We start from the raw sequence: 56,509 nt of genomic DNA on the forward strand, positions 1-56,509 counted from the left end.
CTTCACCGCTAGAAACGGATCCAAACCACGAGGTTTTTGGCATTTGACATTGTGCACGCTGTTGAGTTCTCAAGGATCGGACGCACCCGGCTTCAGGCCCTTGCAGGCTGTCGCTCCGAGGCAATTCCTTATTCTTCTTTCGTGTCGTTTCGCTCGGTCCCCCGCTAAGGGAATCTGGTGAAACGCCATCAATCTCGATCAGCGAATTTACGCGTTGATCGGGATTGGAAGTGGTCCCGCTTGAGGCCGGTAAGCGCTTCGGCTTTCCGAACCTGTGGGGTGACTTAGATGACTTTACGGTGAACCGTGGGGGGCCGCAACTCCCGGTCACATCCCGGGCGTGTCGGACAGATTGCACCTCTGTTTCGGGAAGGTTTCGCGCCCCTGAAGGCCTCCCGAAACCCTGCGGCTGCCTACCGTCGCACCGAGACCGTGACCGTGAACTTGGCGTTCCGGCCGACCTGATGCGTCGGCCCGACCAGGCGGGTGAGCGCCGGCCGGTAGCCGAGGTGTGTGTTCCACACCGTCCAGAGCTCACCGCCGGGCCGGAGCACCCGCGCGGCGTCAGCGAAGAGCTTGAGCGCGATGCCGGCATGCACGGAGGATCCGATGTGGAACGGCGGATTCAACAGGATCAACTCACTGGAAGCATCCGCCTGGGATCCGAGCGCATCGTCACGCACGACCGTGACCCGATCGGCGACCCCGTTGGCGATCATGGTGGCCCCGGCGGATGCGACGGCGGCGGCCGACTGGTCGCTCGCGATCATCGTGAGTCCGGTTCGGCGTAGCGCGAGCGCGGCCGCGAGCACGCCCGTGCCACAGCCGAGGTCGATCGCGCGGACGGCATCCGGTTTCATACGGTCAAGGAACTCGAGCAGGTACCGGGTTCCGATGTCGATCGTGGTGCCGGCGAACGCGGCGCCGTGCGCGCACACGGTCAGACCCAGGTCGTCATGCCTGCTGACGTGCGGCCAGGCCTGGCTCGCCTGTTCCGTCGCCCGGAGGGGACCGGAGGCACGCAAGACCCGGGACTTCTGCCGGGCCGGGGAGACGTGGAGCCGCTCGAAGTGCCGTGCGAGGACCTCGTTCATGGCCGGGGTCATGTGCTTGAGCCGCCCGCCGGCGACAACGACGACCGCGGGATCGGCGTACCGGGCGATCGCCTCGACGATCTCGTCGAGGGCAGCGAGGCTGCGGGGCAGCTGGAGGAGGACAAGGATTGCGCCGGACAGGAGCTCGTGGCCCAGTGGGAACGAGCGGTAGCGGTCGGTGAGGCCGAACTCGTCGGCATTCCGGGCCAGGGCCGCCTCGCCCGAGAGCGCGTCCTGGTGCACGCGGATTCCGGTGGCCCCGAAGAGCGCAGCCGCGCCGAGGGTGAGGGCGCCATACCGGTCCTCGACGACAACGAGCCGTTCGGCGGGAAGGCTCTCTGCCGCCTCGTCGAGGATCAGACGGTCGCTCGCGTCGACGGCAAAAAGGTTGGAGGCCTCGACGTCGGGGAAACGCCGGAGCGCGGCGAAGTCGAACGCAGTGGGGTCGAACGCAGTGGGGTCGAACGCAGTGGGGTCGGGCGCCACGGGATCAGCGGCCGTCAAGCGGGCGCCAGATGACCACCTGGTTCGCGCGGCGGGTTCTGGTGCCCGCGCGCATCGAGATGACCTCACCGGCCGAGCCGGCCGCGAAGACGCGGCGACCCGACCGGTTCAGCAGTTCATCGGCGAGGGCCGCTTCGAGTTCGCGCAAACGCGATTCGAGGCGGCGCACGTGGTCCTCGAGCGCGATGATCCTCCGGATGCCCTCGAGGCTCACGCCTTCGGCACCCAGCTCCGCGATTTCGCGCAGTTTCACCACATCACGCATCGAATACCGGCGAGACCGGCCCGGGGTGCGGTCCGGACTCACCAGTCCCAGGCGATCGTACTGTCGCAGCGTCTGCGGGTGCATGCCCGCAAGCTCTGCGGCCGTCGAAATGACGAACACCCGGGAGTTCTCGTCCACCGTCAGTCTCTCGCTCTCGCCAGCAGTTCGTCGCGCGGGTTCTCGTCGGGAAGGGCCGCCGCGAAAGCAGCGAGCTTCTCCTCGGCGTCCTTCGACAGGTGCGACGGCACCGCGACCTGGACCTCGGCGAGCAAGTCGCCGGTGCCCTTCGGAGTCACAACGCCGCGTCCCTTGACCCGCAGGACCCGCCCGCTCGGTGTGCCGGGGGCGATGCGCAGTTTGACCGGCGCTCCACCCAGGGTCGGCACTTCGATCGTCGCGCCGAGAGCTGCCTCGACGAACGTCACGGGCACGTGCAGCCTCAGGTTCAGGCCGTCACGCTCGAAGACGGGGTGCTTGCGCACCGTCACGGTGAGGACGATGTCACCGGCCTCGCCGCCGTCCGGGCTGTGCTGGCCCTGGCCGCGGAGCTTGATCTTCTGCCCGTCGGCGACGCCGGCGGGAATCCTGACCTTGATGGCCCGGCCATCCTGCGTCTGCAGGGTGATCTGGTCGCCGTGGGTCGCGGTGATGAAGTCGACGGTCGTGGATGCGATCACGTCCCGCCCGCGGGTCGGTCCGCCGTAACCGCGGAAACCTCCCGTGGACGTTCCGAAACCGCCGCCGCCGGCGCCGCCCCGGCCGAACATGCCGCCGAGCAGGTCGTCAAACCCGCCCTGCTGCTGGTAGGAGTAGCCCTGTTGCCGGGCACCCCCACCGAACATGCCGCCGAAGACGTCGTCGAAGCCGCCACCCTGCTGGGCGCCTCCGCCACCGGGGGCGGTGAAGCGTGCTCCACCGCCCATGGCCCGCACAGCGTCGTATTCCTTCCGCTGTGCGGGGTCGCCGATCACCGAGTGCGCCTCGCTGATTTCCTTGAACTTCGCTTCGGCCGCAGGATTGCCCGGATTGGAGTCCGGGTGATACTTGCGGGCGAGCTTGCGATAGGCCTTCTTGAGGTCGGCCGGCGTCACGTCTTTCGAGACGCCGAGGACCTTGTAAAAGTCTTTGTCGAACCAGTCCTGGCTAGCCATCGCTCGGTACCTGGACTACGACCTTGGCAACACGCAGCAGCGTCGAGCCCAGGAAATAGCCGGTCTCGACCACCTCGCCGACCGTGTCGACCGTCACATCGGGCGTAGGCATCTGGAAGATGGCCTCATGCACGGTGGGGTCGAACGGTTCGCCGACCGTGCCGAACGGCTTCACGCCGAGGCGCTCCACGCTCGTGCGCAGTTTGGCTGCGATGGTGCTGAATGCGGTGTCTGCGACGAGGTCGCCGTGCTTCTCGGCACGGTCCAGGTCGTCGAGCACCGGGATCAGGCCCTTGACGACGTCCACGGTCACGCGCTCACGCTCGATCTCGCGGTTCGCCTCGGTGCGCTTGCGATAGTTCGCGTACTCGGCGGTGACCCGCTTGAGGTCGGCGAGATGTTCACTCGTCGGCTCTGCGACCTCGCGCGTGGCGGCGTCCAGGATGTCCTGGACCGTCAGCTCGTCTTCCTCGATGCCCTCAGCGGATGCAGCGGCCTCGGATTCGGCGGACGCCTCGGCTGCCGCAGATTCCTCCGCGGCGACCGGCTCCACCTCTTCGTCGGACGGCCCGTTGACCGGACCCTTGTCCTTGGCCATTACTTCTTGGTTTCTTCCTCGTCGTCGACAACCTCGGCGTCAACCACGTCTTCGTCGGACTTGCCCGCGTCAGCGGTCGGTTCGCCGGATTCGGTGGGGGGCGTCGCGGCATCCGCCTGGCTCGACTTGTAGATGGCCTCGCCGATCTTGCCCTGGCTCTCGTTGAGCTTGTCGAACGCGGTCTTGACCGCGGCCTCGTCGTCTCCGGCGAGCGCAGACTTGAGCGCGTCGACGTCGGCCTGGACCTCGGTCTTGACCTCGGCCGGGAGCTTCTCGTCGTTTTCCTTGAGGAGCTTCTCGATCGAGTACGCGAGCTGCTCGGCGGTGTTGCGGGTCTCGGCGGTTTCGCGACGACGCTTGTCTTCTGCGGCGTGCTCTTCGCCCTCGCGCACCATGCGCTCGATGTCTTCCTTCGCGAGCGAGGAACCGCCCGTGATGGTCATGGACTGCTCCTTGCCGGTGCCCTTGTCCTTGGCGGACACGTGCACGATGCCGTTGGCGTCGAGGTCGAAGGTGACCTCGACCTGCGGGATGCCGCGCGGGGCCGGTGCGATACCGGTCAGCTCGAAGGTGCCGAGGTTCTTGTTGTCGCGGGTGAACTCGCGCTCGCCCTGGAAGACCTGGATCGCGACGGACGGCTGGTTGTCGTCTGCCGTGGTGAAGGTCTCGCTGCGCTTGGTCGGGATGGCCGTGTTGCGCTCGATGAGGCGCGTCATGATGCCGCCCTTGGTCTCGATGCCGAGGCTCAGCGGGGTGACGTCGATCAGGAGGACGTCCTTGCGCTCGCCCTTCAGCACACCGGCCTGGAGTGCGGCGCCGACGGCGACGACCTCGTCCGGGTTGACGCCCTTGTTCGGGTCCTTGCCGCCGGTCTCGCTCTTGACGAGCTCGTAGACGGCGGGCATACGCGTCGAACCACCGACGAGCACGACGTGGGCGATGTCGCCCACCTTGACGCCGGCTTCACGGATGACGTCCTGGAACGGCTTCTTGGTGCGGTCGAGGAGGTCTTCGGTCATCTTCTCGAACTGGGCGCGGGTCAGCGTCTCGTCGAGGTTGGCCGGGCCGTTCTCGGTCAGGGAGAGGTACGGCAGCTGGATGCTCGTGGACATGCTGCTGGAGAGTTCCTTCTTGGCCTGCTCCGCGGCTTCCTTGAGGCGCTGCTTGGCGATCTTGTCCTTGGAGACGTCGACGCCGGTGGTTTCCTTGAACTTCTTGATCAGGTAGTCGACGATGCGCTGGTCCCAGTCGTCGCCGCCGAGGCGGTTGTCACCGGCGGTCGAACGCACCTGGATGGTCGAGAAGTCGTCGTCCTTGCCCACCTCGAGGAGCGAGACGTCGAAGGTTCCGCCGCCGAGGTCGAAGACCAGGATGAGCTCGTCTTCCTTGCCCTTGTCCAGGCCGTAAGCGAGTGCTGCTGCGGTCGGCTCGTTGATGATGCGGAGCACGTTGAGGCCCGAGATCTCTCCGGCCTCCTTCGTGGCCTGGCGCTCGGCGTCGTTGAAGTACGCGGGGACGGTGATGACGGCATCCGTCACCTTGTCGCCGAGGTACTGCTCGGCGTCGCGCTTCAGCTTGGCGAGGATGCGGGCGGAGATCTCCTGCGGGGTGTACTTCTTGTCGTCGATGCCGACGGTCCAGTCGGTGCCCATGTGGCGCTTGACGGAAGAAATGGTGCGGTCGACGTTGGTGACAGCCTGGCGCTTGGCGGTCTCACCGACGAGAACCTCGCCGTCCTTGGTGAATGCGACGACGGACGGGGTGGTGCGGAAGCCTTCGGCGTTCGCGATGACGGTGGGTTCTCCACCCTCGAGGACGGCCACCACCGAGTTGGTGGTTCCGAGGTCGATGCCTACTGCACGGGCCATGTGTGCGTTCTCCTTCAAAGTGTGAGCTCAACGGGACAATCGGTATGATCGACCAGAGTTGAGCGGTATTGACTCAAGTGTGGCACCGCCCGAAATCGGAGTCAAGCCAGCCAGCTGAAAGTTGAGTGTGAGTGACTCAACTTTGGATTCCCGATCAATTTCCCCACTGTTCCCCGGCGACCACTACTCTGAGCGCATGACTGGGACAGCGGAACAGCGCGGCACGGCAGATCACCCCACCCCGGCCGGGCGCGGCGTGATCGCCTGGAGCCTCTGGGACGGCGGTTCGGCCGCATTCAACGCCGTCGTCACGACCTTCGTCTTCACGGTGTACCTCACCGGGTCGTCGTTCGGCGACAAGGATGTCATCTCGGCCCAGCTCGGCTGGGCGCTCGCGATCGCAGGCCTGCTCGTGGCCCTGCTCGCGCCGATCACGGGGCAGCGCTCCGATGCCTCCGGTCGCCGGAAACTCTGGCTCGGCGTGAACACCTTCATCGTCGTCGGCCTCACCGCCGCGATGTTCTTCGTGCAGGCCTCGCCCGACTTCCTGCTGCTCGGACTGATCCTCCTCGCCGCCGGGACCGTGTTCTACGAATTCGCGACCGTCAACTACAACTCGATGCTCGGCCAGGTCTCCACGCCGAAGACGATCGGCAGGGTCAGCGGATTCGGCTGGTCGATGGGCTACTTCGGCGGCATCGTGCTGCTGCTCATCCTTTACTTCGGCTTCATCCACCCCGACGTCGGTCTTTTCGGCGTCACCGACGCAAACGGGCTGTCGGTGCGGGTGTCAATGCTCATCGCGGCAGCCTGGTTCGGCCTGTTCGCCCTGCCGCTGCTCTTCCGGGTGCCCGAGTACGCGGCTCCCACCGCCGCCCGGCGCGAGCGGGTCGGCTTCTTCCGCTCCTATGTACTGCTCGGGCGCGACGTGGCCGCACTCTGGCGCGGCGACCGCCAGCTGGCGCTCTTCCTGATCGCGAGCGCGGTCTTCCGCGACGGCCTCACCGGGGTGTTCCAGTTCGGCGGCATCCTCGCGGCCGGCACCTTCGGTTTCTCGAGCGGCGACGTGATCATCTTCGCGATCGTCGCCAACGTCATCGCCGGCATCTCCACCGTGCTCGTCGGCCGCCTCGACGACCGCCTCGGGGCCAAGAACGTGATGGTGGTCGCCCTGTCCGGTACCATCGTCGCCGGCCTCGCCGTCTTCTTCTTCGCCACCGGCGGCGCGACCATGTTCTGGATCTTCGGCCTGCTGATGTGCGTGTTCGTCGGCCCGGCCCAGTCCGCGAGCCGCAGCTTCCTCGCCCGTGGCATCCCGGCCGGGCGCGAGGGCGAGATCTTCGGCCTCTACGCGACGACCGGCAAGGCGGCGACCTTCCTCGCACCAACGCTCTTCGCCCTGTTCGTCAGCGTCTCGGGCAGCCAGGTCTGGGGCATCCTCGGCATCGCGCTCGTGCTCCTGGTCGGGCTGCTGATGCTGATCCCGGTGAAGGCGAAGCAGCACCCGCTCGGGTAGCTGGGCGATCTCTGTTCATCGACTGGACATCCGCTGTGATCTCGCCCACGGGCGGCATCTTTGTCAGGCTGGAGAGATGACAACTCAGCAGATCCAGAAGGCCGAACTTCTCAACGCGCTCCATGTCCCGGGCACACCGCTCATCGTGACGAACGTCTGGGACGCCATCACCGCGAAGATCGTGTCGGAGGCGCCCGGCGTGCGGGCCCTGGCAACGGCCTCGCACTCCGTGTCCAATGTGCGTGGCCTCGAAGACGGCGGCGGGCTCACGGTCGACGAGGCGATCGCGGCGGCACGCATCATCATCGGCGCGGTCGACCTGCCGGTGTCGGTCGACTTCGAGAAGGGGTACGCAGCGGATGCCGCCGGCGTCGCCCGCAACGTCCGTCGCCTCGTCGAGGAGGCCGGCGCCTCGGGCATCAACCTCGAGGACTCGATCGGCGCCGCGAAGGCACCGCAGTACGACATCGCGACCGCGGCAGCCCGGGTGGCCGCCGCGCGCACCGGGGCCGACGCCGCGGGCGTGCCGCTCGTGATCAACGCCCGGGTGGACACCCTGGCCGGCGGCGGCGAATGGGACGAGGCCGTGGCCCGCGCCAACGCGTATCTCGACGCGGGCGCCGACGTGATCTTCTTCCTCGGCCTCGGGGACGAGGACAAGGTCAAGCGGGCCCTCGACGAGGTCAACGGCCGCATCTCCGTGATCGGGCACCCGGGCGCCGTTCCCCTGGCCCGTCTGGCCGAGCTCGGCGTCTCCCGGGTGAGCTTCGGACCGGGCACGCTCGGCCTCACCCTCGCCGCGCTGCAGCGCTCGGCGACCCAGCTCACCTCTCTCGGAGAATATCCTGCAGATCTGGGCTTTCCCTTCTCGCTCTAGCGGAATGCCGTGGCCGGCGGCGCGGTGAGTTCGGGAATATGCTCGGGAGAAAGTGAGAGGTTCCCGACATGAAACTCAGCGTCTCCGCCGCGCTGGTCCGCGGCATCCTGATCGGTCTGCTCCTGTTCGGAGCGGTATCGGCCTTCGCAGGGATGGTTCTCTGCTCCGGGTTCAACGGCGGCGGATTGCCGCTGGCCTACCTCGACGGCACACCGTTCACGTCCTACTTCGTTCCGGGGCTCGTGCTCGGCGTTGTCGCAGGCGGTACCCAGCTCCTGGCGGCGATCGGCCTGCTGCGCCGCAAGGACTGGGCACTGATCGCGACCGTCGTCGCGGGTTTCGGCATGATGATCTGGATCTTCGTGGAGATCGCCCTGATCAGGCAGTACGCTGACCTGCAGACGATCTACTTCAGCCTCGGCGCACTCGAACTGATCGCCGTCTACGCCCTGCTGGGCCTCGCACCCGGCGTGGTGCGGGATCTGGAGCCGATCCGGGAGCGAGTGGCCCGGTAGCTGCCGGTCAGCGGATGCGGGTGGCCTCGTTGTGCTCGACGAGCTCCCAGGTCGCGCCCTCGTCGTTGGAGACCCAGCCCTCCCAGGAGTAGGCGTCCGCGGTGATGGACACGAAGTTCCAGCGGATCGGCCGGCCGTCGGTGCCGGTACCGTCCTGGCGCAGCCCGTTGCGGTGCGGGGTTGCCACGAGGTGGCAGTACTCGCCGATGGCGGGGGCGAAATAGCTGACCCGCCAGGCGCCCGCGTGCGGGTCGTAGACGCGCACGGCCATGGCCACGGTTTCCCGTCCGTCGGGATGCGTGTCGCTCACGGGGACATCGACGATCTCGACGTCCTGCACCGCACGCCCGTCGAGCACGAACTCGACGATCCAGGTGAACTGACGCTCGTGCCAGTCGCCGGTCGCTTCATCGAGGCGTGAGCCCTTCGCGGCCCAGCTGCCGACGAGCTGGCCGAAGCGACGCATCCGGCCCGGGTATTCGGGCGTCGGGCCGGGCGCGATGAGCGCCTCGGCAAAACCGGGTACGGATGTCGTCGTCATGCTCCCGATTTTACCGGCAGCATGTTGCGCCCGTGTGAACCCGTCCTCTCGCTCTGGATCAGGACTTTTCCGGCGGGGGCGGAACGGGGGTTGCGGCTACTGCACGTCCGTCGTCGGGGCGATCGAGACATCCGTGCGGTGGAAGTTCTGGAAGGAGCGCGACGCCGTCGGCCCGCGCTGGCCCTGGTAGCGCGAGCTGTACTGGCTCGAGCCGTACGGGCGTTCGGCGGCCGAGCTCAGCTGGAAGAAGCAGAGCTGGCCGATCTTCATGCCGGGCCAGAGCTTGATCGGCAGGGTGGCCACGTTGCTGAGCTCGAGGGTCACGTGGCCGGTGAAGCCCGGGTCGATGAATCCGGCCGTCGAGTGGGTGAGGAGGCCGAGGCGGCCGAGCGAGCTCTTGCCCTCGAGGCGGGCCGCGATCGTGTCGGCGAGGCTGACCTTTTCATAGGTGGAGCCGAGCACGAATTCACCGGGGTGCAGGATGAACGGTTCGTCGTGGGGGATCTCGATCAGCCGGGTGAGTTCGGGCTGGTCCTCGGCCGGATCGATATAGGGGTACTTGTGGTTGTCGAACAACCGGAAGTACCGGTCGATGCGCACGTCGACGCTCGACGGCTGGATCATCTCCGGAGCGTAGGGCTCGAGCCCGATACGTCCCGCGTCGATTTCGGCCTTGATATCACGATCGGAGAGCAGCACGGGTCCAGCCTAACGGCGAGGACTTGATATGCTGGCACGGTTCCGGTGCAGGCACTGCCCGCGGCCGGACGCGCGGATGTAGTTCAATGGTAGAACTTCAGCTTCCCAAGCTGATAGCGCGGGTTCGATTCCCGTCATCCGCTCCGTGTCAGTTCCCAAGCAAAATGAGACTTTTCCCAGGCAAGGTGAGACTCGGAGGTGGCGAACCTGAAAGATTCGTTCACACCACGGTTGGCTGCGGTCACCGAACGTGGCTAGGTCAATTCGAGCCAGGCCCTACGAGCTCACTGAATCATGGCCAAACTCACCGTCATTGAGCCCGACCGGCGAAGTGGCCAGGCAGTTCGCCCTGAATCTAAGGACGGCCATCGGCAGCCGGAGCATTCGCACGGCCGCCAAAGATTGTGGGCTCGTGCACGCGACAGTCACGTCCATCCTCGACGGTCGAAACTGGCCTGATCTCGAAACAATTGCGAAGCTCGAGGCTGGTCTCGGCATCCCCCTCTGGCCAAGGTGAGGGAGCTTTCCGTCCTTCGGTTCAACGCGGAACTCGACTGGATGAAAGCTCGTGCCTAATCTGAAGACCGCGTTGAAGTCCCAGCCTAGGACAATGCATTCTCACCGCGAGAAAGAGCCGTCGAAACACCCATTCCATTGTGAGAGATCCCACGCTATTCGGGATTCGTCCCACCTAATCCGGGACTTACGAACACTCCATGGTGTTGTAGCAAGCCTTAACGGCAGGAACTTCCGCGGATCACGCCGGAGCCCGATGGGTGCTCGTCACGTTCCCAAGGCGAATTCGTGAGTTGCAGTCCGAGTGAACACCATCCGCCTGGCCGTTCGCATGAGCGTTGTTGTGACTTCGGTCACAGTTCAAACTTGAGGGCGACCTCGGGGTCGACCTATGGCCGGGTCGTAACCCCTCGTCTCCCGCCGTGCGTCGTTCCATGCAAGGCAACAAGTCACGCGTCACTACGCCCGAACTCGCAGTCCGCCGACTCGTGCACGCCCGCGGGCTGAGGTACCGTGTCCGCATTCGCCCCGTCCCAACGCTCCGGCGAACCGCGGACCTCATCTTCACCCGTGCGCGGGTCGCTGTGTTCGTTGACGGATGCTTCTGGCACGGATGTGCGGAGCACTTCGTGAGCCCGAAATTGAACGCTCGCTACTGGGGCCCGAAGATTCAGGCGAACATTACCCGCGATACCGAGACCACGTTCTTGTTGGAGAAGGTCGGTTGGACGGTGCTTCGGTTCTGGGCCCACTCAAGCGCGGCGGAGGTGGCGGACCGGATTGAAGTCGTGGTCCTCGAAGCTCGGCGGTGATTCAAGATGCATTGATGCGAAGGAAGCCGACGCGTAAAGCACACCTCGGCAGGTTCGCAGGCCATGTCCACGAAACAGGAGTCGCCACACCGGGGTCAAGGCATTTAAGCACCCATGCGGCCGAGCTTGACGGTGAGGTGTTCGAGGCGGCGGCGCCGGATTCATTTCCAAGGCCTGCAGCGGATGGTCCCTGCGGGTGCCACCGAATCGCTCAAACTAATAGAAATATGAGATCAATAAATAGTATAATAGATGATATATTTAGGTATGCCTAACGCGTCTGGCCTCCATGGGCCGAGGACTCTGACCCGGTCCCGGCAAGTCTGCATTCCCGTTACTCTGTTGAGGCAACTCGGACTGGGAGAGGGCGACGACGTGTACTTCGAGCTGTCGCCCGACGGCAAGGCCATCCTCATCCGCGCGGCCGCAGACGTGTTCGGTCCTTCGGGTGCCCGGCGATGACCGCCCGCACAGACCCGCGTGGCACCCTCCCGCACGCCTGCTCTCACCACAACCCGCGCCACGGCGCATTTGAATGTCGTAGGGACATGACAATATGAGCCACGTGAAGAATGATAACCAACTGAGTGTGCTCGAGATCTGCGCCGGTGCGGGAGGGCAGTCCGTTGGCTTGGAGATGGCCGGATTCGGCCACTCCCTCGCTGTCGAGATCGACCACGACGCCACCGACACCCTGCGCATGAATCGGCCCGAGTGGGTCGTGCACGAAGGTGACGTCCGCGAAGTCGACGGCCGTCTGTACAAGGGCGTCGATCTCGTCGCCGGAGGCGTGCCATGCCCCCCGTTCAGTATTGCCGGCAAGCAGCTCGGCGCCGACGACGAGCGCGATCTGTTCCCTGAGGCACTCCGCTTGGTACGGGAAGCACGCCCGGCCGCGGTAATGCTCGAGAACGTGAAGGGGCTGGCATCGGCCCGGTTCGCCCCCTACCGCCAGTCGATCTTGGACGCGCTCGACGGGCTCGGCTACGACGCCGACTGGCAATTGTTCAACTCCAGCCAGTTCGGTGTCTCCCAGCTGCGCCCTCGGTTCATCCTCGTCGCGATGCGCCGCCACCACTTCAAAAAGTTCGAGTGGCCCCGCACCCAGGGAACACCTCCGACTATCGGGCAGATTCTTTACGAGCCAATGGCCCGGGACGGCTGGGCCGGGGCTGCGGCGTGGGCGAGGGCCGCGAACAACATCGCCCCTACCGTGGTCGGCGGTTCGAAGAAGCACGGTGGCGCCGACCTCGGCCCCACTCGCGCGAAAACGGCGTGGCTGCAGTTGGGCGTTGACGGCAAGGGCATCGCCAACGAAGCACCCAATGCCGACACCCCTCTCGGCCACATTCCGCGCCTTACCAACGAGATGGCGGCTTTGGTGCAGGGCTTCCCGCCGAACTGGAAGTTCTCCGGCAAGAAGACGTCTGTGTACCGCCAGATTGGCAACGCGTTCCCGCCGCCGGTAGCCATGGCCATCGGCGAGTCCATCGCCACCGCGCTCGGCGTGACTAGTCGGGGTAAGGCGGAACAGGATGCAGTTCTGCGAGCCGTAGGTTAAGACTTTGAGACATTCTCCCGGTGCTTGATCTCGGCCGCGATGCTGCCTTCTTGCCACGCTTCCAAATGTGTGAGGCGGCGCTCGTAGACAAACCGATAGATCTCGGAGACGCCCGCGCTGAATCCCAGCGCTCGGAACTCCTCGGAGTCGGGACGGGGTGGCGGGAGTAGATCAACCATTGCCGTGGGCCAATCTCGGCGCCGGCCCGGAGATCCGTTCGCCTGCCGCTGCAACCCTCCAGAGGCCACCGTCCATTTCAACCGAGCCAGGCCCCGGGATATCGGCGGGGACGACTTGCAGGCTGACGAATTCTCCCGGTTCTGGGACCGCGACCGCGAGGGCCCCGGCGAGATCCCGTTGGGCGCTGTAGTCTCCGCCGAGAATCAAGTACCCCTCCGGCCGGAGAGCGCTTCGGGAACCGCCGTTGTATCGGACCCGTTTCATGTAGTCGTCCTGTTGCGCGACTGTCGCCACGATGTTTCTCGACAGCCTGCAGTTGGTGGCGACACGGAAGAGTTCATTGAGCCTAGCTTGGCCGCTGCGCTGCGCGAATATCCGCTCAACCGACGCCGTGGGAAGTTGCAGGAGGGCATTGGGCTGCATTGGGGCAAGGTGGTGCAGCCAGCGAACCTGCTGGCGACCGTAGGAGTTGAGCCCCGTCTTCTTGTCGCGGTTTTCGCTGGTGCGGCGATTCGCCTCAGTCACGCGGACGATTCCGGCGCTCCACTCGGAACGGCGGTCGTCGGCGGAGAGGCCGAGGATCAGCTGGTCGAAGCTTTCCAAGGGGAGCATCCAAGCTCCGCTGTGGGAGTACTTGCAGTCCACCTCATGCCCGGCGATATTGAAGTCGAGGACGTCGCCGTCGTCGAAGCGGAACTCGCGCTGCAGGTTAATCTCGATGAGAGTGCCGAAATGGGTTTTCTCCGTCTTGAATAGCTGGTCGAGCCGGTAGCGCCCGGTGTGCTGCCCGTCGTACAGCTGGTCGAACGTCGAGCGGAACACCTTCGCCATTCTCGCGCCGTCGGGGTCGAGGCGGCGCAGTGCACCGGCTACTTCGGAGAGTGCGGAGTCGGGCGGACCGTCGGAAGGCAACTCAAACAGGGACACGCCGCTACTCTATGCGCACGGAAACATACCCCTGTGCGTTCCGGTGGTGCACGGTCCCGGCGTCTTGTCACGAATCAGTGACCTTCCCGCAGTGGGACGGCTGTCCACCGCACGTGCGGGGCACGCCACTTTGCACCGAGTCAGCGGCGCGGCATCCGAAAGCGAGCCTCGACCGCTCAGTTGCCCGAGCGGACTAATCCGCCTCGTTAGCGCGCCGCTCGTAGTGCTCGACGTGGTCGACGAGTAGCTGCTCGACGGACTTGCCCAACATGGCGAGGGTTGAGACGTTGACGTTGAGGACGCTCGCAGCTTTCGTGAAAGGGGAGTTGATAGTGAATTCAACTATTTGCATCTGGGACGAGTCAGGAACGTCCGCTGTGTACGTGAAGAGGACTCCGGTTGTCGTTAGGAGGTCGAACATGGCCAGCTCCTCTTCCGCACGAGCGTCTGCCAGCGTGCTCAATCAACCTACATTGGTTCGCCGACATCAAACGCTGAACGGAAGTCCTGGCACCCAGGCGTTCTGCTCCAAGCTCACTCGCCTGGCCGCACTACCTCGTCACAGGCCTCGCAATACCAGGCACCCACAACCGCCTCCATTGACAACAGACAGGACGGGCAGTTTGGAGCGGCAAGAAAGTTGAATCCATCCTCCATTCTGTGACCCTATCGGGGCGGAACTTGGCATGCAACGCTTTGGACGCCTCGTCGCTCTCATCCGTGAGACTGCACCGACATCGGCCTCGGGCAGGCCCAGGACCTTCACGGCTGCGTCAGGCGTCAGCAGCCCCGGTCGCCGCAATATCGCGCCAGAGCGTATCAATCGTCACGCCCGCACCCGAGTGCTCGACGCGTACAATCCGGCGGATCCGGCTGGTTGCGTGCCAATTGAACTCCGTCATCTCGTCGTCGAGAGCATCGCCCATTGCCCGGATTCCCCGACACCGCACGCCTCACCCAAAGTGCGGCCCCGAAATTGCGAGCACAGCGCCGCACGGCACACAGCGCCGGCTCTCTGTTGAAGCTAGAGAACTGCACGCCCCAACACCGATTAGCAGGGCGACTCGACGGCGCCAGGAACCAAGTACTTTCACACGGATCTCGCGCTTCTGAACACCTCTATCCCCGCCAAATGCTGGCCCTGTCAATCGGGGTGTCAAGCGTCGGGGATGTCTGAACAGGCGGCCCGCTCCGGCAATGTCAGTGGGCCCCCGTAGCGTGAGTGTGACAGGCCATTCGTCCTGCAAAATCAAGGAGTCATAGTGAAGGTAAGCCCGTACTATTCTTCAAATCCATCCGACCCCGATGTCTATCACGACCACACTGACTGCCCGACCGGCAAGCAGATCCCGGCCAGCAACAAGCGGTCGGGCACGAATGGCTATCGGCACTGCAAGCAGTGCGCTGACAAGGCCTAGGTAGTTCAAACGGGGTGGATGCGTCGCAGCATCTACCCCGTTTTCGCGTCTTGACAACAACGCACTTAGCCTGGCTCACGCCTGTCGGGTCAAGAATGACCTGCCAGGGTCAAATGGTTCACGCGACGAAATTCCGGATTTGCTCAACTTGCTCGACAGTTAGACCCCGTTCAGGTCGCGTACCGATTAGGAGCGGATCTTCATCTCCAAAGGCGATATGCATACTGCGGCGCTGGGCTGTCCAAGGCCTGACCCCTGGGTCCCCAAGCAGATCATCTACCATGACGAATCGGCTCTCCTCGGTGAATCTGTGGACAGCTTCCGTCTTGATCCAGATGCCTTGCCACGTCAGGTCGCCTTGACGTGTTCCGACCTTGGCTATCGGCCACGGTCCGCCGTGCAATCCCAAGGCGGGCATCAGAAAGTTCGCAGCGTCGTCCCACGTGGTGCACCACACCGGCCGCACCAATCCCTCGTCGATCAGCTCGTTCAACGCCGTTACGACCGCGGGGCTTACCCATGCGTGCGATGGATATGGCCGAGGGGTCTTGAGTTCAACTCTTAATAGTCCCGGCCACACAGCCCCGAGATACAAAGGTGAGGCGCAAAGTCCGCCATCGACATCCATGAACAAGGGCACGGGCGGCCGATCCGGTCCGGTACCCATCGCGTCTTCCAATCCCTCGAACCTCACCATTCGACGCCAGCTCGTTTCGTGCTTCGAACCGCTAGTCTCGCATCAGCACCTGTTCTATGGGGGATCTGAACTATGCGCCTGACAATGTATCTACTTCGAGACGGCTCGACCGGTGACAGCTCCGTGCTTCGGGAGACGACGTCATACGGGCAACTGGCACTAAGACCGGAATTCGAGTCCATAGCGGCCGCGTTTTTCATTAGCGGCGAGGCCAAGGGGCCAAGCTGGCTGACAGATCTCAAACTCGTAGCTGACATCTCTGCAGACGAAGAGAATCTCCTGACCCGGAGCCTCGGCGCCGTGATTCTCGTGTCAGTGCGCGAGCGAGTCGTGGCGGTTACATTCGGCACGGGCTTCCATGCCATCCGGCCGGCCTTCATCGAAAGAGGCTTTGGCCTGCGGGTTACGGCCAACCTAATATCCATGAACAAGATTCGGGGATCACAGACCCGCGGAGTCGCGGGCAACTCCCGTGATCAAAAGACCTTGCTTCCCGTGGACGGTCAGTTCGGAGACCTAAACGTGGAGGTTGATGAGGATTGGCTCCGACAGCTCTCCGGAAAGTCTTCTGACCTCACAGTCGCGAGTTCGCTGTCCGGATCCGACTCTCTGCGAATCACCGTTCCCAATTTTTCTCTCCGTAACTTGGCGGAAAAACTGGACCAGGTTGTTGCGGTCTACGGCCAACAGGAATATCGGGCGAGGTTTCCGTTCCTGGACCAAATCACGCCCATTGACAAGAGCGATCCGCTCATCGTAGATCTCGACGCACTTGTTGACCAGCAGCTACGGGCACACGATCATTCGGTGGCCTTTGCAGCGCCCGATCCCTTCGATCAAGGAGACGTCGACCACTACGAGCTAACCGCGCAATATGGGAGGTATGTCCTTCAGGATCTGGACAACGCCGGAGTGTTCAGCGTGGTGGAGAATTTGGATCCTGACAGAAGCCCTATCGAGGATGTCCGTGTCTTTGCCCTCGACGCTGACGATAATCTCGCCGACCGGGCCCAGTCACTGAAGGCATACGTCCAAACCGAGGTGGCCCTCGAGGGACGTGACTACCTGCTGTCGGCGGGTCTCTGGTTCGCTATCCAAGATGACTTCGTCGAGCAGATAAACAGGCAAATCGCGGCAATCCCCGACATCACGGACGAGCTCAACCTTCCCAGGTGGAATGCCCAAGAGCTCAAGGATGATCCCTCGGACACGAGCGCGGAGGGCTCATACAACATCCAGACTTCCACACAGCGAGGATATGCACTCCTTGACAAGAAGTTAGTCATCTTTGGGCGCAACGAACGACTCGAGATGTGCGACCTCCTCACCGAGAACGCTGAGTTTCTTTGCGTGAAGACGGCGTCAAGCTCGCCCACGCTGTCCCATCTGGTTGCGCAGGCAGTCGACAGCGCGGCAGCTTGGGGAGCTCCCGAATACCAACGGAAACTCGCTGGCGTTTGGGGGGAGTTGAAGGGTGCCGACGCAGTCTTGCCGAGCAGGGCCGAGGCGACTTTTGTACTGGCAATCGCAACTCCCAAGAATGTTCCTCTGAGTGAGAGTCTCTTCTTCTTCACGAAGGTACAGATCGCAAACTGTTACCGACTCATCACGCGCCAGCAGTTCAAGTTTGCGCTCGCCCGAATCGACCTGGATCCAGCCCCCATAGAGAAGAAGGCAAGAAAGAGAAAGGTCTCATTCGAGCCATCGCCTGAAGAATGAGTCTTGCGCGAATGCAAAGATGGTCATTAGTATGGCCGCACGGGAACTGATTCCAATACGTGCCCGTGAACGGGATCCGAAGCCGCGGGATCCACATCTCAAATTCCTTCTAGCGCTCGAACAAAGTACATATAGGGCCGCCCGCGACTGCAACGGCGCCGTAAAGGATACCGGCAAGCCCTATTGCGGCCCCAATCACTGAAACCGGCAGCCCGATAATTATCGCAGCGCTTCCTGCCCACCCATAGAGGAGCAAGAGGAGGCGTGTGCCAACGCGTTCCGCACATTTGGATGCCGCGTGCGCCGACCTCGCGGAGGGCCTTCTCGGCCCACATCAGGTTGCCGTGCCAGTCGCCGGCGAGCACCACGAGGGTGTCACCTTGGTCGAGGGTTGGGGGTGTCAGCGTCATGATTTTCCTATGCGCGGTCTGGGGTGAGGGTGTGCCGGCAGGCGACTCGCCACGGCTTTGCTTAGTGCTCTTTGGGTCGGCTGATTTCATGGTCTGCGGTGAGCCTGGCCGCGTTCCACGCCAGCCGTTCGACGACTCCGGGGTTCACGCCAGTCGGCGCTGGGATGGCTGCCTGTGCAGCGATGAACTCATGGATCGTGGCCTGAATGGTGGCCTCGATTCTGTCCGGCCGGAGCACTGACCAGGAGGCGGCCTCGGCCACCAGCCGTTTGATGCTGACCTTGCGGTGGTCGAACACCCCGTCCACGGCCATCGCCATGTCCCAGCTCATACGGCCAGGCTGGAAGAAGTTCGGCACCGCGTCGTAGAGCTCGGAGACACTAGTCCCGTTCGCGTCATGGATGAGTCCGACGTTTTTCGCGTGAGCGTCGTTGTCGCCGACGAGGACGTGGAAGACCAGCTGCCGAAGCCACTCCGTGGTGGCACCATCGGAGTCTGGGAACGTTCCAGTCAGCTCGGCGACCCGGAGGGCGCTGGGCCGTGCCGGGTTGGCGAGGAAGGCAGGGTCCTGGAACTTCGCGTCGGAGTCCCGCCAGTCCAGGCCGAGGGCCTGGGCGACGTCCTCCTGGTGAATGAGGCTGACCGTGTTCCCGGTGACGCTGCGGTCGAACCGTTCGATGGCGAGGAAGGTCGTCTGGCCGAAGGTGATGATCTCGCTGGCGAAACGGGAGAGCTTCATGTGCCGGGCGAGTTCATGGCTGTAGAACTCGTTGTGGATGTTGCCAGGGCGGGAGGTCAGCTCCGGTTTGAGGATGTGCGTCGAATGGGCTCGGCCGTGCGGCTGGTACCAGCCGGATCCGAACCGGGCGAGGAGAAGCTTGGGCTGGTAGCCGGGAAGCATGGACCTGCTGTCGTCCTGGGTTCCGAGGTCGTGTTGCTTGACGGCCTGCCGCAGCCGTTGGGCGACAGCCCCTTCGTCCAACTGCTCGTAACGCGGAGTGTATTTCGGCGGCTCGTCAGGGTCGCGGAAGGTCAGCGCACCGCCGATGGAACCGCCGAATTCCCGGAGGAGGCCGAACAGGTCGCCAGGGTCGATGCCTCGACGCTTGGCCATCGCGGCGCGGTGGTTGCCGTCCGGTGCGTAGCCGCCGAAGAAGTTGGAGACCAGAGTGGCGTCTGGCTGGACACCCGGCAGGGAAGCGAATGATTCCGTCAGTGTGATGTTGCCGGGCTGGTAGCCGCTGTCCCAGGTGAAGTTGACACGGCTCTTGTCGTGCTGGCGGCCGCGCCGGTAGGTCACGACTTCGCCGATGTAGTCGTCGTGGAGGAACACGGCTAGGGCCTCAGACATTGTCGTGCTTGCCGAGCGTGTAGGTGACGCTGAGGGTGATGCCTAGTTTGTTCAAGGCTCGGAACAGCCGAGTGATATAGAGGGTGGGTTTCCCGTTCTCCAGCTCCTGGAGATAGTTCCGGGAGATAGCTAAGTCACCGGCCAGGTCCTCTTGGCGGATGCCGCGGGACTCGCGAACTGCTTTGATAACGGCGCCGAGGTCACGGAATCTCCGAATGGTTGCCGTGCTCATGGTGGTCTCCGTTCTAAGGCGGCGGCACTTCCGCCGGATGCCAGTATATCCGTGCATGCCGGTATGCAAGCATATCCTGGCATAAAGCGATGGGAGGATATTCGTGCATTCATCTCATGGCGTCAGGTTTCGACGCCAAATCCGTGTCTGCCAGACGTTGACTCGAATACAACGAGTACCGCTGGACCCTCTTGGACACCGGGGAGCCCCGTATGCCTCGCTTCGGGACGTATAGGCCCAACCGGGGGTCTTGCGTGACAGCATAGATGGTCATTAGTATGTCCGCAACGAGAACTGATGGAAACTCAAATACGCCAACCGGCAGTTGGCCTACGGCCTTTAGCCTGACCGTCTTCCTTCGTGTGAGCACCCCAGCGCGCGCGACAGAGTCCGGGTCAGCGCGCAGACCGTGGATGAAGCGGATGGAGATGTATATGGCTAAGCAGCTGAGCACAAGCAAATTGAGTGGCCGCCACGCACGGGCTCGGCCCACTACCCCAGCGGGAACCTTTCACCCCTCGGATCCTGGGGTCGGCACATCATCTAGCATCTCGGGGCATGCTCGATCCGCGCGCCTAAAGGACAGAGCAAGCCCCGTGGAAGGCCTGTATCGCCGGCAATGGTGGCGTTGGGACCAGCAGTCCGGCGATATTGTGAACGACTGTGATGACACGCCATGAGTCGAATCCGGCGTCTTAGACGAGTTCCGGAGGTCCCCGAAAAGCGATCAACTAGCGAAGGAGCGACTGATGAAACTTGAGACCTTCTGGCTCGAACTTGATGCGACTTGGGGGCTACTCTCCACCGACGAGGTTCTGAAGATTCTTGGATTGCCGGTGGATGAACCTCAGCTGCTGCTCGATCTTCGAAGACGCGGACAACTACTCGCCGTTGAACGCGGACTGGATTACTTGTACCCTGGCTTCCAGTTCACAGGAGAGCGCGTGGTTGAACCCGTCGTCCCCGACCTCATCGAACTCGCACGCGAGGTTGGTTGGAGCCAGATCGACCTCATTGTCTGGCTCTGCTCGCCTTCCGGCTATTTCGGCGGTGACCGACCAGTCGAGCACCTGCACGAGACCGAGCGACTACTCAAGAACGCTCGAAATGAAGCGACCGTCGAGTGGTGACAGCCCACTCACGAGCCGAAAACGGGCACCTGCGTCTTCTCAAGACTTGGCTGCGGCATTTTGTTTGCGGGAGGCCTCTGCCCTCGCGTAGTCGCTGATTTCGTCGAGGATGATGTCGGCATTGGCGATGTCCTCTAGTCGCATGATGATTTCTCCTCGAAGCATCTTGGCGATGCGGTCGTAGCTGGAGCCTGTGGCTCTCGCGTACGCCTTCAGGGTCAGCCTCTTCTTGATCATCTGAGTCCTGATTTGCACTGCACAGTGGTGTTGCATCTGGGCCGCACGCAGGGCGCCTCGCGACCCCTCCTGGCCCAAGTCATTCCATCCTGGATCCGCTCGCCCGAAGAGGTTTGGTGTGGCAGCGAAATCTCTTGGGCGATAGCGCGGATCAGTCACGTTCCACAGGTTACTTCACTTCAACGCGCCCTCTTTTGTGTCTAAAGCACATTCGAAGTGTCTATTAGGCACAGAATTTGGACCCGACGAAAGAGGACTGCTCATAGGTAGGTCATGAGACACAAAATCAGCAACCTCCCCGTCACCGAATCCGACCGCGAATTGACCCTGCCTGCCACTGCGCGGTGGCTCGATGCGTCCGGCGTAGAGCATCTGGAAGCCGTCACGCCCAAGCTGCTTGACGACGAGCTCTACCTCGCGCAACAGCTTCGAACGGGCAACCGATACAAACAATTGCGCAACTATCACGGGCTCTACTTCTTCTCGCAGACGGGGCGCCATGTCTGGCACGAATCCCTCCTTGAAGCGACGGCCCTGAAGTGGCTCGACATGCACGAAGAAGTCACCGCCATCGCCGCCCAACCTTTTGAACTGGCCTTCACGAACGGCCTCAGGCACACACCGGACTACATCTTCATGCACGCCGACAACCGCCAGACAGTGGTTGACGTCAAGCCGACCAAGTTCATCGACGGTGAGAAGTTCCGTTTGCAGGCCGCTCAGACCCGAGCTGTGTGCGAAAAGGTCGGCTGGGGATATCAAGTGTTCGGAAGCCTTCCGAAGCAAGTGGAGGCCAATCTCTCCTGGGTCGCGGCCTTCAAGCACTTCGGCTACTTCCCGGGCCTCGAAGCCACCCACCGTTTGCTCACCGGGCTCTCCAACCCGATTCCGCTCATCGAAGCCGTCCGAGCACTCGGACTTCCCCACACCCCAACCGCTCGTGCCGGCCTGTACAACCTGATCTGGATTGGCCAGGTTGCCGTCGATCTCGCCGCACCTATCAACAATTCCACTCTCGTACGAAAGGGACCCAATGCTCACGCTTGACACATCCGCACCCATTCAACTCGTCGACGGCGAGTACGTAGTCATTGAACAGAAGAACCCGTACGTGCGCCTCCGCCGCACTGCCGACGGCACCACCGTCGACATGCACCTCACCGAACTCCAGCGAAAGCAGGTCGGCGCCGGCACAATCCCCTTGTTCGAGCCGCGAGCATTCGACCGCCTAACGACAAAAGCCTCTACAAAGACCATGCAGTGGGTCTCCCACGTTGAGGAGCTCGTTACTGGTTGCCAGCCGGGACAATCGAGCCCGCGACCGGAATATGACCCGTCCTGCACAACGCTCAATCAGAGGGTGGCCGCTAAGACATCGGAGCTCAAGGGATTGGGTCTTTCCGCGTCGCGCGCCACCATCATGCGCAGAATCAAGGCATATCGGGAACAGGGCATGGCCGGGGTCATCGACCGCCGCATCGTCCGCCACGACGGGCCCCTCGACCATCTCAACGAAGATGTCCACGATGCCCTATGCACCGTCATTGCCGCGCAGACCTTCCGCTCCACTGGAACCAAATCGCGCCTCATCATCGAGACTCAAGCCGAATTGCTCCGACAGTTTGGGAAGGATGCGCCAGCGCTCCCGGCGACCTCCTCCATGTATCGATACATCGCCGCACTCACTAAGGGGAAGCACACCACAGGTAGCGCCAAGACCCGGCGCTCGCTCGCCAACCGGCCCAATCGTGCATTTGGCTACACCTCGCGGACACTCCCGGGAGCGGAAGTGCAGGTGGACTCGACCCCCATGGACATCCTCGTACTGACTCCCTCAGGGAAAGTCGAGCGGCCGACCCTCACCATTATGGTGGACGTCGCCACCCGAAGCATCCTCGCGAGCACCATCCGTCTCGAGGCGACCAAAGGCATCGACCACGTCCTCCTCCTGGCTCAAGCGCTCACGCCAGCCGCGAACCGCCCTGATAGCATCGCCTACCGCCGCATGATTCAGGACGCCACGCCACAGGCCGTGTTCCTGAATGCCGACGAGCGGGCCGCTCTCGAGATGACCCGGCCATTCATTTATCCGCGCCGCATCATGATGGACAACGGTCGCGACTATGTCAGTGCCGTCTTCATCGCGGCAGCCGAGAGTTTCGGCATCGACGTAACCAAATCGGCCCCGCGAACTCCGACCGACAAAGCTCACGTGGAACGCATGTTCAGTTCCATCGAGTCGCTCTTCACGCAGTATCTGCCTGGATACGCGGGGCGCTCCCCCGAATTCAAGGGTGAAGGTGTCGAAAAGGAGAACCTCCTCAGCATCCACGCCCTGTACGAATTGTTCGACGACTGGACGCTCAACGTGTGGCAGAACAGGCCTCACAGCGGGCTCCGCGACCGGCTCGAGCCGTCAATACGTCTGTCGCCGAACCAGGTCTATGCCTCCGCTAGCGAACTCACCTCGACTCTGTACCTCCCGTTGAGCCCCGAACTCTACGTCAGTCTCCTTCCGTCGGAGTACCGCACCATCTCAAGCACCGGGGTCCAGTACCGAAGCCGCACCTATGACTCCTGGGAGCTCAACCCGCTGCGTAATACCCAGTCCAACGACCCCGGAAAGAGCGGGAAGTGGGAGATCAAGGTCGACCCCTACCGACCGCTCGTCGTCTGGGTGCGCTCACCCAAGAACACGTGGATTGAGTGCCGTGCACGGGATGAGGACTCCTATCTCGACCCGCACGCCGCTGACAGAAACTCCACGCACGAACCGACCGACCGCTCCGTCGTTGCTGCTGTGAATGCGGCCCGGACGGGTACCCCGGCCCACGACATTGACGCCGATGCTCCTGAATCCGCAGCACCCTTGACCACCTTCGACGTCTCCGATGACGACGATTCCGAATTCGATACCTTCGACCCTGATAAGGACTAGAAATGCTCCAGTTCCACAACATCGACCGCCCCGCAGCCCTCCACCGTCACGAGGACCTCCACCGATATCTCAGCACCACCCTGACAAGACCGGTTGTGCTGGACGCGAAGGCGTACCGCTCACTTTCCGAAAGCGAGCAAGGCGCCTACGACCGCTCCCGGGTGCTGTACCTCTCGGGTGGAATTCTCGTAGATACTCCCCATCTGCAGCGGGCCAAGAAGCTGCTGTCGCAAAGCTTCGCCGAGAACATCGGCCGGAATTCCGGACACGCGGGCCTGATGCTCAGTGGCGATTCGACGGTAGGCAAGACAACCACCGCGAAAGCGCTCATGCGATATGTCTTCAGCCAGTACGGGAAGCAGTTTCCTGATTTCAACCAGCTCGACAAGATACCCGTCGCCTACATCGAAGTGCCAGCAGGGTCGACCGGCAAGCTTCTGATGAAGACTTTTGCGCACTTCCTGGGGCTGACCGTTCGAACCGGCGAATCCATGGTCGACATTCGCAATCGGGTCGTCGACGCTCTGAACCAGGCCGGCACGCAGCTCATCGTCGTTGACGAACTGCAAAACCTGGCCGGGAGGTCCACCGGAAACGGCGAGTCGGTCGACGTCTTGAAGAACCTCCACAACGACCTCCCCGCCACCTTCGTCTATGCGGGGTTGGACCTCACGAGCGGTGAAATCCTCGCGGGGACGCGCGGGCAGCAACTGAGCGGGCGATTCAATCTGCTACAGATGAATCGATTCGCAATGTCGAGTCCCACCGACCGGGCTGCGTGGCTCCGCCTCGTGAACACCTTTGAGAAGTGCCTTCCGCTTCGCGACCACGAGCTCGGAACGTTGCCGTCAATGTCCGAGTACCTGTTCAGTCGCACCAACGGGTCCATCGGCAGTCTCGGACGCCTCCTCACGGGCGCCGCAATTGAGAGCATCACCGCCGGCAATGCCGGGAACGAGAAAATCACGCTGCAACTTCTTGAAGGGCAAATCCTCGATATCGCAGCCGAGGACTACTACGCCAGCACCAAACGAACGATCTCAAAACGCTCCGCGACGAAGAAGCTTCTAGACGGACTGGTGACCCGATGAGTGACCTGACCCGGCGGTTCCCTTTCGACGTTCGCCCCCTGCACCGCGAAAGCATCGCGAGCTACACCGAACGAGTCTTGGCCGCGAACTTCGCGACCACCGCGCACAAGAACTATCTCGTCCGCCTCGCCACGAAGTCGACAAAGCCGGCCGACGTCGAGAGAACCTGGCTGGAGCTCCTGACGGCGAAGACAAAGCGCCCGCGCCTCCACCTCGTCAAGGAGCCGAGTGCATGGTTGGCGCACGCTGATGGGACGAGCTGCGAGTTCTGCACTGACCTTCTCCCGGCAACGCGCCACATGTGCGTCCTCTGCGCCGGCGGCGCCAGCGTCGAACAGAATCCTCACTTCGATGGATTGGTCTGCATTCGGCACTCCCGATGGGTCGGGTTAAGCACTACCAGTGACGCCCAGCATCCCGTGGGCAATGACCACATCCGAGCCGAGGTCCAGTTCCGAAAGCTGCGGCGCCGTCATCGCCTGGATGTGCGCTTCTTTGTCCTCCTCCGCGACAGCATCATGACCTCTCTCACCGGTGAAGTCGCGCCGCTCACGGAAGCTGAGGCCTTCCCAAGAATCATTGCCGTCGCGACGGCCATCACGGACCCGAACTTCACCCTGCGGTTCTTCAGCCCTCAGACGCCCTACGCTGACGCGCACCGTCTCCTGGTGGAGACACTCGACAGGATGCTGGATGACCCACCGGACCGGCTTGTGCGGGCGATATGGCTGTACATGCGCCCGACAGTCTGGGCTGTCCGCCACGCGGTCCTCACCGACGCACCCTTCGACGCTGCCTGGCCGCACGACTTCCCGCTGGACCCCCGCGTAGCACGCACGTTCACCGCACTTCGAGACGCCTTGGAACCATTTGAGGCCTACCTCGGCGTCACGGGCGACGACCCTGTCTCGGCAGCGCAATTCGGGCTCACCTTCACTAGCGAACGACGCCTCGCCGCCCCCACGCAGACCGGCGAGACCCGCCAGATACTCGCAATCTGTACCGTCGGCCATCAGTTCGAAACGGACCGAGAACGCCCATTTGCGCCTCGGCCAACGATTGGACCGAAGTGTCCCGTCTGCCACGGCCACCTCATCATCCCCGGATACAACGACCTCGCAAGCGCACGACCGGATATCGGAGCCGAGTTCGACGTGACCAGAAACGCCGGCCTCACGGCGCAGCAGGTCTCCCCGGGCTCCAAGGAAACGTACTTCTGGCTCTGCCCCGACAAAGGCCATAGCTACCCGGCGAGCGCGTCCAACCGCACGTCCGCGAATTCGAAATGCCCCGTGTGCCTCAATCGGCTGATTGTTCCCGGCGTCAACGACGTCGCGACCACACATCCGTGGCTACTCAGCGAGTGGCATCCCGCGTGGCTCCAGCAAGTACCACCGTCCAAGTACGGTTCCGGGAGCAAGGTCATGAACATGTGGCTCTGCAAAAGAGGACACGAGTACCTCATGACCATCGCTGACCGAGTGCAGAGCAAAGGCTGCGACGAGTGCACGACCGGAACCCGACGCCCATCCACTCCGAGCCTGCCCGAGTCGCACCCAGCCCTAGCCGCCGAATGGCACCCGACCAGGAACGAAGGGCTCAGTCCGGAAGAGTTCAGTGCGTCATGTCAGGACAAGTTCTACTGGCTTTGCGACAAGGGCCACACCTTCCGGCAGCGCATCGACCGCCGTGTCGCAGGATACAAATGCAGCGTCTGCTCTCGGCGCACCCTTGTTCCGAATGTCAACGACCTGAGGACAACCGAGCCCGTTCTTGTGACCGAGTTTCATAGCTATCTCAATGGCCCGAAGGACCCGGGCCGCATCTTCGCCGGTACCGACCTCTACTGGTGGAAGTGTCAAGCACACGGGCACGTGTACAAACAGAGCGTTCCCCACCGGGTCAAATCCAAAGGTTGTCCTAAATGCCCGATGTCCGAGCGAATTCTAAACCGGTAATTCAGCTCTTCTCCCGAACGGCCGCAAACCCTCATATCGAGGTCTTGCGGCCGTTTTTCTGTATCCCGGTCGAAAATCTCATCTTGGTTGAGACACACGCTGGCCCGGAGGCTGGGCGTTCTTCAGCCATTGCCTAGTCTCAGTGTGAGAATTCAGTCTCAATTACCTCAAGAACTCACACTCCGTGTCACTTCCCGACGTCACTTCCCGACGCCTCGTTTCCGGTATTCTCGACGCGGACTGAGGAGTACCTGTGACTGACCCCACCTTGCGAATGCCGGACACTGTTTTCCGGGCGGTGTTGGACCTGGGCGACCTGCCGTTGGAGGCTCCGCCGCTGCCGACCCAGTTCCGGAACCCGGTGCTGAACGCCGACTGGTTCGTCGACGGTGAGGGCGAGGCCGACGAAGAAGAGGTGGCCGTGTTCTCCCTCGGGTTCGAGGGCGGTGAGCTGCACCTGGAAACGACGCCTGACGGTGTCGAGCACCACTTCCATGGCGCCGACGGAGAAGAGACTGATCGCAGCCCGTGGCCGAAGCGGGAGACGAAGGAACTCGTGGCGTGGGCCCTGGCGCTCGTCAAGCACACTCTCCCTCTGCTCGAAGATCTCGCGGAGGACGCCGAAGAGGCCGCCGACTGGCACCACGAAGGACTTCGGGTCTACGCCCGCGACTTCGGGGCGGTGCCCCTGGAGATCGTGGACGTTGCCATTCCCGGCGAGCAGATGATGCTGCCCTGGCTGGGGTCCGGGCGCACAGACCATCTGCACACGGACGACGAGGCACGCAGCCTGATCCTCACCTGGAACCCGGAAGACGCGGACCCCGAGACGCCGATTGTGCGGGCGTGGCTCGATGCCGGCACGGGGGAACCGGTCTCCGAAGCGGTCGCCGGGGTCGACTGGGTTGCTGTCGGGCTCCCCGAGGAGGAAGTGCGCGCGTGGTTCGAAGCGTTCTACCTCAACCACGAGGTCCTCGACGACCCCGCGGAGCTCATCATGCGTGCTGCACTGAACCGGATCGCGGGCCTGGGCTAGGCCTGGGCAAAGCCCAAGCCAAAGCCCAGTGCCGCAGTTCAGGGCCGCAGGCCGGCGGCCTGGCGGGCCAGTCCTTCGATACGCGTCCAGTCGCCGAGTTCAATGGCATCCAGCGGAGTGATCCACGTGCCGCCGATGCACCCAACGTTGGGAAGCGCGAGGTAGACGGGCGCGCTCGCGAGCGTGATCCCGCCCGTCGGACAGAACCGCGCTTCCGGCAGGGGCGCCGCGAGTGAACGCAGCACCGCGTGGCCGCCGGACGCCTCGGCGGGGAAGAACTTCATCTCCGGGTGTCCGCGTTCGATCAGCCGCAGGACCTCCGACGCGGTCGCGGCTCCCGGCAGGTAGGGCAGACCGGATGCGTCCATCGCGTCGAGCAGGGCATCGGTCGACCCGGGCGAAATCAGGAACCGGGCCCCGGCCTCGGCGGCCCGACGCACGAGTTCCGGGTTGTTGACCGTTCCGGCGCCGATGACGGCGTCGGGCACCTGGTCGGCGATGGCACTGATCGCACGCAGTGCAGCCGGGGTGCGCAGCGTCACCTCGATAACCGGCAGGCCACCCGCCACGAGTGCCCGGGCCAGTGCCACCGCGCGGTCGGCATCCTCGATGACGACGACGGGGATCACGGGTGCGAGCTCGAGCAGCTGGGCTGCGTTCAGGGTGGACATCAGAGGACTCCTTCAAGTGTGTTGGTGATGACGCTGGCGCCACGGTCGGCCGGGCCGACCTGCCGGCGGAAGACCGAGAAGAGCTCCCGACCAGTGCCGGACCAGCTGACGTCGTCGAGCGCAGCACCGGTGATTTCGCGGGCCGCGAAGACGTCGTCGTCGAGGAGGACGTCGAGGGTGCCCGCCGTCGCGTTGAGGCGTACGAGGTCGCCATCGCGGATGCGGCCGATCGGACCGCCCGCTGCGGCTTCGGGGGTGAGGTGGATGGCGGCCGGGATCTTTCCCGACGCGCCGGACATCCGCCCATCGGTGACCAGAGCGACCTGATAGCCGCGATCCTGGAGGATGCCGAGCGCCGGGGTGAGCTTGTGCAGCTCGGGCATTCCATTTGCGGACGGGCCCTGATACCGAATCACGGCCACGAGATCCCGGTCGAGCTCACCGGCTTCGAACGCTGCGAGGAAGACGTGCTGGTCGTCGAACACCACCGCGGGCGCCTGGATGACGTGGTGTTCGGTCGCCACCGCGGCGACCTTGATGACCGCACTGCCGAGATTACCGTCCAGGATCCGGAGTCCGCCGTTCGGCGCGAAAGGCGCTGAGGCGGGCCGCAGCACGTCCGTGTCGAGGCTCTCGGTCGGTCCCGGGCGGTAGCTCAGGGCGTTTCCGTCGAGCACCGGCTCCCGGCGATAGGCGTCGAGTCCCGCGCCGGCAACGGTGCGGACGTCGGGGTGCAGCAAGCCCGCGTCGAGGAGCTGGCCGATCAGGAACGCCGTGCCCCCGGCGGCGTGGAAGTGGTTGATGTCGGCAGGGCCGTTGGGGTAGATGCGGACAAGCAGGGGAACGACCTCGGACAGGTCCGCAAAGTCCTGCCAGGTGAGCTGGATCCCCGCGACGGCCGCGATGGCCGGGAGGTGCAGCGTGTGGTTCGTCGACCCTCCGGTGGCAAGCAGGGCAACGACGCCGTTGATGATCGACCGCTCGTCCACCACGCGTCCGATCGGGGTGTACCGGTCTTTCAGCTCGGTCAGCGCGACCACCTGGCGGGCCGCCGCGGCGGTGAGGGCCTCGCGCAACGGGGAGTCCGGGCTGACGAAGCTCGCGCCGGGAAGGTGGAGTCCCATGACCTCCATCAGCATCTGGTTGGAGTTCGCCGTCCCGTAGAAGGTACAGGTGCCTGCGGAATGGTACGACGCCGTCTCGGCCTCGAGAAGTTGCTCACGGTCGGCCAGGCCTTCGGCGTAGAGCTCGCGGATCCGGCTCTTTTCCTTGTTCGGAATCCCGGAGCTCATCGGACCGGTCGGCACCAGGATGGCCGGGAGGTGACCGAAGGCCAGCGCGCCGATGACCAGGCCTGGCACGATCTTGTCGCAGACGCCGAGCAGCAACGCTCCGTCGAACAGGTCGTGGGCCAGTGCGACGCCGGTCGCCATGGCGATCAGATCGCGGCTGAACAGCGACAGCTGCATGCCGTCTCTGCCCTGGGTGATGCCGTCGCACATCGCGGGCACGCCGCCCGCGACCTGCGCGATGCCTCCGGCCTTCCGGACGGCGTCTTTGAGGATCGCCGGGTAGGCCGCGAACGGCTGGTGCGCGGAGAGCACGTCGTTGTACGAGGACACGATCCCGATGTTCGGCTTCACGAAGGCGCGCAGGGCGGCCTTGTCCTGCTGGCCGGTGGCAGCGAACCCGTGGGCGAGGTTCGCGCAGCCCAGGCGACCGCGGGTCGGTCCCTGCTCCGCGGCGGCATCGATCCGGGCGAGGTACCTGGCCCGGCTCTGTGCGCTGCGTTCGATGATGCGGCGCGTGACCGCTTCGACGACCGGGTGCATGGCCACGGTGGTGTTCGGCGTCCGGGCGGTCGACTGTCCTGATGTGGCCGCACCGGGTGCGGACGAGCCTGCGGCCGGCCGCAGGCCGAGCATCGTGACGATCCTGGCGGCCTCCTCGTCGGGCGGTCTCGCCGCGTCGATCAGGATGCCGCGCTCGTCGGAATCCAACGGCTCCAGGGTGTCCAGCTGCGAATCGAGAAGACTGGCCGGCATGTAGTGGTCGAGTCGGGCAGACATCCGTGCGCCGAGCAGGTCCTTTGAGCCGACGAGGTGCACGAAGATCACGTTCTGCTCGCGCAGCACGTCCCGATACTTCTTCTTCAGGGCCGAGCAGGTGACGATGCCAGGGAGGTCGGCCGTGGTGTGCTCGACGATCCAGGACGACACGGTGTCGAGCCAGGGCCAGCGGTCCTCGTCGGTGAGCGGAGTGCCCGACGCCATCTTGGCCACGTTCGCCGCGGGGTGCAGATCGTCGCCCTCGACGAAGTCCCACCCGAGCTGGCTGGCGAGGAGAGCGGCTACGGTCGACTTGCCCGAGCCGGAAACCCCCATCACGACCAGGACGGGTTGCGGGCCGGGCACGCCGACAGGGGTGTGCGGGTCGCTGCTGACGCGGGCTGGTGGGGTTGAGTTCGTCAGTCCGGGTGGTGTGGATGAGTACATCGTCGTCCTCTCGCGAGGACGCTTCGGCGCGACCTCATTGTCAGGCCCAGGTCACCGCGCTCCGCTGACGCGGGCACAGCGAGGTTGACGCTGAATTTCATTAATCAGATTAATCTGATTAATCAGATATTGCGAGTGTGGCACTCCGGGAGAGAGCCGTCAAGTCGAGGCGTGCGTGGCCCGCACGCGGCGCGGACCCGGTGAGCGCGGCGCTTCACCTCGACCCGGCGCGCTTCCCTGCTATCGTGCGTGGATGATGACCGAGGGGTTCACGATTCGCCGCACGACGGCAGCAGACTGGCGCGAGATCCGGGAACTTCGACTGGAGATGCTCCACGACACGCCCCTCGCCTTCGGGGAGACCTTCGACGCCGCGCTCGCCCACGACGAGGCCGAATGGACCATGCGCGGAGCGCGCGGCACCCATGAGCATTCGATCGTCGTCGTGGCGATCGCGCCCTCTGGGCGCTGGGTCGGGACGATGGGCGGCTACGTTCCCGACGAGGCGACGGGTGCGCTGCTCGTCGGTGTCTACGTCGCGCCGGACTACCGCGGCGGGGCGGCCGGCGTGACGGATGCCCTCCTGTCGCGCATCGAGGACTGGGCGCTCACGGAATCGGGTCGGCTCACGTTGCACGTGCACGAGCACAACGACCGCGCCCGCGCCGCCTACGAGCACCGCGGCTTCGCGGCAACCGGCGTGACCGCGCCCTACGACCTCGACCCGACGACCCGGGAACTCGAGATGGTCAAGCAACTCACAAGGGCACAGCCGGAGACCGCGGCTCCGTGATGTCCGAGATCTTCGCGACGCGCGGCATCCGCTGACCCGCTGTGCGGCAGGTTTCGAAAACCTATAGCCCAACTCGTGTCGGCGCCGCGTCCGTCAGTCGAGGGCCGGCATCACCACGGCCTGCCGGGCATCGATCTCGCGGATGATGTCAGTCGCGCTGCCGGGGTCGATCTCGCGTTCGCGCACCGCACGGGTCAGGGCGTTGCGCTGGCGGTCGAAGGTGGCGCCCGCGTACTCGTCGGCCGGAGCGGTCCCGTCGTCCGGTGCGCCCCCGGCCCCGGCGGCATCCGCGACGGCGCGGGCACGCGCGCGGCCCGCCTCGACCTCGGCGTCTTCCGCGCTCGTATCGATGCGCAGGGTTCGGGACAGCATCGGTAACGTCGCCCCCTGCACCAGCAGGGTACCGACCGCCACGATGAACGCGACCGTCTGGATGATGGTGCGGCCGGGAAACGGCGCACCGGACGCGATGGTGAGGGGGATGCCACCGGCCGCGGCGAGGGTGATGATGCCGCGCATCCCGGTCCAGGACACCAGCAGGTTCTCCGGCGGCGTGAGGGTCTCGATGTGGGCGAGTTCGCGGCCGCCCCGGCGACGGCCTCCTCGCCCACCCCGACCGCCGGAGGGCCTGCGCCGATCGCGCCGATCGCGCCGGCGGATCATCGCCCGCGGTTCGAGCGACCGGGCGAGGCGCTTGGCGTATACGAGGAGGGCCAGTTGCGACCGGCCGTAGCTGAAGTACACCCAGGCGAAGCGGCAGAGCACCACCGCCAGGAGCACGATCAGCGCGAGGCCGATCGTCGACCCGGTCGGGGTGCTCGACTCGGCCAGGTCCTCGAGCACGAACCGGAACTGCAGCCCCATGTACGCGAAGACGAACGCCTCAAGAAGCAGGTCCACGACGGGCCAGAGTACGGCCTCCTGCAGCCGGGTGCGGAACGCCGTTGACGGTGTGCCCGGGGGCACGGTGCGGTAGTTGGCCAGGCTCACGGTGAAGCCGGCGGCGACGACCGCGATGATGCCGGAGGCATGCAGGCTTTCGGCGGCAAAGTAGGCCAGGAACGGCACGAGCAGGTTGAGGCCGCTCTCGATGGTGGGACTGCCCACCATTGTCCGCACCGCCGACATCAGCCGGCCGAGAATCACTCCGAGGAGAAGCCCGATCGCGGCTTCCCAGCCGAACAAGAGGAACGGATTCTCGATGAAGCCGGCGTCGCCGGTGACGGCGGCGACCGCGACGGCGAACAGCGTGAGCGCCGCCGCATCGTTGACCAGACTCTCCCCGGTGAGGATCGAAACCGTGCGCCGCGGGAGGCCGAGTTCGCGTCCGTGGCTCACGGTCGTAACCGAGTCCGGCGGGGCGACCACGGCCGCGAGGACGAGCGCCCCGGCTAGGCCGAGTTCCGGAGCGAGCCACGAGGTGAGGAAGCCGACAACCACGGTTGTGAAGACCACCAGCCCCACGCCGAGGCCGAGGATGCTGCGCAGGTTCTTGAGGAACGCGAAGAGCGAGAAGTTCAGGGTGGCGGAGTACAGCAGCGGCGGCACCACGACGCCGAGGATCAGGTGCGGGTCGAGCTGCAGCCGCGGGAGGACGGGCAGGAACGACAGCGCGGCGGCGAGCGTGACCGTGATGATACCGGCCTGCACCCCGCGGCGGTGCGCGAACGCCGCGATGAAGAGCGCTCCGGTCATGACGAGCAGCAACTGTACGTCCATGGTGCCTGCCTTCCGGGTGCCGTCGTCCCAGTCTTGCCCATGGGACGCCCGTCGGGGTTGTTCGCGCTGACCGCGGGTCTGGTGTACACGACTCAGGCGCACGTCCGGGGAGAGACCCGAACGTGCGCCCGTGAATCGGTTGGGTTCAGTCGACGAGCGCGGTTTCCACCAGTGCAGCCTGCTTCGTGATGAGGCCTTCCTTGGTATATCGCGCGGAGATCAACGCGACGACGGCCGCGAGCAACATAGCCGCCGCGATGACGATCAGGGGCCAGTTGAACGATCCCGTCGCCTCTTTGAGCTCTCCCACGAGGGGCGGGACCAGGACGCCTGCGATATTCGCGGTTGCGTTGATCAGGGCGACGCCCGCAGCAGCAGCGATTCCGGTCATGAATGCGGTGGCCGTGCTCCACATTGCCGGAACAGCAGACCAGGCAAACCCAGTGGATACGGAGAGAAGCGCGAAGCCGAGCACGGTGGGTCCTGCAGCAACGCTCCCCAGGAGGAGCACACCTGCGAGGGCCATGGGGATGGCCATGTGCAGGTCGCGCCGGCCACGCTTGTCCGCACTTCGACCGTTGATGATCATGAAGATGACCGCAAAGACGTACGGGATTGCGGTGAGCATTGACGTGGTCAGCGCATCGGGATGCCCGAATGTTCCTTGGATGACCTGTGGCATCCAGAGCGTCAGGCCGATGCTGTTGAACGAGTACAGGAAGAAGAAGATCGCCAGGAGGATGACTCCCGGGCTGCGGAGTGCGCTGCCGATGGTGAACGTACGCAGTCCTTCGGCGGCCGACTTCTCGATCTCGAGTGTCTTGACGAGCCAGGTGCGGTTCGCTTCGGGAAGCCACTTGGCTTCACGGGGCTTGTCCGTGAAGTACTTGAGGACGACGATGCCGAGTACGACGGCGGGGACGGCTTCAAGGATGAAGAGCCAGCGCCAGCCCTGGATGTCGAACCATCCGTGGCTGAACTGCAGGATGAGGCCGGAAAGGGGCGCACCGATCACGGTGGCGAGCGCTGCTCCGACGTAGAAGGTGCCCATCGCGCGGCCGCGATGCTGGTTGGGGAACCACTGGGACAGATAGAAGATGATGCCCGGAGTGAAGCCTGCTTCTGCCGCACCCAGGACGAGCCGGACGGTGTTGAATGTGCCTGGTCCGTTGACGAGGGCCATGCACGCGGCGACGATGCCCCAGCTGATCATGATCCGGGCGATCCAGACGCGGGCACCGAACTTGTGCAGGGCCAGGTTGCTCGGGATTTCGAAGATGATGTACGTGATGAAGAAGAGCCCGGCGCCGAATCCATAGGCGCCGACGGAGAGGCCGATGTCGCCGTTCATCGTCAGGGAAGCGACGGACACGTTCGACCGGTCGATGTAAGCGATGAAATAGCAGACCATGATCAGCGGCATCAGGCGCCGCGTGACGCGACGCATTGTCTCGTGTTCGATCGTCGGTGGTATCGAGGTTCCCGCCTGGTCTGGGCTGAGCTTCAACGACATTGAGTTCTCCTAGCTTCATTGCTGCAGGTTGTTGCGTATAACGCAAGCGTGTTGCGTTAACTATGACATTCATTTACGCTGTGTCAAGTACGACAACGTCTCAATGGCCAGAAAGGCCTCTCATGGAAACCCCCGAAGTCCTCTGCCTCGGCGAGACAATGGTCCTCGTCACCCCGACTGAGGCCACTCCACTCGCCGACAGTGCGCTTTTCCACCTGGCAGTCGGAGGCGCCGAGTCGACGGTGGCGATGTACCTCGCCGAGTCTGGTTTCCGAACGTCGTGGATCAGCTCGGTGGGAGACGATCCGCTCGGCCGGCGAATTCTCGAGTCGCTGCATGAGCAGCGAGTGGACACGTCCCTGGTCACCCTTAACCCGAACGCTCCAACCGGCGTGTATTTCAAGAACCCCGGTGGCATCCCCGGCGTGTACTACTACCGCAAGGGATCCGCCGCATCGATGATGACGGTCGAAATTCTCGACGCGCTGCCTCTCGCCACGGCGCGACTGATTCACACCAGCGGCGTCACACCCGGTCTTTCATCGAGCTGCCGAGAACTCATGCTCGCTCTTCCGTCGCGACTCGTGGGAACCACGACCCTGCTCTCATTCGATGTGAACTACCGGGCTGGTGTCTGGTCCGTCGAAGAAGCGGCCCCGGTGCTTCTCCGGCTGGCGAGGCAGGCAGACATCGTCTTCGTTGGCCTCGATGAAGCCGAAGTACTGTGGCAGACCCACACGCCTCAGGCTGTATTCGATCTCATCCGCCCACTCGGCACGCTCATCGTCAAGAACGGCGCCGTCGGAGCCACGGAATTCAGTTTTGGAACCGAGGTTTTTGTTGCCGCACCCCATATCACTGTGGTCGAAGAGGTGGGCGCAGGCGATGCATTTGCCGCCGGGTATCTGGCGGCACAGCTCAATGGGGACAGCGCCGAAGAGTCTTTGAGTGCCGGGCACGGATGCGCTGCGAGAACATTGCAGAGCACGAGCGATTTCGTGCCTCGCGAAAGGGTCTGAATCATGCCGAAAGCCACTCAAAACGTCCAGAGCGTCCAGCGCGCCGTTGAAATCCTCGAATTCGTCAGTGATGCTCCCCGCACCCAGACGGAGGTTGCCGAGCACATCAACGTGCATCGCTCCACCGCATTGCGCCTCTTGGAGACGCTCACGGAGGGCGGACTCACCCGCCGCAACGAACGCGGCCAATACAGCGTCGGCTACCGGCTGGCCGGCCTGGCCGCGCACGCCCTGGACCAGTTCAGCCTCAGAAACCTCGCCCACGAAAGTCTCGAACAGCTGAGGGCGAGCTGCGGTCACACGATTCACTTGGCCGAGTTGACCGGCAATCGCATCGTCTACGCCGACAAGATCGATCCGATCCGGTCCGTGCGGCTCTACTCCCAGATCGGTCAAACGGTACCTTTCCACACGTCCGGTGTCGCCAAGGCGATCCTCGCGTTCCAGCCCCCTACGTTCGTCGACGATGTCCTGGCGGGCTACGAATTCACGATCCACACTCCCAACACGCTTCCCGACGCCCAGTCGTTGAAATCCCAACTGGATGAAATCCGCACTCGTGGTTGGGCGGTGGATGACGCCGAATTCGAAGACTTCATCAACTGCGTTGCCGCACCCGTGCGGGACTCAAGCTCGCGAGTGGTCGCCGCCGTGTCGATCACCGCGCTCAAAGCCAAGGCAAACCTCGAACAACTCGAAGAGTTGATCCCGGAGCTACTTGCCACAACAGAAACAATCTCAAAGGAGCTGGGATGGCGTCCCTAACGACCTCATTCGACGAACTATTTGCCCGCACTCCGGTGATGGCGATTCTGCGGGGATACTCGCCTGAGCGAACCGTGGAACTGGCGAACAACGCCTGGGACCTGGGCGTCGATTGCATCGAAGTGCCGATTCAGAATACCGAGGCTCTCGACGCGCTGACGGCCACCGTGACAGCCGGGAAGTTGCGCGGCAAGCATGTAGGGGCCGGAACGGTCGTCACCCTTGAGCACGTCCGGCAGGCAGCTGAGGCAGGAGCGGCGTTTACCGTGAGCCCGGGCCTCAAGGCGGCCGTTGTGCGGGCTTCGATCGCGGCCGGAATGCCGACTCTGCCCGGAGTCGCAACCGCCACCGAGATCGAAACCGCCCTCGACCTCGACCTCGACTGGGTCAAGGCATTTCCCGCCGCCGAGCTCGGAGCCTCCTGGTTCACGGCGATGAGCGCGCCCTTCCCCCAGATCAAGTTCGTCGCCACCGGCGGGATGGGCGCCGGAAACGCCCGCGAATTCCTGGACGGCGGCGCCAAAGTCGTGTCCCTGGGCTCCGCTTTGGCCGATCCCGCCGCCTGGCCGGCCATCGCCGCACTCGTGAAGACCCCCGCAGGGAGCCTGGCATGAGCGGCCTTAATGTCTATGTCGGCCCGGCCACGGTCGAAAGCCTTGCGGATGCCGTCACGAGCGCCGGTGGGCAGCTCACCCCGCTCGCCGATGCGGAAGCAATCGTCTACTTCGGCAACGACGACCCTCAAGAACTCGCCGATATGCTCCACCCTGGGATCAAATGGGTGCAACTGCCCCACGCCGGAATCGAGCCGTGGCAACAGGCCGGCCTTCTGACCCGTGGTCCTGTCTTCAGCTGTTCGAGCGGCGCATACGGGTATGCCGTGGCCGAGCACGCACTCGCTTTCATGCTCAGTGCGGCCCGTTCGCTGCATGCCGATGCCCGCACCCGCACCTGGGGGCCCAAGAACACGCGCATGTTCTCCGGGTCAACCGTCGCGCTGATCGGTGCGGGCGGCATCGGGCGCAACCTCATCAAGCTGCTCACCCCGTTCAACGTGAAAATCGTCGCGGTGTCGGATGTCCCGGTTCCCGGCGCTGATCTGACTGTTCCTCCGGAGGACTACCGCACGCTGCTTCCGCAGGCCGATTACGTGGTCATTGGCGTCCCCTATGTTCCGGCGACCCACCATATGATCTCGACCGCGGAGTTCGCCCTGATGAAGACGGATGCCTGGCTCATCAACGTGGCGCGCGGACCCATCGTCGACACCGACGCCCTCGTTGCCGCGCTCGGATCGGGCACGATCGGTGGCGCGGCCATGGACGTCACCGACCCCGAACCTCTCCCCGACGGCCACCCGCTGTGGACCTTGCCGAACGCACTGATCTCCCCGCACTGCGCAAACCCCGACAGCGAATACTGGGCCGGGCTCAACCAGCGCACCCACGACAATGTCGTCGCGTACCTGAAGGCGGGCGGTCCAGTCGGTTTGGCCGGCCTCGTCGCGGCCGACCGCGGCTTCTAGACCGTTCGCAACTCCCACCACATCTTCTCGTGCGGCACTACACAAAGGTCACAGCATGAAAATCACGAAACTCACCACGTATTCGGTCCCACCCCGTTGGCTGTTCCTGAAGATCGAGACCGACGAAGGCATCGTCGGATGGGGTGAACCTGTCGTCGAGGGACGAGCCGCCACTGTCGCGGCCGCCGTCGAGGAGCTCTCCGACTACATCATCGGGAAGGATCCGCGCAACATCGAGGACATCTGGACGGTCCTCTACCGCGCCGGCTTCTACCGAGGCGGGCCCATCCTGATGAGCGCCATCGCCGGCATTGACCAGGCACTCTGGGACATCAAGGGGAAGGCGCTGGGCGTCCCCGTCCACGAGCTCCTCGGCGGAAAAGTCCGGGACAAAATCCGCGTTTACTCGTGGATCGGTGGCGACCGTCCGTCCGATACCGCAGCGGCCGCGAAAGACGCGGTCGATCGCGGTTTCACCGCCGTGAAGATGAACGGCACCGAGGAACTGCAGTACATCGACACCTGGGACAAGGTCGAGAGGTGCATCGCCAACGTCACCGCGGTTCGCGAGGCAGTCGGCAACAATGTGGGGATCGGAGTCGACTTCCACGGTCGCGTCCACAAGCCCATGGCGAAGGTCCTCATCAAGGAACTCGAGCCCTACAAATTGATGTTCATCGAAGAGCCCGTCCTGAGCGAAAACGTCGGCGGGCTCCTCGACGTTTTGCGGAACACGCCCACGCCGATCGCGCTCGGTGAACGACTCTTCTCCCGCTGGGATTTCAAGGACATCCTGGCCAGTGGAGCGGTCGACATCATCCAGCCGGATCCGTCCCACTGCGGCGGGATCACGGAGGCTCGAAAGATCGCCTTCATGGCCGAGGCATATGACATCGCTGTCGCCCTCCATTGCCCGCTCGGCCCGATCGCGTTGGCCACCTGCCTGCAAATCGACGCCGGTTGCTACAACGCCTTCATCCAGGAACAGAGTCTCGGGATCCATTACAACAAGTCCAATGACCTACTCGACTACGTCGTCGACCCGGCGGTCTTCGCATACGAAGACGGCATGGTCGCAATCCCCGACGGCCCCGGTCTCGGTATCGAAGTCAACGAGGAATACGTCATCGAACGAGCCAAAGAGGGCGCACGTTGGCGCAACCCGGTCTGGCGCCACAAAGACGGTTCCTTCGCGGAGTGGTGACGGATTCCGCAGGGCCGAGGCGTCACGTGTGACCCTCGCCCGAGTCTGAGGGTCCTACGTCTCGAAAATCTCCGACGTTGCGTTGCAGCGGCCGTGGTGAACCGTATCGCGAGGGCGCTACCATTTCCACCGAGGGGGTCGCATCATGAGGATCGTCGTAGCCGGGGCGACCGGCACCGTCGGCAGGCACGTCGTTGCGGTCGCCCAACGCCGTGGTCACGAGGTCGTCCCGCTGTCACGGTCGACCGGGCAGGACGTCAGTACCGGCGTCGGACTCGACGCGGCGCTCACGGCAGCGGATGCCGTGATCGACGTCACGAGCGTGGCGAGCACCTCAGCCGCAGCATCCGTCGAGTTCTTCGGCGCGGCGACCAGGCACCTGCTCGCCGCGGAAGTGCGCCAGTCGGTGGGACACCACGTGGCGCTGTCCATCGTCGGAATCGACTACCTGCCGCTCGGGTATTACGCCGGGAAGGTCGAACAGGAGCGCCTCGTCACCGCCGGGCCGGTGCCGTTCAGCATCCTGCGAACCACCCAGTTCCACGAGTTCGCGCGGCAGGTGCTCGGTCGCGCGTCGTTCGGCCCGATCGCCCTGGTCCCCGCCGGACTGCTGCGTCCGATCGCGGCCGCCGACGTGGCCGACGCCCTCGTTGCGATCGCCGACGGCACCGAGCGGGGACGTCACCGCGACCTGCGCGGGCCGCGGGATGAGATCCTCCTCGACATGGTGCGCAAGGTCATCCGGGCCGACGGGCGACGGATGCCGGCACTCGGGGTGTCCCTTCCCGGCGCGTACTGGCGCGGAATGCGTTCCGGGGTGCTGCGCGGCACCGGGGACGAGGGCGAGGCTCCCACGACATTCGACGAGTGGCTGACCGGCGAACGGTCGTCCTAGTCCTGGGCCGCACTCCCTGGAACCGGAGCGACCCGGTCTTCACTGGAACGGCAGCCGGCCCGGCTTCGACCACTGTCCGCCCGGCTAGCGCCGAGCCAGGGCAGCGATGAACCCGCCGACGAACGAATCGCCCAGTCCGATGGTCGTCGGCGCGGCGACGGTGAGCGCGAACGCGGGCAGGCACCGGACGGTGTGCCCCATCCGGTCCTCGAGATCGGAGGCGAACCGAGTACCGGGCACGCTGGGCCTCCGGTTGTCGACTTCCCGGTAGTCCCGCTCGGTGAAATCGTCCCCGTAGCAATATCGCGTGCTCGCCATCGTGATGCCGCCCTGGAGGCTCGCGCCATAGGAGGCGGCGAACTCGCCCAGGGCGAGTGACCAATACTTCGTGTGCACGACCAGGGTCGCGGCGGGGATCAGCCGCTGCAATTCCCGGAGCGCCTCGGCCACCTCGTCGACGGCCAGGAGGTCGACGGGGCGTCCCAGGTATGCCTGCATTTCGTCCTCGTTCATGCTGTAAACGTCGATCACCCCGATGAGCGCGTCGCGCACGTACCGGCTCATCGCCGGGACATGGAATCCGGCGTCCTCGTAATAGACGACGGCTGTTACCGGCAACTGCTGCATGTGCCGCAGGATGTCCACCAACCGTTCTTGGAGCAGGTCCGTGTCCTGGATGACGTTGAACCCCGAGATCAGGAACACCTCGGCATCTCGGAGCACCTCTCCGAGAGCGTTGCTCAACAGCAGCTGTTCGTTCGGTGGATCATTGGCGTAGATGACCCGATTCGGGTGCGGCGCACGCAGGTCGATGTCGCCGGCCTGGACGCGCGCGCCCGCGTTGAACTGCACGATGAGATGCGGATCGGTCGTGTCGTGGTCTGCGCTGCAGAGGTAGGCGCATCCCGCGGGGAGCAGCCTGCGAACGTGATCGTCGATGCTGACCAAGTGAACAGTGCTCTCGATGCCGAGCGCCTGCATCGCCATCGCGGCGCGCACGCACGTGCCGCCCAGGGTGATCCTTCTATCGAACCGGGCGGCGAACGTCTCCACGATGTCGGAGGAGGCGACGAATCGCTCTCCTCCGGCACCGCCCTCGAGGAAGGCGAGCAACGTGACGACGAGGTCCCGCTCGCTCATGACCGGGATCGAGGCATCCAGCTCCGACGCGCGAATGGAGTACTCGCGGATGAGGTGCTCGATCACCCGGGAGTCCCAGGCGATCTCGTAGTCGACGGTTCCGCCGAGCCCCAACACCAGTTTTTCGCGCATGGAGATATGTGCCATTCGATTAGTAGAGTGCTGCTTTTCCGGCCGCATTGAACAGGTCGATCTTCTGCGCCGCGGTGATCTTCATGGCGGCGACGCACGGCGGCTGGATCGTGTTCGGCTCCCGCACACCCGGGTCGGCAAGAACCTCCCGCATCTTGGAGTGGTACGACGATTTGATGTCGCTCGAGATATTGATCTTATTGATTCCCAGCCGCACGGCCTCCCCGATTTCCTGGTCCGGGTTGTTGGATCCGCCATGAAGGACCAGGGGGATGCCGACCTTGCCGGTGATCTCGCGGAGCAGGTCCAGCCTGAGCTCTGGCTTCATGCCTGCGGGATAGATGCCGTGGCTCGTGCCGATGGCAATGGCCAGGCTGTCCACGCCGGTGGATGCGATGAACTTCACCGCGTCGTCGGGATCGGTGAAGATGATGGTCGCCGTGCCGTCTTCGGCCTCGCTGTCCGTCTTGCCGATCGTGCCGAGCTCACCCTCGACCGAGATGCCCACGGCGTGCGCGGCATCGACGACCCGCTTCGTGATCGCCACGTTGTCGGCGAACGGGAGCAGCGATCCGTCGATCATGACGGATGTGAAGCCGCTCTGGATGGCCACGAGCACCTGCTCGTAGGTCGCCCCGTGGTCCAGGTGGATGGTGACGGGTACGGTCGAGCGGTGAGCGCGCGCAATGATCGCGGGAAGCATGTCGACGCCGATGTGGCTCAGTTCGTCCGGGTGGATCGCAATGATCAGCGGGGAATTCTTCTCCTCGCTGATCTCGAAGAGGCCGTTCATCATCGCGTAGTCGCTGACGTTGAACGCCGGGACAGCGAAGTCGTTCGCATTCGCGACGGCCAGAAGGTCGATTCCATTCATTAACATGCGGTGGTTCTCCTTGGTTGGGGTGAGACGAGAGGGAAAAGGCAGACGCGGCTAGTTCTTGACCGCTCCTGCAGTCATGCCGCCGATGAAGAAGCGTTGGAAGAAGAGGAAGAGGAGCAGGACCGGGATGCACCCGAGGATGCTCATCGCCATCATCTGGTTCCACTCGTAGGAGTTCTGGCCCATGAGCAACTGGATGCCGATGGGCACGGTACGCATGTCCTGGGTGCGAGTCAGGGTCAGCGCGAAGAGGAACTCGTTCCACGAGATCATGAAGGTGTAGATACCCACCGAGACGATGCCCGGGATGGATATCGGCACGAGGATGCGCCAGAGCGCTCCCATCGCACTCGCCCCATCGACCCGGGCTGCCTCGTCCAGTTCCTTGGGCAGGGTGTTGAAGTAGCCGGTCATCATGATGATCGCGTAGGGCAGCGTGAACACCATGTAGGTGAGGATCAGGCCCAGGTAGGTGTTGTACAGGCCCAGAGTCACCATCAATCCGAAGTACGGAATGAGGAGTGTGATGGGCGGGACGCCCTGCACGCTCACGATGATCATGTTCAGGGGTTTCTTGAAGCGGAACTCGAACCGGCTGAAGGCATACGCCGCCAGGATGGCGATGAGGAGCGTGAGCACCGTCACGGACAGGGACACCACGTAACTGTTGATGAAGAACCGCACCTTGGTGGGGTCGGTCAGGATCGACGTGTACGCATCCCAGGAGAAGTTGTCCGTGATCAGTTTCGGCGGCGAGGCGAAGATCTCGGTATTCGACTTGAACGAGCTCGACGCCATCCATACCACCGGGAATCCGGCGAACACGGCGCCGATCAGCAGGCCGATGAACAGCCCGGCCTTCTTCACCAGGCGAACGCGTCTTTGGGTCGCAGCCATATCACTCCCGCGCTTTCTGGTATCGGGCATAGACGTATGCGAGGACTGTCGACACGACCAGGAGCAGGACGGCACTCGCGGAGGCCTGGGAGAACTCGTAGTTGCTGAAGGCCAGCTTGTACGTGAATGTGCTCAGCATCTCCGTTGCGTTGATGGGCCCGCCGCCGGTGGTCATCCAGATCAGCGCGAACTGCTGCGACGTCCAGATGACGTCGAGCAGGGACATGCTGATGATGATGGGTTTGAGCTGGGGCAGGGTCATGTGCCAGAACTGCTGGAGCGCTGAAGCCCCGTCCACCTTTGCTGCTTCATAGAGGTCCGTCGGAATTCCCTGCAGGCCGGCCAGGAGGCTGACCATGTAGAACGGGTACCCGGCCCAGATGTTGATGAACGTGACGGCCAGAAGCGCCGTTCCCGGTGTCGACAGCCACTCGATGCCGGTGGGAGTGATCCCGAGGCCGACCAGAACATAGTTGATAACGCCGTTCGGGTTGAGCAGGAGCCGCCAGAGGATGGCGATGATGGCGACCGTGAACAGCCAGGGCAGCACGTAGATCACCCGGAAGAGCCCGGTGGTGAGATTGCTGAGCAGTTTCGTATTGAGCATCATCGCGAACAACAGGCCGAGCACGAGGTGTGCGATCACGCTGACGATGGTGAAGATCGCCGTATTGAGTACGGCAGTCGGCAAGACGCCGTTGGTGAGGACCTTGACGTAGTTGTCCAGCCCGACGAACTCCGGATGCTTGTTGGTGATGACGTTGTCCATGACGGAGTAGCCCATGACCATGGCGATCGGGATGAACATGAGGATGAAGAGCAGGGCCGCCGTCGGGGAGATGAATCCGTACGGCGTGAGCCTGCCGGTCAGCGACTTTGCCGCGGTAGTCCGCTCAGCACCTGTGGTGCGTGTTGTTCTCAAGACGTGATCCCTCCTTGAGTTTGGGTGGCCGCGTCAGGCACGAGTCCTGACGCGGCCACGCGAGGCTGAGTTGTCTCCGACTGGCTAGAACTTCGCGGTCCAGGCCCCCTGGGCTTTGGTCAGCATGTCGTCGACAGACTGGGTTCCGGTCAGCGCGCCCTGGAACTGCTCGTCAAAGTCACGCATCAGCTGTTCCGCGACCGGGAGGCCGACGAACTCGTTGACGGGTGTGCCGCTCTTGTAGATGTCGAATGCCGTCTTGAAGAGCGGGTCGGTTCCGGTGAAGTCCGGAGTGGAGCTGGTGTTCCCGGGGAAGGCGTGGGCGAGAGTGGACAGGGTGGAGTTGGTCTTCTCACTCATCAGGAACTGCACGAGCTTCCAGGCCTCCGCCTTGTGCTTTCCGGTGTCGGAGACACCGATGCCCCACGACGCGTATGGGATGCCGCGCTTGCCGGTGAAACCGTCCGCCGCGGGAATGGCGGAAATGCTGAACTTGAGGTTCGGGTTCTTTTCCCGGATGCTCGTGACGTGCGACAGGGAGTCGATCATCATGCCGACCCGGCCGTTGGTGAATTCCTCCACCTTGTCCTGTTCCGTCATGGTGAGGGAACCGGGGGCGATGACGCCCTTGTCCCAGAGGTCCTTCACGTAATTGGTCGCGCTCTTCACCGCGGCGTTCGTGAGGTCCGGGGCTCCGTTCTTGAGCATGCTGCCACCGGATGCCCACGCCCAGGACATGACGTCATTCTGGATTCCGTTCGGCGCCTGGAGGGAAAGCGGGAGGACCCAACCCTTGGCGTCCCCGGTCTTGGTGACAGCTTCGGCCGCCGCGGTGAACTCGGTGCGGTTGGTGGGCGGTGCCGTGACGCCGGCCTTGGCCAACAGATCGTCGTTGGTGAACATGGGATAGACGAAGTTGAGCACCGGGATCATGAAGGTCGAGTCCTTGATCTTGACCTGGCTGGCCAGCTGGCTCTCGTCGTACCCGGCGTCCTTCATCAGCTGGGAGAGGTCGGCGAGCGCGCCCTGCTTGGCGAAGTCGCTCACCCAGGCCCCGTCAAGTCCCACAACGTCGGACATGACTCCCGAGGCCGCGCCGGCAACCGTCTGGTCCTTGGTTGCCGCGTACGGCGCGCTGAGCAGCTTGACCGTAATGTTCGGGTTCTCCGTCTGAAATTCGTCCATCAGGGTGCGCAGTGCACCAGCGGGCAGTTCCGGCTCCCACCACTGGGAAAACTCCAGCGTGACCTTCTCGTTCGGATCCGCAGTCGCGGTGACCGAACTACTGGTGCTGCACCCGGTGATGAGGGTGACGGCCATTCCTGCGACGACAAGAGGGACGACAGCCCTCCGGACCATAGCGCCTTTGCTATTCATGGTTCTCCATTCCAAGTTTTGCTGTGTTCTGCTGTTGTATGCGCTTTTCTGCGCCTTGTTGCATGATAGTAGCGGAGTGAATTGCCGATCGTCAAGCATACAAAAGCACCAATTTGTACGCGCCAACACTCTGATTTCGCCGGATTCACCGGTCGAGCCGACCAAGTGGGAGTCACTCATGCATGCAGGGTCATGCGTGAAACTCCGGAATTGGCCCGATGAAATCGACAAAGCACGGAACGAAAATGCAAGAAAATGCTAATATCAGGCATGTCCCCTTCCCCGACCCCGCGTTCGAACCGGCCCGATCAGGCCGCCCGCCTGCCCGCGGGACGCAAGGCCGATCTCGCCCTGTACGTGTCAGAAGCAGGTCAGGTCACGGTCGGGGCTCTCGCGGAGCACTTCGGAGTCTCGGCCGACACCATCCGAAGGGACCTCGACCAGCTCGATGCCGACGGGGTACTGGTCAGGACCCACGGCGGAGCGGTCAGCCAATCGGTCATGGAAACGACGGAGAAGAAACTTGACCTCCGGTTGCGGTTGCAGACATCCGCGAAGGACAAGATCGGCGCCCTGGCGGCCGGACTCGTGCAGGACGGCTCCGTCATCATGATCAACGCCGGCACGACGACGCTGGCAGCGGTGCGCCACCTGGACAAGCACCGCAACCTGACGGTGGCCACCAACAACCTCCGTATTCCGATCGAGATGCCACCGGATGTCTGTCGTGACCTCTATGTCTTCGGCGGCGCCGTGCGCCTCAGCGGCCAGTCGACCATCGGACCCGTCGGGTTTCAGTTCGCGGGTAGCGGGAATGACCTCGATGTGCGCTGCGACCTGGCCCTGATTTCAGTGGGGGCCGTCTCCGCCGATGGCGGATACTCGACGAGCAACCTCGCCGAGGCGGTCATGATGAGCGAGATGGTCGCCCGGGCTTCGCGCGTCGCGATCCTCGCGGACTCAACGAAATTCGGGCGTCAGCTTTTCGCCCAGGTCGCCGAGCTGGGCCGGGCTGACTACTTCATCACGGACCAGGCCCCGCCGCCCGACCTGGCCAAGGCCTTCCGGAAGAGCAATGTGGAAGTGCTGACTCCGCCGCCCGGCTCACCGGACAAGCCCGACCTGCGACAGGCCCCCTGAGGCTCGTCTCTCGTTCGGCGGACCGGCCCGACAGGCCCGACAGGCCGTAGCGTGCCCGCCTGCTAGCCGAGCAGGGCGCGGAGCCCGACGAGCGCGGTGAGCTGGTGCTCATAGATCGGCGCGTTCCCCGCGGACACGTCATCGCCGCGGCCGACGTGGAACGGGTTGATGCGCACGATCGGGACGTCGTACCGGGAGTGCAGGTCCCAGGTCAGGTTGCGCAGGTTCATCACGGTGAGGCCGACCCCGATCTCGAGGATGACCGTGCTGCCGGGGTCCTCCGCTGCGAGGGGGCGCTGGTAGTCGAGGAAGTCGTCCTCCTGGAGTTCGTTCGCGGCGTTGTTGAACCAGTAGTCGTCGAAGAAGAGCACGTTCGGCCGGGCCAGGCTCCCGCAGGTGGGACAGGAGGTGGTGGCAAGCGTCGGGTCGACGGTCGGGAAGACGCCGTGCGCCTCCGGTTCGGCCAGGCACTGGGAGCGATCGTAGGCGCCGTGGATCTCGAGGAGCTTCTCGGCAGGGAAGCCGTGGTCGGTGAATGCGGTATCGACGTTGGAGGTGAGCACGAAGGAGTCCTTCGCGGCGGCATCCAGCCAGTCCTGGAGCACGAAGTACGGGTCGGCGGGCCGGGAGGGTTTCTCCGATTCGCGCATCTCCCGCCAGGTCTCGCGGAAGAACGCGGCCTGCTGGTCGGGTTCCTCGAGCCAGAGCGGCGCGCAGGAATGCTCGAGGTTGGTGTGGCCGTAGTGCGAGACGGTGTCACCGTATGCCGCGTTGTCCCCGGTCCAGTAGACGGGCGTCCCGATGTCGGCGCTCATCCCGGCACCGGCGATCACGATGACGCGCTGCGCCCGCGCGAGCAGTGCGCGACTCGGGGCGAGCGGGGTGTGCAGAACGGATGCTGCCGGTTGGGCGGACGGGACGGGCACGGAGTATCTCCAGCTGCGGCCCGATTCGACGGCCGCCCTTCCATTGTGCGCCTCAGGACAGCGGCCGGATGAGTGCCGGGTCCTGCCGTTCGGCGTCGGGCACCCGTACGCTGTTCACCCGCCGGGACACCGGGTAGCTCTCGATCTGGGCTGCAACTGCGATCGACGTTCGGTCGAGCAGGTCGAGCAGGTGATTCGGGTCGGTGAGCTTCCCCGGTCTGAGCCACTCGTCCCACACATTCCGTTCGAGGAATGCGGGCATCCGGTCGTGGATCTCGCCCGAAGCGTCGCGGGCCTCCCTCGTGATGATCGTCATGCTGTGGGACCAGGAGTCGTCACTCTCCTTGCGCGCCGCGTAGAGTCCGGCCGCGGCGAGGAGCCCGTCGCCGTGGATGAAGTGCGGCTGCTTGCCGTCTGGGAGGTCCTCCCACTCGTAGTAGCCCGTCATCGGGACGATGCACCGGCGCGAATCGAAGGCCGTGCGGAACATCCCGTTGGTGGCAACGGTCTCGAGGCGTGCGTTGATCGGCGCGGGTCGTTTGCCGCCGGTCGACCAGGCCGGCGTGAGCCCCCAGGTCGCCGTGTCCACCTCGCGGGTGATCGTTCCGTCGTGTTCCCACTCGCGCACCACGGGAACCCGATCGGTCGGCGCGATGTTGTACGACGGCCGCCAGTCCCGAAAGTCGCCGCCGGTCGCGACGAACTCCTGGATCAGATCGTCGGTGTCCTTGTCCATCGCGAAGCGTCCGCACATGTGCTCAGGGTATTCCGGCAGGTGCGTCCTAACAATCGCGCCGCTAGGCTGTGCGAATCCGGCAATCGCATCTCTGGAGGAGTCGCCATGGGTCTCTTTTCGCCCGGTTTCATGGGCCGTCGCCGCGAACCCGTCCCCGGGCTGCCGCCGGGACAGCACCTCGTCACGGACTTCCCGGTACTCTCGATCGGACCCACCCCGCGGGTGCCCACCGAGGAGTGGCTCTTCAGCATCACGAGCGAGTCCGGGCTGATGACCACCTGGACCTGGGACGAGTTCCAGGCGCTGCCGCAGGAAGACGTGACCGTCGACATCCACTGTGTGACGAGCTGGTCGAAGTTCGGCACCGGCTGGCGCGGCGTCTCCCTCGACACGCTGCTCGAGGGCGTCGACACCGGGGCCGGGTTCGCGATGGCCCGCAGTTACGGCGGGTACACGACCAATGTGCCGCTCGACGAGCTGCGCGGCGGCAAGGCCTGGGTGGCGCACCAGTTCGACGGCGCCCCGCTGGCGCCGGAGCACGGCGGCCCTGCCCGGCTGCTCGTGCCCGCGCTGTACTTCTGGAAGAGCGCGAAGTGGGTGCGGAGCATTGAGCTGTCGACCCGCAACGATCCCGGTTTCTGGGAGCAGAACGGGTACCACATGCACGGCGACCCCTGGCGTGAAGAACGGTACTGGTGAGCGACGTCCCGGCGAGCGCCGCCCGTTCCACGTGGAACGCATCGGACTGGCACGACGCCCTGGTCGTCGAGGCCTACGCCGAAACCCCGACGGCCCGCACGATCCGGATGCGGCTGCCCGCCTCAGCCGCCCTGCCCCAGCTGCCCGAGCTCGTCGCGGGCCAGCACATCGACGTTCGCCTGACCGCACCGGACGGCTACACCGCCGTGCGCTCGTACTCGCTCGCCTCGGCCGCACCGGGTGGGGTTCTCGAGATCACCGTTGAGGAACTCGACGATGGCGAGGTCTCGCCGTATCTCGTGCGCGGCCTCGATGTCGGCGACCGGCTCGAGATCCGCGGACCGATCGGCGGCTGGTTCGTCTGGCGGGAGGAGGAACCCGCGCCGGTGCAGCTCATCGCCGGCGGCTCCGGCGTCGTTCCGCTGATGGCCATGATCCGCGCCCATGAGGCGGCCGCGCACCCGGCTCCGTTCCGCCTGCTCTACTCGGTGCGCTCACCGGAGATGGCGTACTACCGCGCCGAACTCGAGGAGCTCGCCCGGGTCTCCCCGCGCTTCGACCTCGACTGGGTGTACACCCGGCGTGCCCCGAGCGGATGGCCCCACGCACCCGGCCGCCTTGACGTCACCGGCCTCGCGGCGAGCGTTCAGACCCTCGGCACCAGCGCGCTCACGTTCGTGTGCGGCGCGACCCCCTTTGTCGAGTTCGTGGCGGACGCCCTCGTGCGGGCTGGCCGGGATCCCGCCCGGATCCGGACCGAGCGGTACGGCGGCGCGGACGGCGCCTGACGTTTCCGCGCCCCCGCGCCCCTGCGCACGCGCTAAGTCGGAGATTTTCGCGACACGCCGCATCCGCCGACCGGCCCAGCGGCGTTTCGCGAGAATCTCCGACTAAGCCGGCTCAGCCGACGGCGCTCGAGACGAACAGCACAGCCTCGCTCGCGACGAGGTCGTCGAGCTCGAGCACCCGGTCGAGGTCGTGCCCGGCCGCGAGCGCCGCGGCGTGCTGCTCGGGCGTCTGGGGCGCGAGGCGCCCCTGCATGAATCCGCCGAGTGCCCGCACGGCGCAGGCCGCGATGATGCCCTCGGGTGTCCCACCGATGCCGACGACGACGTCGACGTCGGTTCCTGAGGTCGCGGCCGCGACGGCGGCGACGATATCGCCCTCTCCGACGAGCCGGAGCTCGGCGCCGGTCGCGAGGATCTCGGCGATGAGCACCGCGTGACGGGGCTTGTCGAGCACGACGACGACGAGGTCGCTCACGGCGACCCCGGTGACGGCGGCGAGCCTGGCGAGGTTCTCGGCGATCGGGCGGCGGATGTCGACGACCCCGTGGCCGGCCGCGCCGCAGATGAGCTTGTCCATGTAGAAGACGTCGACGGGATCGAACATCGTGCCGCGGGGGGCGAGCGCGATCACGCAGATCGAGCCGGGGAGACCGGAGGCCGCGAGGCGGGTGCCGTCGAGCGGGTCGACGGCGACGTCGCAGAGCGGGGCGCCGCCCTGGCCGAGCGCCTCGCCGTTGGCCAGCATCGGGGCCGCATCCTTTTCGCCCTCGCCGATGACGACGGTGCCCTCGAACGGAGCATCGGCGAGCACGTCCCGCATGGCCGTGACGGCGGCGTCGTCGATGGCGATCTTGTCGCCCCGGCCGAGCCAGGGCAGGCAGGCCGCCGCGGCGGCATCCGTCGCCTCACGCACGCGGGCGACGAGGGCGGCGGGATAGGAGTGCGCGCCGAGCACGACGGCGCCGGAACCGGAGCCACGGGGGATGCCCGTCGGCTCGATTTCCGGCTCGGCGGAGGGACGGACGGGGACGGGTGTACCGGAGACTGGAATGGCGTCAGCCTAACTCTTCCGTGTTACGAACGCGGGTCACGAGCTCGCCAGCGCCCTGCCGTCGGCGTCGAGGTAGTCTCGCCAGGACCGCTTCGGCGCCCAGCCGAGCAGGCGCTGCGCCTTCGCGCTCGAGATGCCCGAGGCATCCGGGCGGGAGAGGGGCCGCAGCGGGATCGTGTCGCCATAGTGCTCGTGCAGGATCGCGGCGAAGTCGCGCCCGCCTGCAGTGTCCGGCGCGGCGATGTAGAACACCTCATGGCCGGGCAGCTCCGATTCGGCGGCGAGCACGATGGCGTCCGCGAGGTCGTATGCATCGGTGTAGCTCCACAGGTTGCCGCTGGCCAACGCGGCGTCGCGCACGAGCGGCCCGAGGTTCTGCTCGTAGTTGTCCTCGTTCTGCACCCAGCTCGGCCGCAGGGAGATGCACCGGATGTCCGAACGTGCGACGGCGGCATCCATCAGCTGCTCCCCGAAGAGTTTGGTGAGCGCGTACGGGTCCTGCGGGTGCGCCGGGTGGTCCTCGTCGACGGGCGCGTACTCAGGCAGGAAGCCGCGCTCGGCGAACAGGAATCCCGGCACCGTCTCGCTCGAGATGTTCACGAAGCGCGGCACGCCGAAGCGGACGGCGGCCTCGAGAACGTTGAAGGTCGCCATCAGGTTGGTGCGGAACACGACGTGGGCGGGATTCGCGGTCGGGTCCGGGATCGCGGCGGTGTGCACGACAGCGTCGGCTCCGCGGATCACGGCGAAGGCCTCACCGGCATCCGTCAGGTCGGCCATCTGGTAGCGCGCCGCGCCCTCCACCGCCCGCTCGAAGACCGGGCGGGCGAGGTCGACCCCCGTCACGTCGTGGCCGGCTGCGAGCAGCGCCTGGACGGCGGCCCGACCGACTTTTCCGTTGGCACCGGTGACGACAACCTTCATGAGCGCTCCCTTGCTGAACGTGGTGAAAGCCTCACGCTACCGCGCCGGGGCCTGCCGGCTCCGCTCAGACGCCAATGTCGCGCTGGCGCAGCACGAGTGCCGTCACCGCCGCGACGAGCAGGGAACCGCCGTAGAACGCGAGGAGCGCAAGCGGCGGGGCCCCGTTCGTCATCGGGTAGTTTCCGAACGCCCAGTAGTAGGGCGAGAGCCCGTGCAACCACTCGAGGTCGGCGCTCTGGTTGCCGAGGGCGTTGAAGACGTAGCCGACGACCGCGACGAACGCTCCGGCACCGATGCCCCACACCTTGCGGCCCGTGAGCGCGCCGCCGAGCATCGCCACACTGCCGCAGAGCAGCACGAGGCCCGCGAAAAGCAGGCAGGTCTGGGCCAGGTACCCGACGTCGATGCCGAGCTGGCTCGGGCCGTTGAGGAGCGCGATGAGCACGAACATCAGGGCGGTGATCAACAGGACCTTCAGCACGAGCGCCGCGAACCGCTCCACGACCACCTGCACCCGGGTGACGCCGTGGGCGAGGGTCAGCTCGAGCTGGCCGGATTCCTCGTCGCCGCCGAGCATGGCCGCGCCCCAGCCGATCGAGGCGATGCTCATCAGCAGGAACCCGATCAGGCCGAAGACCGTCGCCTGGGTGTAGCCGGCCCCGGTGCTGATCTGGTCGTAATTGAGGGTACGGATCAGGGCCCGCGGCAGCGAGTCGATGAGCTTCTGCATCTCGGACGTGCCGATCATGCTCGGGTAGAGCGGCAGGTAGAGGAAGATCGCCGCCGCGATGCCGATTCCCCAGCCGAGCAGGGCTCGCCGGCCGTCTGCGAATGCCTTGCCGAAGATCGGCAGGGGCGCACGGCGGACATCCGTCTCCGTGGACGCGGTCATTTCGGTTCCTTCCTTTCCGCTCGGGACCCGCGGGCGGTTCGGGTCGCCCGGGAGGCCCTGTGCGACTCTGCAGAATCCTCCGGCGCGGTGTAGAGCGCGAGCACGGATTCCTCGAGGTCGGGTTCCTCGAGAACGAGATCCGTGAGGTCGAGCGTGGAGACGGCCTGGATGAAGGGCTGGATCGCACCCTCGAGGGTTGCGGTCGCCTCGGTGGCTGCGGCCCCAGCGGGGCTGGTGACGGCCATGCAGACGAGCCCGGCCATGCCGTCGAGCCGGCCCAGCCGCTCGGAGAGGTCGGCGGGGCGGATGCCGGTGGCCGTCATCCGCAAGTGACGCACGGCCGTTTGGCGCAGTGCCTCGACACTCGCGACGGTGATGATGCGCCCGTCCCGGAGGATCGCGACCTCGTCGGCGGCCTGCTGGATCTCGCTGATCACATGCGAGGACAGGAATACGGTCTGGCCGGCGTCGCGGGCCTCCTTGACGAGCAGCAGGAACTCCTGCTGCATCAGGGGGTCGAGCCCGCTCGTCGGTTCGTCGAGCACGAGGAGTTCCGGCTCGTGCATGAACGCCTGCACGATGCCGAGCTTCTGCTTGTTGCCGCGGGAGAGCTTGCGCACCGGCTGTGCGAGGTCGAGATGGAACCGTTCGGCGAGTTCTTCGATGTGCCCGGTGCGGACGGGACCGGAGATGTCGGCGTAGTGCTGCACGAGCTTTCGTCCGGTGATGCGGCCCTCGAGGATGAGTTCTCCGGGCAGGAAGCCGATCCGCCGGCGCAACTCGGGGCCGGCGTTGCGCGAGTCGGTGCCGAGAACGGTCGCGTGCCCGGAGCTCGGCCGGATGATGTCGAGCAGGGCGCGCATGGTCGTGGTCTTGCCCGCTCCGTTGGGGCCGATCACGCCGAAGACGCTGCCGCGGGGAACCGTGAAGGTCACACCATGGAGGGCCTGGGTGCTGCCGAAGCGCTTGGTGATCTCGACGGCCTGGATCGCGGCATCCGTGGGCGGGGACGACGCCCCGGGATGTGGCCAGCTCGCTGTTTCGACGTGACTCATCGGGTGTCCTCTCGACTGGGGTATTCCTGGGCCGGCATGGGCTCTGCCGGGGGTGCCGCAGCGGGCTCCGGCGTTGCCGCGAGCGCCTTCCGGGTGACGTTCAGCACGGTCTCGTCGGTGTAGAGCCCGTGGGTGTACAGCTCGACCGACGGCAGCGCGAGCCGCCGCATCGTCTCCTGGCCGAGACCCAGGCCCTCGAAGCCGAGCGACCGGGCGAGGTGTGCGCTCATCGTCATCATCGCCAGGCTCGTCGTCGCGATCAGGACCGCCACCGCGCGCGGGTCGGAGGAGGGGTTCATGGTTCCGTCCGCGATTCCGGCCCGGATGATCGCCTCGGTCTCGTCGACGATCGTGTCCACGAAGGTCCGGCCGGCCGCCGTCTCCTCCGCGATCGCCCGCGACAGGTAGGCGACGTCGACCTCGTATTCCGCGGGGTTCGCGAGGTATCCCTGGATCACGGCCTGGAGTCCCGCCGGGCTCGCCTTGTCGCGGGCCGCGGCCAGCATGGTGCCGATCACGAATTCATCGCACTCCCCGCGGAGGCGCTCCTTGCTGCCGAAGTGATGCACGACGAGGCTCGCGCTCACGCCGGCGGTGGCGGCGATCGCCCGCAGGCTCGATTTGCGGAAGCCGTCCTGAGCGAAATGAACGATCGCGGCATCCCGGATCAAGGCGCGCGCCGTGAGGTCCTCCGGTGGAGAGGGACGAGCTGTACGCATGTTCAACATGCTAAACACTTGTTCAGTGCGGGTCAAGGCCCTCGGTGCGTGACATGCCGGAGCCCGGGTGCTCGCCCTGCAGCCTGCAGGGCGAGCATCCGGGCTCCGGGACTTCCCTGTTGACGATCAGCCGACGGTGCTGCTGAGCGTTCCGATCCCCTCGAGAGTGATGTCGACGCGATCACCGGGATGAACGGCGACAAAGGTGTTCGGAGCACCGGTCATGATCACATCCCCGGGTTCCAGGGTGAGCCAGCGCGTCACGTATGCGAGTGTCGCGGCAACACTCGACGGGAGGTTGAACGACCCGGACCGGGCGCGCACCTCACCGTTGATCGCGACCTCTGTGCTCACGTTCTCGGGGTCGGCCACCTCGGTCTCGATCCAGGGGCCGAGCGGTGTGTAGTTGACTCCACTTTTGCTCTGGAAGTTCTTTTCGTCGACGGGCACCTGATCGACGTTCGTCACGTCGTTCGCGACCGTGAATCCGAGAACGTAGTCGAAGGCGTTTTCTACAGTGAGCGCGGTAGCCGATCGCCCGATGACGACGGCAAGTTCTCCTTCGACGTTGACCGTTCCCACGCCACGCTGAGCCAGGATCTCGTCGCCAGGCCCCGCGACGGTGTGTGCCGATTTCTGCCAGGCCTGAATGGGCAGGACGTGGTTGTTGTTGGTGAGGTTATGAGCAATTCCGACGACGAGGCCGGGTTGCACCGGGGCAAGGAGCACGGCACCGTCCATGGGTGTCGAGTCCCCGGTGAAGATGATTTCCCGGGCGAAAGGATCGATGATGAAGTCCCAACGATCGTCCACGGCCACCGCAGAGCGGGGCCCTTCTGGAGTTTCGAGTCGTGCTATCCGCATGCTGTGCTTTCTGATTTGGTCGAATGAGGAGAGAAGCTGCGTCAGCTGCCGACACGTGCGAGGAATTCCTTGTGCGACACCATGTGTTCGGGACGTGTCTCAACCTGAACCGCGCTGTCGAACAGTGCGTCGTTGAGAAGCGTCAGGTCACGGCCGCGGGTCTCGGGTGTCACGAAAGTCGTTGCGAACGTGATCGCGGCGAGGATGAAGACATAGATGGCCAGCGGCCACCAGGCCCCACCGCTGGCGCCGATGAGGAAAGCACCGAGGACCGGCGCGATCCCGCCGGCAAGGATGGCACTGAATTCCCGTGACGTCGCAACACCGAGATACCGGTGTTGGTTGCCGAACATTTCAGGAAGGAGCGCGCACTGCGCGCCGAGCATGGTGTTGACTCCGAGGCCGATTGCAACGGCGATCACGATGATGACGATTACAGGGTTTCCGAGCGACAGCAGCCACCAGCCGGGGAAGGCAAGCACCAGAAGGACCGCCGCGCCGAACCGGTAGACGGGGACCCGTCCGAAGCGATCAGAGAGGTGACCGGCGAACGGAACCGTCACCATCCCGACCAACGATCCAACCGCGACGGCGAGCGGGCCGATCCACGTGCCGACTCCAACGGTTGTGACCACGAAACTCACGGCGAGAGTGCTGAAGATATAGGAGCCCCCGTTCTCCGCCATCCGCAGGCCGATTCCACGCAGAACCGAGGGGAATGAGCCGCGGAAAACCTCGCGGAGGGGACTCTCGGCAACCTGATCCTGCTTTTCGAGAGTGATGAATGTCGGGCTTTCCCGCAGGCGCATCCGGATGAAGACGGCGACACCGATGAGCAGGATGGAGGCGAGGAAGGGAATGCGCCACACTCCCGCGAGCAGGACCTCCGTGGGGAGGGTGCCGAGGTAGACGAACACTCCCGCGGCA

The 56,509-nt window shown here is 64.6% G+C and carries 54 protein-coding genes, 1 tRNA gene and 1 pseudogene (1 of these 56 cut by a window edge); 24 read left to right on the forward strand and 32 right to left on the reverse strand.

The window, feature by feature from the left end; all coding sequences use genetic code 11:
• Positions 1-413 precede the first annotated feature (413 nt).
• The 5 genes from E3O39_RS11860 to dnaK are packed head-to-tail and all read right to left on the reverse strand — an operon-like array spanning position 414 to position 5,480.
• A complete protein-coding gene (locus tag E3O39_RS11860) occupies positions 414-1,580 on the reverse strand; it encodes a methyltransferase (protein ID WP_134448628.1) in 1,167 nt (388 codons plus the stop codon).
• A gap of 4 nt (positions 1,581-1,584) precedes the next feature.
• Entirely contained in the window at positions 1,585-2,001 is a 417-nt protein-coding gene (locus E3O39_RS11865; protein WP_134448372.1) for a heat shock protein transcriptional repressor HspR, read from the reverse strand.
• 2 nt (positions 2,002-2,003) lie between these two features.
• Positions 2,004-3,014 (reverse strand): DnaJ C-terminal domain-containing protein, encoded by a 1,011-nt coding sequence (locus E3O39_RS11870; RefSeq protein ID WP_134448374.1) that lies wholly within the window; start codon positions 3,012-3,014, stop codon positions 2,004-2,006.
• Complete coding sequence (locus E3O39_RS11875) at positions 3,007-3,612, reverse strand: nucleotide exchange factor GrpE (protein ID WP_134448375.1); 606 nt, start codon at positions 3,610-3,612, stop codon at positions 3,007-3,009. Before E3O39_RS11875 ends, E3O39_RS11870 begins: the two co-directional genes overlap by 8 nt.
• Positions 3,612-5,480 (reverse strand): molecular chaperone DnaK, encoded by a 1,869-nt coding sequence (gene dnaK, locus E3O39_RS11880; protein WP_134448377.1) that lies wholly within the window; start codon positions 5,478-5,480, stop codon positions 3,612-3,614. Before dnaK ends, E3O39_RS11875 begins: the two co-directional genes overlap by 1 nt.
• 196 nt (positions 5,481-5,676) lie before the next feature.
• Between dnaK and E3O39_RS11885 the strand changes: the two genes are divergently transcribed.
• From E3O39_RS11885 to E3O39_RS11895, 3 genes are all read left to right on the forward strand, one after another.
• The gene (locus E3O39_RS11885) at positions 5,677-6,996 is read left to right on the forward strand and encodes an MFS transporter (RefSeq protein ID WP_134448379.1); all 1,320 of its coding nucleotides are present in this window, start codon (positions 5,677-5,679) and stop codon (positions 6,994-6,996) included.
• A 76-nt stretch (positions 6,997-7,072) separates the two neighbouring features.
• A complete protein-coding gene (locus E3O39_RS11890) occupies positions 7,073-7,873 on the forward strand; it encodes an isocitrate lyase/phosphoenolpyruvate mutase family protein (protein ID WP_134448381.1) in 801 nt (266 codons plus the stop codon).
• Positions 7,874-7,941: 68 nt separating this feature from the next.
• Positions 7,942-8,388: a hypothetical protein gene (locus E3O39_RS11895; RefSeq protein ID WP_134448383.1), complete on the forward strand. Its 447-nt coding sequence runs from the start codon at positions 7,942-7,944 to the stop codon at positions 8,386-8,388.
• Between the two features lie 7 nt (positions 8,389-8,395).
• On the opposite strand, the gene E3O39_RS11900 is transcribed toward E3O39_RS11895, so the two are convergent.
• Together E3O39_RS11900 and dcd are read right to left on the reverse strand one after the other, a co-directional pair.
• The gene (locus tag E3O39_RS11900; RefSeq protein WP_134448385.1) at positions 8,396-8,929 is read right to left on the reverse strand and encodes a hypothetical protein; all 534 of its coding nucleotides are present in this window, start codon (positions 8,927-8,929) and stop codon (positions 8,396-8,398) included.
• 96 nt (positions 8,930-9,025) lie between these two features.
• Entirely contained in the window at positions 9,026-9,628 is a 603-nt protein-coding gene (gene dcd, locus E3O39_RS11905; protein ID WP_134448386.1) for a dCTP deaminase, read from the reverse strand.
• A gap of 72 nt (positions 9,629-9,700) precedes the next feature.
• On the opposite strand from dcd, the gene E3O39_RS11910 reads away from it, so the two are divergent.
• The 4 genes from E3O39_RS11910 to E3O39_RS11925 all read left to right on the forward strand — a co-directional run bounded on the left by E3O39_RS11910 (position 9,701) and on the right by E3O39_RS11925 (position 12,517).
• Positions 9,701-9,771 (forward strand) — tRNA-Gly (locus E3O39_RS11910).
• Positions 9,772-10,566: 795 nt separating this feature from the next.
• Positions 10,567-10,956, forward strand: coding sequence for a very short patch repair endonuclease (locus E3O39_RS11915; RefSeq protein WP_255454118.1), 390 nt, complete (start codon positions 10,567-10,569; stop codon positions 10,954-10,956).
• A gap of 267 nt (positions 10,957-11,223) precedes the next feature.
• Entirely contained in the window at positions 11,224-11,418 is a 195-nt protein-coding gene (locus tag E3O39_RS19705; protein ID WP_166787338.1) for an AbrB/MazE/SpoVT family DNA-binding domain-containing protein, read from the forward strand.
• 94 nt (positions 11,419-11,512) lie between these two features.
• Entirely contained in the window at positions 11,513-12,517 is a 1,005-nt protein-coding gene (locus tag E3O39_RS11925) for a DNA cytosine methyltransferase (RefSeq protein WP_134448392.1), read from the forward strand.
• Between the two features lie 171 nt (positions 12,518-12,688).
• Here E3O39_RS11925 and E3O39_RS11930 read toward each other — a convergent pair whose 3' ends face one another.
• From E3O39_RS11930 to E3O39_RS18995, 3 genes are all read right to left on the reverse strand, one after another.
• Entirely contained in the window at positions 12,689-13,624 is a 936-nt protein-coding gene (locus E3O39_RS11930; RefSeq protein WP_241985059.1) for a NaeI family type II restriction endonuclease, read from the reverse strand.
• 193 nt (positions 13,625-13,817) lie between these two features.
• Positions 13,818-14,045 (reverse strand): hypothetical protein, encoded by a 228-nt coding sequence (locus E3O39_RS11935; RefSeq protein WP_134448394.1) that lies wholly within the window; start codon positions 14,043-14,045, stop codon positions 13,818-13,820.
• Between the two features lie 352 nt (positions 14,046-14,397).
• Complete coding sequence (locus E3O39_RS18995; RefSeq protein ID WP_166787339.1) at positions 14,398-14,550, reverse strand: hypothetical protein; 153 nt, start codon at positions 14,548-14,550, stop codon at positions 14,398-14,400.
• 1,261 nt (positions 14,551-15,811) lie between these two features.
• Here E3O39_RS18995 and E3O39_RS11940 point away from each other — a divergent pair.
• Positions 15,812-17,458 (forward strand): DUF6119 family protein, encoded by a 1,647-nt coding sequence (locus tag E3O39_RS11940; RefSeq protein WP_134448396.1) that lies wholly within the window; start codon positions 15,812-15,814, stop codon positions 17,456-17,458.
• Positions 17,459-17,929: 471 nt separating this feature from the next.
• Here the strand turns inward: E3O39_RS11940 and E3O39_RS11945 are convergent, their stop codons facing one another.
• Together E3O39_RS11945 and E3O39_RS11950 are read right to left on the reverse strand one after the other, a co-directional pair.
• Positions 17,930-19,219 (reverse strand): type II toxin-antitoxin system HipA family toxin, encoded by a 1,290-nt coding sequence (locus E3O39_RS11945; protein WP_134448398.1) that lies wholly within the window; start codon positions 19,217-19,219, stop codon positions 17,930-17,932.
• The gene (locus tag E3O39_RS11950) at positions 19,212-19,451 is read right to left on the reverse strand and encodes a helix-turn-helix domain-containing protein (RefSeq protein WP_166787340.1); all 240 of its coding nucleotides are present in this window, start codon (positions 19,449-19,451) and stop codon (positions 19,212-19,214) included. Before E3O39_RS11950 ends, E3O39_RS11945 begins: the two co-directional genes overlap by 8 nt.
• A gap of 749 nt (positions 19,452-20,200) precedes the next feature.
• On the opposite strand from E3O39_RS11950, the gene E3O39_RS11955 reads away from it, so the two are divergent.
• Positions 20,201-20,581 (forward strand): hypothetical protein, encoded by a 381-nt coding sequence (locus E3O39_RS11955; protein ID WP_134448402.1) that lies wholly within the window; start codon positions 20,201-20,203, stop codon positions 20,579-20,581.
• 39 nt (positions 20,582-20,620) lie between these two features.
• Here the strand turns inward: E3O39_RS11955 and E3O39_RS11960 are convergent, their stop codons facing one another.
• Positions 20,621-20,818 (reverse strand): hypothetical protein, encoded by a 198-nt coding sequence (locus E3O39_RS11960; protein ID WP_134448404.1) that lies wholly within the window; start codon positions 20,816-20,818, stop codon positions 20,621-20,623.
• A gap of 273 nt (positions 20,819-21,091) precedes the next feature.
• On the opposite strand from E3O39_RS11960, the gene E3O39_RS11965 reads away from it, so the two are divergent.
• The 5 genes from E3O39_RS11965 (at position 21,092) to E3O39_RS11985 (ending at position 27,841) form a co-directional block, all read left to right on the forward strand.
• Positions 21,092-21,865, forward strand: coding sequence for a TnsA-like heteromeric transposase endonuclease subunit (locus E3O39_RS11965; RefSeq protein WP_134448406.1), 774 nt, complete (start codon positions 21,092-21,094; stop codon positions 21,863-21,865).
• On the forward strand, positions 21,852-23,756 hold the full coding sequence (locus tag E3O39_RS11970; protein WP_134448408.1) for a DDE-type integrase/transposase/recombinase: 1,905 nt from the start codon (positions 21,852-21,854) through the stop codon (positions 23,754-23,756). The genes E3O39_RS11965 and E3O39_RS11970 overlap by 14 nt, the downstream gene beginning before the upstream one ends.
• A gap of 2 nt (positions 23,757-23,758) precedes the next feature.
• Complete coding sequence (locus tag E3O39_RS11975; protein WP_134448410.1) at positions 23,759-24,847, forward strand: TniB family NTP-binding protein; 1,089 nt, start codon at positions 23,759-23,761, stop codon at positions 24,845-24,847.
• Positions 24,844-26,805: a zinc-ribbon domain-containing protein gene (locus E3O39_RS11980; RefSeq protein ID WP_134448412.1), complete on the forward strand. Its 1,962-nt coding sequence runs from the start codon at positions 24,844-24,846 to the stop codon at positions 26,803-26,805. The genes E3O39_RS11975 and E3O39_RS11980 overlap by 4 nt, the downstream gene beginning before the upstream one ends.
• A 253-nt stretch (positions 26,806-27,058) precedes the next feature.
• Positions 27,059-27,841: a hypothetical protein gene (locus E3O39_RS11985; protein ID WP_134448414.1), complete on the forward strand. Its 783-nt coding sequence runs from the start codon at positions 27,059-27,061 to the stop codon at positions 27,839-27,841.
• Between the two features lie 38 nt (positions 27,842-27,879).
• Here the strand turns inward: E3O39_RS11985 and eda are convergent, their stop codons facing one another.
• The 3 genes and pseudogenes from eda to E3O39_RS19335 form a co-directional block, all read right to left on the reverse strand.
• Positions 27,880-28,512: a bifunctional 4-hydroxy-2-oxoglutarate aldolase/2-dehydro-3-deoxy-phosphogluconate aldolase gene (gene eda / locus E3O39_RS11990; protein ID WP_134448416.1), complete on the reverse strand. Its 633-nt coding sequence runs from the start codon at positions 28,510-28,512 to the stop codon at positions 27,880-27,882.
• On the reverse strand, positions 28,512-30,344 hold the full coding sequence (edd, locus tag E3O39_RS11995) for a phosphogluconate dehydratase (RefSeq protein ID WP_174774850.1): 1,833 nt from the start codon (positions 30,342-30,344) through the stop codon (positions 28,512-28,514). The genes eda and edd overlap by 1 nt, the downstream gene beginning before the upstream one ends.
• Positions 30,345-30,461: 117 nt before the next feature.
• Positions 30,462-31,007 (reverse strand): annotated as a pseudogene (locus E3O39_RS19335) (gluconokinase); the annotation flags it as partial.
• Between the two features lie 253 nt (positions 31,008-31,260).
• Between E3O39_RS19335 and E3O39_RS12000 the strand changes: the two are divergent.
• On the forward strand, positions 31,261-31,800 hold the full coding sequence (locus E3O39_RS12000) for an N-acetyltransferase (RefSeq protein WP_134448420.1): 540 nt from the start codon (positions 31,261-31,263) through the stop codon (positions 31,798-31,800).
• Between the two features lie 93 nt (positions 31,801-31,893).
• Here the strand turns inward: E3O39_RS12000 and E3O39_RS12005 are convergent, their stop codons facing one another.
• Entirely contained in the window at positions 31,894-33,519 is a 1,626-nt protein-coding gene (locus E3O39_RS12005) for a sodium:proton antiporter (protein ID WP_198413432.1), read from the reverse strand.
• Between the two features lie 145 nt (positions 33,520-33,664).
• The gene (locus tag E3O39_RS12010; protein ID WP_134448422.1) at positions 33,665-35,032 is read right to left on the reverse strand and encodes an MFS transporter; all 1,368 of its coding nucleotides are present in this window, start codon (positions 35,030-35,032) and stop codon (positions 33,665-33,667) included.
• 122 nt (positions 35,033-35,154) lie between these two features.
• Here E3O39_RS12010 and E3O39_RS12015 point away from each other — a divergent pair, with 122 nt between their 5' ends.
• The 6 genes from E3O39_RS12015 (at position 35,155) to E3O39_RS12040 (ending at position 40,440) form a co-directional block, all read left to right on the forward strand.
• Positions 35,155-36,051, forward strand: coding sequence for a sugar kinase (locus E3O39_RS12015; RefSeq protein WP_134448424.1), 897 nt, complete (start codon positions 35,155-35,157; stop codon positions 36,049-36,051).
• 3 nt (positions 36,052-36,054) lie between these two features.
• Entirely contained in the window at positions 36,055-36,816 is a 762-nt protein-coding gene (locus E3O39_RS12020) for an IclR family transcriptional regulator (RefSeq protein ID WP_134448426.1), read from the forward strand.
• The gene (locus E3O39_RS12025; RefSeq protein WP_134448428.1) at positions 36,804-37,430 is read left to right on the forward strand and encodes a bifunctional 4-hydroxy-2-oxoglutarate aldolase/2-dehydro-3-deoxy-phosphogluconate aldolase; all 627 of its coding nucleotides are present in this window, start codon (positions 36,804-36,806) and stop codon (positions 37,428-37,430) included. Before E3O39_RS12020 ends, E3O39_RS12025 begins: the two co-directional genes overlap by 13 nt.
• Complete coding sequence (locus tag E3O39_RS12030; protein WP_134448430.1) at positions 37,427-38,341, forward strand: NAD(P)-dependent oxidoreductase; 915 nt, start codon at positions 37,427-37,429, stop codon at positions 38,339-38,341. The genes E3O39_RS12025 and E3O39_RS12030 overlap by 4 nt, the downstream gene beginning before the upstream one ends.
• A 55-nt stretch (positions 38,342-38,396) precedes the next feature.
• Positions 38,397-39,545, forward strand: a complete 1,149-nt coding sequence (gene dgoD / locus E3O39_RS12035; protein ID WP_134448432.1) for a galactonate dehydratase — start codon at positions 38,397-38,399, stop codon at positions 39,543-39,545.
• Between the two features lie 145 nt (positions 39,546-39,690).
• Positions 39,691-40,440 (forward strand): SDR family oxidoreductase, encoded by a 750-nt coding sequence (locus E3O39_RS12040; protein WP_134448434.1) that lies wholly within the window; start codon positions 39,691-39,693, stop codon positions 40,438-40,440.
• An 84-nt stretch (positions 40,441-40,524) separates the two neighbouring features.
• Here E3O39_RS12040 and E3O39_RS12045 read toward each other — a convergent pair whose 3' ends face one another.
• The 5 genes from E3O39_RS12045 to E3O39_RS12065 all read right to left on the reverse strand — a co-directional run bounded on the left by E3O39_RS12045 (position 40,525) and on the right by E3O39_RS12065 (position 45,788).
• On the reverse strand, positions 40,525-41,727 hold the full coding sequence (locus E3O39_RS12045; RefSeq protein WP_241985060.1) for an ADP-dependent glucokinase/phosphofructokinase: 1,203 nt from the start codon (positions 41,725-41,727) through the stop codon (positions 40,525-40,527).
• 4 nt (positions 41,728-41,731) lie between these two features.
• Positions 41,732-42,592, reverse strand: coding sequence for a ketose-bisphosphate aldolase (locus tag E3O39_RS12050; protein ID WP_134448436.1), 861 nt, complete (start codon positions 42,590-42,592; stop codon positions 41,732-41,734).
• 51 nt (positions 42,593-42,643) lie between these two features.
• Positions 42,644-43,489: a carbohydrate ABC transporter permease gene (locus tag E3O39_RS12055; RefSeq protein WP_134448438.1), complete on the reverse strand. Its 846-nt coding sequence runs from the start codon at positions 43,487-43,489 to the stop codon at positions 42,644-42,646.
• A 1-nt stretch (position 43,490) separates the two neighbouring features.
• On the reverse strand, positions 43,491-44,411 hold the full coding sequence (locus tag E3O39_RS12060; RefSeq protein WP_241985061.1) for a carbohydrate ABC transporter permease: 921 nt from the start codon (positions 44,409-44,411) through the stop codon (positions 43,491-43,493).
• Between the two features lie 84 nt (positions 44,412-44,495).
• Positions 44,496-45,788, reverse strand: a complete 1,293-nt coding sequence (locus E3O39_RS12065) for a sugar ABC transporter substrate-binding protein (protein WP_198413433.1) — start codon at positions 45,786-45,788, stop codon at positions 44,496-44,498.
• Between the two features lie 270 nt (positions 45,789-46,058).
• Here E3O39_RS12065 and E3O39_RS12070 point away from each other — a divergent pair, with 270 nt between their 5' ends.
• Positions 46,059-46,928, forward strand: coding sequence for a DeoR/GlpR family DNA-binding transcription regulator (locus E3O39_RS12070; RefSeq protein WP_134448440.1), 870 nt, complete (start codon positions 46,059-46,061; stop codon positions 46,926-46,928).
• A 62-nt stretch (positions 46,929-46,990) separates the two neighbouring features.
• Here E3O39_RS12070 and E3O39_RS12075 read toward each other — a convergent pair whose 3' ends face one another.
• Together E3O39_RS12075 and E3O39_RS12080 are read right to left on the reverse strand one after the other, a co-directional pair.
• Positions 46,991-47,854, reverse strand: a complete 864-nt coding sequence (locus E3O39_RS12075) for a Sir2 family NAD-dependent protein deacetylase (RefSeq protein ID WP_134448442.1) — start codon at positions 47,852-47,854, stop codon at positions 46,991-46,993.
• A gap of 52 nt (positions 47,855-47,906) precedes the next feature.
• Complete coding sequence (locus E3O39_RS12080) at positions 47,907-48,608, reverse strand: SOS response-associated peptidase (protein ID WP_134448444.1); 702 nt, start codon at positions 48,606-48,608, stop codon at positions 47,907-47,909.
• Between the two features lie 87 nt (positions 48,609-48,695).
• Here E3O39_RS12080 and E3O39_RS12085 point away from each other — a divergent pair, with 87 nt between their 5' ends.
• Positions 48,696-49,289, forward strand: a complete 594-nt coding sequence (locus E3O39_RS12085; RefSeq protein WP_134448446.1) for a sulfite oxidase-like oxidoreductase — start codon at positions 48,696-48,698, stop codon at positions 49,287-49,289.
• Positions 49,286-50,077, forward strand: a complete 792-nt coding sequence (locus E3O39_RS12090) for a ferredoxin reductase (protein WP_241975196.1) — start codon at positions 49,286-49,288, stop codon at positions 50,075-50,077. The genes E3O39_RS12085 and E3O39_RS12090 overlap by 4 nt, the downstream gene beginning before the upstream one ends.
• Before the next feature lie 112 nt (positions 50,078-50,189).
• Here the strand turns inward: E3O39_RS12090 and E3O39_RS12095 are convergent, their stop codons facing one another.
• The 7 genes from E3O39_RS12095 to E3O39_RS12125 form a co-directional block, all read right to left on the reverse strand.
• A complete protein-coding gene (locus E3O39_RS12095) occupies positions 50,190-51,032 on the reverse strand; it encodes a fructose-bisphosphatase class II family protein (RefSeq protein ID WP_241975195.1) in 843 nt (280 codons plus the stop codon).
• A gap of 132 nt (positions 51,033-51,164) precedes the next feature.
• Positions 51,165-52,052, reverse strand: a complete 888-nt coding sequence (locus tag E3O39_RS12100) for an NAD(P)-dependent oxidoreductase (RefSeq protein WP_134448448.1) — start codon at positions 52,050-52,052, stop codon at positions 51,165-51,167.
• A 64-nt stretch (positions 52,053-52,116) separates the two neighbouring features.
• Complete coding sequence (locus E3O39_RS12105; RefSeq protein WP_134448450.1) at positions 52,117-52,944, reverse strand: ABC transporter permease subunit; 828 nt, start codon at positions 52,942-52,944, stop codon at positions 52,117-52,119.
• Positions 52,941-53,999 carry an ABC transporter ATP-binding protein gene (locus E3O39_RS12110; RefSeq protein WP_134448452.1) on the reverse strand — a complete coding sequence of 353 codons (1,059 nt, stop codon included), beginning with the start codon at positions 53,997-53,999 and terminating at the stop codon, positions 52,941-52,943. The genes E3O39_RS12105 and E3O39_RS12110 overlap by 4 nt, the downstream gene beginning before the upstream one ends.
• The gene (locus tag E3O39_RS12115) at positions 53,996-54,718 is read right to left on the reverse strand and encodes a TetR family transcriptional regulator (protein ID WP_134448454.1); all 723 of its coding nucleotides are present in this window, start codon (positions 54,716-54,718) and stop codon (positions 53,996-53,998) included. Before E3O39_RS12115 ends, E3O39_RS12110 begins: the two co-directional genes overlap by 4 nt.
• 126 nt (positions 54,719-54,844) lie before the next feature.
• Positions 54,845-55,582, reverse strand: coding sequence for a fumarylacetoacetate hydrolase family protein (locus E3O39_RS12120; protein ID WP_134448456.1), 738 nt, complete (start codon positions 55,580-55,582; stop codon positions 54,845-54,847).
• Positions 55,583-55,623: 41 nt separating this feature from the next.
• Positions 55,624-56,509, reverse strand: the 3' portion of a protein-coding gene (locus tag E3O39_RS12125) for an MFS transporter (RefSeq protein WP_241975193.1). 443 nt of this gene lie beyond the right edge of the window; 886 of the gene's 1,329 nt are visible here — the last part of the coding sequence; its start codon lies off the right edge, out of view; the stop codon is at positions 55,624-55,626.

The sequence above is a fragment of the Cryobacterium sp. MDB2-A-1 genome, assembly GCF_004402675.1.
GTDB classification, from domain to species: domain Bacteria; phylum Actinomycetota; class Actinomycetes; order Actinomycetales; family Microbacteriaceae; genus Cryobacterium; species Cryobacterium glucosi.

Coding starts and splice junctions, on each gene's coding strand:
- E3O39_RS12110 (WP_134448452.1), bottom strand. CDS start 53,999: ATGAGTCACGTCGAAACAGCGAGCTGGCCACATCCCGGGGCGTCGTCC.
- E3O39_RS12030 (WP_134448430.1), top strand. CDS start 37,427: ATGAGCGGCCTTAATGTCTATGTCGGCCCGGCCACGGTCGAAAGCCTT.
- edd (WP_174774850.1), bottom strand. CDS start 30,344: ATGCACCCGGTCGTCGAAGCGGTCACGCGCCGCATCATCGAACGCAGC.
- E3O39_RS12015 (WP_134448424.1), top strand. CDS start 35,155: ATGGAAACCCCCGAAGTCCTCTGCCTCGGCGAGACAATGGTCCTCGTC.
- E3O39_RS11965 (WP_134448406.1), top strand. CDS start 21,092: ATGAGACACAAAATCAGCAACCTCCCCGTCACCGAATCCGACCGCGAA.
- E3O39_RS18995 (WP_166787339.1), bottom strand. CDS start 14,550: ATGGGCGATGCTCTCGACGACGAGATGACGGAGTTCAATTGGCACGCA.
- E3O39_RS11980 (WP_134448412.1), top strand. CDS start 24,844: ATGAGTGACCTGACCCGGCGGTTCCCTTTCGACGTTCGCCCCCTGCAC.
- E3O39_RS12055 (WP_134448438.1), bottom strand. CDS start 43,489: ATGGCTGCGACCCAAAGACGCGTTCGCCTGGTGAAGAAGGCCGGGCTG.
- eda (WP_134448416.1), bottom strand. CDS start 28,512: ATGTCCACCCTGAACGCAGCCCAGCTGCTCGAGCTCGCACCCGTGATC.
- E3O39_RS11895 (WP_134448383.1), top strand. CDS start 7,942: ATGAAACTCAGCGTCTCCGCCGCGCTGGTCCGCGGCATCCTGATCGGT.
- E3O39_RS11970 (WP_134448408.1), top strand. CDS start 21,852: ATGCTCACGCTTGACACATCCGCACCCATTCAACTCGTCGACGGCGAG.
- E3O39_RS12010 (WP_134448422.1), bottom strand. CDS start 35,032: ATGTCGTTGAAGCTCAGCCCAGACCAGGCGGGAACCTCGATACCACCG.
- dnaK (WP_134448377.1), bottom strand. CDS start 5,480: ATGGCCCGTGCAGTAGGCATCGACCTCGGAACCACCAACTCGGTGGTG.
- dgoD (WP_134448432.1), top strand. CDS start 38,397: ATGAAAATCACGAAACTCACCACGTATTCGGTCCCACCCCGTTGGCTG.
- E3O39_RS12100 (WP_134448448.1), bottom strand. CDS start 52,052: ATGAAGGTTGTCGTCACCGGTGCCAACGGAAAAGTCGGTCGGGCCGCC.
- E3O39_RS11870 (WP_134448374.1), bottom strand. CDS start 3,014: ATGGCTAGCCAGGACTGGTTCGACAAAGACTTTTACAAGGTCCTCGGC.
- E3O39_RS12020 (WP_134448426.1), top strand. CDS start 36,055: ATGCCGAAAGCCACTCAAAACGTCCAGAGCGTCCAGCGCGCCGTTGAA.
- E3O39_RS12045 (WP_241985060.1), bottom strand. CDS start 41,727: ATGGCACATATCTCCATGCGCGAAAAACTGGTGTTGGGGCTCGGCGGA.
- E3O39_RS11950 (WP_166787340.1), bottom strand. CDS start 19,451: ATGAGCACGGCAACCATTCGGAGATTCCGTGACCTCGGCGCCGTTATC.
- E3O39_RS12070 (WP_134448440.1), top strand. CDS start 46,059: ATGTCCCCTTCCCCGACCCCGCGTTCGAACCGGCCCGATCAGGCCGCC.
- E3O39_RS11875 (WP_134448375.1), bottom strand. CDS start 3,612: ATGGCCAAGGACAAGGGTCCGGTCAACGGGCCGTCCGACGAAGAGGTG.
- E3O39_RS11960 (WP_134448404.1), bottom strand. CDS start 20,818: ATGATCAAGAAGAGGCTGACCCTGAAGGCGTACGCGAGAGCCACAGGC.
- E3O39_RS11945 (WP_134448398.1), bottom strand. CDS start 19,219: ATGTCTGAGGCCCTAGCCGTGTTCCTCCACGACGACTACATCGGCGAA.
- E3O39_RS11900 (WP_134448385.1), bottom strand. CDS start 8,929: ATGACGACGACATCCGTACCCGGTTTTGCCGAGGCGCTCATCGCGCCC.
- E3O39_RS12000 (WP_134448420.1), top strand. CDS start 31,261: ATGATGACCGAGGGGTTCACGATTCGCCGCACGACGGCAGCAGACTGG.
- E3O39_RS11975 (WP_134448410.1), top strand. CDS start 23,759: ATGCTCCAGTTCCACAACATCGACCGCCCCGCAGCCCTCCACCGTCAC.
- E3O39_RS12105 (WP_134448450.1), bottom strand. CDS start 52,944: ATGACCGCGTCCACGGAGACGGATGTCCGCCGTGCGCCCCTGCCGATC.
- E3O39_RS19705 (WP_166787338.1), top strand. CDS start 11,224: ATGCCTAACGCGTCTGGCCTCCATGGGCCGAGGACTCTGACCCGGTCC.
- E3O39_RS11885 (WP_134448379.1), top strand. CDS start 5,677: ATGACTGGGACAGCGGAACAGCGCGGCACGGCAGATCACCCCACCCCG.
- E3O39_RS11940 (WP_134448396.1), top strand. CDS start 15,812: ATGCGCCTGACAATGTATCTACTTCGAGACGGCTCGACCGGTGACAGC.
- E3O39_RS12025 (WP_134448428.1), top strand. CDS start 36,804: ATGGCGTCCCTAACGACCTCATTCGACGAACTATTTGCCCGCACTCCG.
- E3O39_RS11955 (WP_134448402.1), top strand. CDS start 20,201: ATGAAACTTGAGACCTTCTGGCTCGAACTTGATGCGACTTGGGGGCTA.
- E3O39_RS12040 (WP_134448434.1), top strand. CDS start 39,691: ATGAGGATCGTCGTAGCCGGGGCGACCGGCACCGTCGGCAGGCACGTC.
- E3O39_RS12115 (WP_134448454.1), bottom strand. CDS start 54,718: ATGCGTACAGCTCGTCCCTCTCCACCGGAGGACCTCACGGCGCGCGCC.
- E3O39_RS11925 (WP_134448392.1), top strand. CDS start 11,513: ATGAGCCACGTGAAGAATGATAACCAACTGAGTGTGCTCGAGATCTGC.
- E3O39_RS11890 (WP_134448381.1), top strand. CDS start 7,073: ATGACAACTCAGCAGATCCAGAAGGCCGAACTTCTCAACGCGCTCCAT.
- E3O39_RS12080 (WP_134448444.1), bottom strand. CDS start 48,608: ATGTGCGGACGCTTCGCGATGGACAAGGACACCGACGATCTGATCCAG.
- E3O39_RS12050 (WP_134448436.1), bottom strand. CDS start 42,592: ATGTTAATGAATGGAATCGACCTTCTGGCCGTCGCGAATGCGAACGAC.
- E3O39_RS11935 (WP_134448394.1), bottom strand. CDS start 14,045: ATGTTCGACCTCCTAACGACAACCGGAGTCCTCTTCACGTACACAGCG.
- E3O39_RS12120 (WP_134448456.1), bottom strand. CDS start 55,582: ATGCGGATAGCACGACTCGAAACTCCAGAAGGGCCCCGCTCTGCGGTG.
- E3O39_RS12065 (WP_198413433.1), bottom strand. CDS start 45,788: ATGAATAGCAAAGGCGCTATGGTCCGGAGGGCTGTCGTCCCTCTTGTC.
- E3O39_RS12085 (WP_134448446.1), top strand. CDS start 48,696: ATGGGTCTCTTTTCGCCCGGTTTCATGGGCCGTCGCCGCGAACCCGTC.
- E3O39_RS12005 (WP_198413432.1), bottom strand. CDS start 33,519: ATGGACGTACAGTTGCTGCTCGTCATGACCGGAGCGCTCTTCATCGCG.